This is a genomic window from Proteus sp. NMG38-2, from assembly GCF_020640995.1.
Lineage (GTDB): Bacteria > Pseudomonadota > Gammaproteobacteria > Enterobacterales > Enterobacteriaceae > Proteus.
Genome location: NZ_CP085481.1, coordinates 1,038,088 through 1,095,758, shown reverse-complemented (window position 1 = coordinate 1,095,758; position 57,671 = coordinate 1,038,088). Strand labels below are relative to the sequence as shown.

At 39.4% G+C, this 57,671-nt stretch carries 44 protein-coding genes, 7 tRNA genes, 3 rRNA genes and 1 other annotated feature (1 of these 55 running past the window's edge); of the genes, 16 read left to right on the top strand and 38 right to left on the bottom strand.

Going from position 1 to position 57,671, the window contains the following annotated elements; all coding sequences use genetic code 11:
• Positions 1-110 precede the first annotated feature (110 nt).
• The 3 genes from mprA to emrB all read left to right on the top strand — a co-directional run bounded on the left by mprA (position 111) and on the right by emrB (position 3,542).
• Positions 111-638: a transcriptional repressor MprA gene (gene mprA / locus LG402_RS05150; protein ID WP_109409488.1), complete on the top strand. Its 528-nt coding sequence runs from the start codon at positions 111-113 to the stop codon at positions 636-638.
• A gap of 192 nt (positions 639-830) precedes the next feature.
• Positions 831-2,009 (top strand): multidrug efflux MFS transporter periplasmic adaptor subunit EmrA, encoded by a 1,179-nt coding sequence (gene emrA, locus LG402_RS05145; RefSeq protein WP_166540929.1) that lies wholly within the window; start codon positions 831-833, stop codon positions 2,007-2,009.
• 15 nt (positions 2,010-2,024) lie between these two features.
• Positions 2,025-3,542 (top strand): multidrug efflux MFS transporter permease subunit EmrB, encoded by a 1,518-nt coding sequence (gene emrB / locus LG402_RS05140; protein ID WP_227336548.1) that lies wholly within the window; start codon positions 2,025-2,027, stop codon positions 3,540-3,542.
• A gap of 92 nt (positions 3,543-3,634) precedes the next feature.
• On the opposite strand, the gene LG402_RS05135 is transcribed toward emrB, so the two are convergent.
• Entirely contained in the window at positions 3,635-4,798 is a 1,164-nt protein-coding gene (locus tag LG402_RS05135) for a tRNA/rRNA methyltransferase (protein ID WP_227336547.1), read from the bottom strand.
• A gap of 231 nt (positions 4,799-5,029) precedes the next feature.
• On the opposite strand from LG402_RS05135, the gene LG402_RS05130 reads away from it, so the two are divergent.
• The 4 genes from LG402_RS05130 to LG402_RS05115 all read left to right on the top strand — a co-directional run bounded on the left by LG402_RS05130 (position 5,030) and on the right by LG402_RS05115 (position 10,441).
• Positions 5,030-5,713: a tRNA-uridine aminocarboxypropyltransferase gene (locus tag LG402_RS05130; RefSeq protein WP_227336546.1), complete on the top strand. Its 684-nt coding sequence runs from the start codon at positions 5,030-5,032 to the stop codon at positions 5,711-5,713.
• 46 nt (positions 5,714-5,759) lie between these two features.
• On the top strand, positions 5,760-8,402 hold the full coding sequence (locus LG402_RS05125; protein ID WP_227336545.1) for a bifunctional acetate--CoA ligase family protein/GNAT family N-acetyltransferase: 2,643 nt from the start codon (positions 5,760-5,762) through the stop codon (positions 8,400-8,402).
• Between the two features lie 205 nt (positions 8,403-8,607).
• On the top strand, positions 8,608-9,966 hold the full coding sequence (pssA, locus tag LG402_RS05120; protein ID WP_166540962.1) for a CDP-diacylglycerol--serine O-phosphatidyltransferase: 1,359 nt from the start codon (positions 8,608-8,610) through the stop codon (positions 9,964-9,966).
• Between the two features lie 127 nt (positions 9,967-10,093).
• A complete protein-coding gene (locus LG402_RS05115; protein WP_227336544.1) occupies positions 10,094-10,441 on the top strand; it encodes a YfiM family lipoprotein in 348 nt (115 codons plus the stop codon).
• A gap of 75 nt (positions 10,442-10,516) precedes the next feature.
• On the opposite strand, the gene rrf is transcribed toward LG402_RS05115, so the two are convergent.
• The 5 genes from rrf to LG402_RS05090 all read right to left on the bottom strand — a co-directional run bounded on the left by rrf (position 10,517) and on the right by LG402_RS05090 (position 16,281).
• Positions 10,517-10,632 (bottom strand): 5S ribosomal RNA (gene rrf, locus LG402_RS05110).
• A 209-nt stretch (positions 10,633-10,841) separates the two neighbouring features.
• A 23S ribosomal RNA gene (locus LG402_RS05105) occupies positions 10,842-14,018 on the bottom strand.
• A gap of 339 nt (positions 14,019-14,357) precedes the next feature.
• Positions 14,358-14,433: transfer RNA gene (locus LG402_RS05100), tRNA-Ala, on the bottom strand.
• Between the two features lie 157 nt (positions 14,434-14,590).
• Positions 14,591-14,667: transfer RNA gene (locus tag LG402_RS05095), tRNA-Ile, on the bottom strand.
• Between the two features lie 71 nt (positions 14,668-14,738).
• Positions 14,739-16,281: ribosomal RNA gene (locus LG402_RS05090) — 16S ribosomal RNA — on the bottom strand.
• The 16S, 23S and 5S rRNA genes sit together here with 2 tRNA genes alongside, the layout of an rRNA operon.
• Before the next feature lie 334 nt (positions 16,282-16,615).
• Between LG402_RS05090 and LG402_RS05085 the strand changes: the two genes are divergently transcribed.
• A complete protein-coding gene (locus LG402_RS05085; protein WP_227336543.1) occupies positions 16,616-16,780 on the top strand; it encodes a hypothetical protein in 165 nt (54 codons plus the stop codon).
• Between the two features lie 67 nt (positions 16,781-16,847).
• Here the strand turns inward: LG402_RS05085 and clpB are convergent, their stop codons facing one another.
• The 3 genes from clpB to rluD form a co-directional block, all read right to left on the bottom strand.
• Complete coding sequence (clpB, locus tag LG402_RS05080) at positions 16,848-19,421, bottom strand: ATP-dependent chaperone ClpB (protein ID WP_166540963.1); 2,574 nt, start codon at positions 19,419-19,421, stop codon at positions 16,848-16,850.
• Between the two features lie 145 nt (positions 19,422-19,566).
• Positions 19,567-20,298: a purine nucleoside phosphorylase YfiH gene (gene yfiH, locus LG402_RS05075; RefSeq protein ID WP_166540964.1), complete on the bottom strand. Its 732-nt coding sequence runs from the start codon at positions 20,296-20,298 to the stop codon at positions 19,567-19,569.
• Entirely contained in the window at positions 20,299-21,276 is a 978-nt protein-coding gene (gene rluD / locus LG402_RS05070) for a 23S rRNA pseudouridine(1911/1915/1917) synthase RluD (RefSeq protein ID WP_166540965.1), read from the bottom strand.
• Between the two features lie 135 nt (positions 21,277-21,411).
• Here rluD and bamD point away from each other — a divergent pair, with 135 nt between their 5' ends.
• The 3 genes from bamD to pheA all read left to right on the top strand — a co-directional run bounded on the left by bamD (position 21,412) and on the right by pheA (position 24,219).
• Positions 21,412-22,146: an outer membrane protein assembly factor BamD gene (gene bamD, locus LG402_RS05065; RefSeq protein WP_072070872.1), complete on the top strand. Its 735-nt coding sequence runs from the start codon at positions 21,412-21,414 to the stop codon at positions 22,144-22,146.
• 271 nt (positions 22,147-22,417) lie between these two features.
• A complete protein-coding gene (gene raiA, locus LG402_RS05060; RefSeq protein WP_109409475.1) occupies positions 22,418-22,753 on the top strand; it encodes a ribosome-associated translation inhibitor RaiA in 336 nt (111 codons plus the stop codon).
• 155 nt (positions 22,754-22,908) lie between these two features.
• Positions 22,909-23,025: a sequence feature (Phe leader region), on the top strand.
• A 36-nt stretch (positions 23,026-23,061) separates the two neighbouring features.
• A complete protein-coding gene (pheA, locus tag LG402_RS05055; protein ID WP_227336542.1) occupies positions 23,062-24,219 on the top strand; it encodes a bifunctional chorismate mutase/prephenate dehydratase in 1,158 nt (385 codons plus the stop codon).
• A gap of 88 nt (positions 24,220-24,307) precedes the next feature.
• On the opposite strand, the gene LG402_RS05050 is transcribed toward pheA, so the two are convergent.
• Positions 24,308-25,648 carry an anaerobic C4-dicarboxylate transporter gene (locus LG402_RS05050; RefSeq protein WP_109409473.1) on the bottom strand — a complete coding sequence of 447 codons (1,341 nt, stop codon included), beginning with the start codon at positions 25,646-25,648 and terminating at the stop codon, positions 24,308-24,310.
• A 410-nt stretch (positions 25,649-26,058) separates the two neighbouring features.
• On the opposite strand from LG402_RS05050, the gene LG402_RS05045 reads away from it, so the two are divergent.
• Entirely contained in the window at positions 26,059-26,214 is a 156-nt protein-coding gene (locus LG402_RS05045) for a hypothetical protein (protein WP_166540966.1), read from the top strand.
• 320 nt (positions 26,215-26,534) lie between these two features.
• Here the strand turns inward: LG402_RS05045 and tyrA are convergent, their stop codons facing one another.
• The 7 genes from tyrA to ffh all read right to left on the bottom strand — a co-directional run bounded on the left by tyrA (position 26,535) and on the right by ffh (position 32,686).
• Positions 26,535-27,659: a bifunctional chorismate mutase/prephenate dehydrogenase gene (gene tyrA, locus LG402_RS05040; RefSeq protein ID WP_166540967.1), complete on the bottom strand. Its 1,125-nt coding sequence runs from the start codon at positions 27,657-27,659 to the stop codon at positions 26,535-26,537.
• 35 nt (positions 27,660-27,694) lie between these two features.
• Positions 27,695-28,789 carry a 3-deoxy-7-phosphoheptulonate synthase gene (locus LG402_RS05035; RefSeq protein ID WP_109409471.1) on the bottom strand — a complete coding sequence of 365 codons (1,095 nt, stop codon included), beginning with the start codon at positions 28,787-28,789 and terminating at the stop codon, positions 27,695-27,697.
• Positions 28,790-29,177: 388 nt separating this feature from the next.
• Positions 29,178-29,531, bottom strand: coding sequence for a 50S ribosomal protein L19 (rplS, locus tag LG402_RS05030; protein ID WP_036932575.1), 354 nt, complete (start codon positions 29,529-29,531; stop codon positions 29,178-29,180).
• A 52-nt stretch (positions 29,532-29,583) separates the two neighbouring features.
• On the bottom strand, positions 29,584-30,336 hold the full coding sequence (gene trmD, locus LG402_RS05025) for a tRNA (guanosine(37)-N1)-methyltransferase TrmD (RefSeq protein WP_072070877.1): 753 nt from the start codon (positions 30,334-30,336) through the stop codon (positions 29,584-29,586).
• Positions 30,337-30,374: 38 nt separating this feature from the next.
• A complete protein-coding gene (gene rimM / locus LG402_RS05020; protein ID WP_036932577.1) occupies positions 30,375-30,920 on the bottom strand; it encodes a ribosome maturation factor RimM in 546 nt (181 codons plus the stop codon).
• Between the two features lie 18 nt (positions 30,921-30,938).
• Complete coding sequence (gene rpsP / locus LG402_RS05015) at positions 30,939-31,187, bottom strand: 30S ribosomal protein S16 (protein ID WP_004244772.1); 249 nt, start codon at positions 31,185-31,187, stop codon at positions 30,939-30,941.
• Positions 31,188-31,324: 137 nt separating this feature from the next.
• Positions 31,325-32,686, bottom strand: a complete 1,362-nt coding sequence (gene ffh, locus LG402_RS05010; RefSeq protein ID WP_227336541.1) for a signal recognition particle protein — start codon at positions 32,684-32,686, stop codon at positions 31,325-31,327.
• 172 nt (positions 32,687-32,858) lie between these two features.
• Here ffh and LG402_RS05005 point away from each other — a divergent pair, with 172 nt between their 5' ends.
• Positions 32,859-33,659 carry an inner membrane protein YpjD gene (locus tag LG402_RS05005; protein WP_166540969.1) on the top strand — a complete coding sequence of 267 codons (801 nt, stop codon included), beginning with the start codon at positions 32,859-32,861 and terminating at the stop codon, positions 33,657-33,659.
• A 33-nt stretch (positions 33,660-33,692) separates the two neighbouring features.
• Complete coding sequence (locus LG402_RS05000) at positions 33,693-34,967, top strand: CNNM domain-containing protein (RefSeq protein ID WP_166540970.1); 1,275 nt, start codon at positions 33,693-33,695, stop codon at positions 34,965-34,967.
• A gap of 33 nt (positions 34,968-35,000) precedes the next feature.
• On the opposite strand, the gene LG402_RS04995 is transcribed toward LG402_RS05000, so the two are convergent.
• The 21 genes from LG402_RS04995 to gpt form a co-directional block, all read right to left on the bottom strand.
• Positions 35,001-36,211, bottom strand: a protein-coding gene (locus tag LG402_RS04995) for an IS3 family transposase (protein WP_227336540.1) whose coding sequence is annotated in 2 segments (ribosomal slippage) — positions 35,001-35,869 and positions 35,869-36,211 — 1,212 coding nt in all. Because the reading frame shifts where the segments join, the coding sequence is not laid out codon by codon here.
• 98 nt (positions 36,212-36,309) lie between these two features.
• Positions 36,310-37,059, bottom strand: a complete 750-nt coding sequence (locus tag LG402_RS04990; RefSeq protein ID WP_227336539.1) for a hypothetical protein — start codon at positions 37,057-37,059, stop codon at positions 36,310-36,312.
• Between the two features lie 190 nt (positions 37,060-37,249).
• Positions 37,250-37,765, bottom strand: coding sequence for an S-ribosylhomocysteine lyase (gene luxS / locus LG402_RS04985; protein ID WP_109409466.1), 516 nt, complete (start codon positions 37,763-37,765; stop codon positions 37,250-37,252).
• A gap of 162 nt (positions 37,766-37,927) precedes the next feature.
• Positions 37,928-39,511: a glutamate--cysteine ligase gene (gene gshA, locus LG402_RS04980; RefSeq protein ID WP_166540972.1), complete on the bottom strand. Its 1,584-nt coding sequence runs from the start codon at positions 39,509-39,511 to the stop codon at positions 37,928-37,930.
• Between the two features lie 184 nt (positions 39,512-39,695).
• Positions 39,696-39,772: transfer RNA gene (locus tag LG402_RS04975), tRNA-Arg, on the bottom strand.
• 51 nt (positions 39,773-39,823) lie between these two features.
• A tRNA-Arg gene (locus LG402_RS04970) sits at positions 39,824-39,900 on the bottom strand.
• A gap of 56 nt (positions 39,901-39,956) precedes the next feature.
• Positions 39,957-40,033, bottom strand: a tRNA-Arg gene (locus LG402_RS04965).
• Positions 40,034-40,121: 88 nt separating this feature from the next.
• A tRNA-Arg gene (locus LG402_RS04960) sits at positions 40,122-40,198 on the bottom strand.
• A gap of 8 nt (positions 40,199-40,206) precedes the next feature.
• Positions 40,207-40,299: transfer RNA gene (locus LG402_RS04955), tRNA-Ser, on the bottom strand.
• Between the two features lie 465 nt (positions 40,300-40,764).
• Entirely contained in the window at positions 40,765-40,953 is a 189-nt protein-coding gene (gene csrA, locus LG402_RS04950) for a carbon storage regulator CsrA (RefSeq protein WP_004244778.1), read from the bottom strand.
• 220 nt (positions 40,954-41,173) lie between these two features.
• Complete coding sequence (gene alaS / locus LG402_RS04945) at positions 41,174-43,801, bottom strand: alanine--tRNA ligase (RefSeq protein ID WP_227336538.1); 2,628 nt, start codon at positions 43,799-43,801, stop codon at positions 41,174-41,176.
• 904 nt (positions 43,802-44,705) lie between these two features.
• On the bottom strand, positions 44,706-45,773 hold the full coding sequence (recA, locus tag LG402_RS04940) for a recombinase RecA (protein WP_166540974.1): 1,068 nt from the start codon (positions 45,771-45,773) through the stop codon (positions 44,706-44,708).
• A 107-nt stretch (positions 45,774-45,880) separates the two neighbouring features.
• Positions 45,881-46,387 (bottom strand): nicotinamide-nucleotide amidase, encoded by a 507-nt coding sequence (gene pncC / locus LG402_RS04935; RefSeq protein WP_166540975.1) that lies wholly within the window; start codon positions 46,385-46,387, stop codon positions 45,881-45,883.
• A gap of 36 nt (positions 46,388-46,423) precedes the next feature.
• A complete protein-coding gene (gene lplT / locus LG402_RS04930) occupies positions 46,424-47,623 on the bottom strand; it encodes a lysophospholipid transporter LplT (protein ID WP_166540976.1) in 1,200 nt (399 codons plus the stop codon).
• Entirely contained in the window at positions 47,623-49,782 is a 2,160-nt protein-coding gene (aas, locus tag LG402_RS04925; protein WP_166540977.1) for a bifunctional acyl-ACP--phospholipid O-acyltransferase/long-chain-fatty-acid--ACP ligase, read from the bottom strand. Before aas ends, lplT begins: the two co-directional genes overlap by 1 nt.
• 103 nt (positions 49,783-49,885) lie before the next feature.
• On the bottom strand, positions 49,886-50,398 hold the full coding sequence (gene aroL / locus LG402_RS04920) for a shikimate kinase AroL (protein WP_227336537.1): 513 nt from the start codon (positions 50,396-50,398) through the stop codon (positions 49,886-49,888).
• Positions 50,399-50,540: 142 nt separating this feature from the next.
• Positions 50,541-51,794, bottom strand: coding sequence for a glutamate-5-semialdehyde dehydrogenase (locus tag LG402_RS04915; protein WP_227336536.1), 1,254 nt, complete (start codon positions 51,792-51,794; stop codon positions 50,541-50,543).
• 10 nt (positions 51,795-51,804) lie between these two features.
• Positions 51,805-52,908: a glutamate 5-kinase gene (gene proB, locus LG402_RS04910; RefSeq protein ID WP_072070889.1), complete on the bottom strand. Its 1,104-nt coding sequence runs from the start codon at positions 52,906-52,908 to the stop codon at positions 51,805-51,807.
• Between the two features lie 115 nt (positions 52,909-53,023).
• Positions 53,024-53,425, bottom strand: a complete 402-nt coding sequence (gene crl / locus LG402_RS04905; RefSeq protein WP_109409457.1) for a sigma factor-binding protein Crl — start codon at positions 53,423-53,425, stop codon at positions 53,024-53,026.
• 71 nt (positions 53,426-53,496) lie between these two features.
• Complete coding sequence (gene frsA, locus LG402_RS04900; protein WP_227336535.1) at positions 53,497-54,747, bottom strand: esterase FrsA; 1,251 nt, start codon at positions 54,745-54,747, stop codon at positions 53,497-53,499.
• A gap of 201 nt (positions 54,748-54,948) precedes the next feature.
• On the bottom strand, positions 54,949-55,410 hold the full coding sequence (gene gpt, locus LG402_RS04895; RefSeq protein WP_023580994.1) for a xanthine phosphoribosyltransferase: 462 nt from the start codon (positions 55,408-55,410) through the stop codon (positions 54,949-54,951).
• A 352-nt stretch (positions 55,411-55,762) separates the two neighbouring features.
• Here gpt and pepD point away from each other — a divergent pair, with 352 nt between their 5' ends.
• Entirely contained in the window at positions 55,763-57,220 is a 1,458-nt protein-coding gene (pepD, locus tag LG402_RS04890; protein WP_166540982.1) for a beta-Ala-His dipeptidase, read from the top strand.
• A 295-nt stretch (positions 57,221-57,515) separates the two neighbouring features.
• Positions 57,516-57,671: the 5' end (the start) of a TonB-dependent siderophore receptor gene (locus tag LG402_RS04885; protein WP_166540983.1), read on the top strand. It continues 2,007 nt past the right edge of the window; the window shows 156 of its 2,163 coding nt (coding positions 1-156); the start codon lies at positions 57,516-57,518; the stop codon falls past the right edge of the window.

The following is a 57,671-nucleotide window of genomic DNA, read 5'->3' as shown; positions in this document are numbered from 1 at the left end:
AACATAGTGACTATAAATAATAAAAATTGCTAAATTGTGTGTTTAATATACCATTTAACATGTTGATAACAGCATTATCCTAATTTTCGAAACTAACAAGGTGTCTAAAAATGGAAAGCTCATTTACGCCAACAGAAGAATTACTAAACACTCGCGCTACACAACAGAAATCGCTTAACAAAGATATTCCTTATCAAGAAATTTTGTTAACTCGCCTTTCTATGCATGTTCAAAGCAAACTTCTTGAAAGTCGTAATAATATGTTGAAGTCTCAGGGTATTAACGAGACGTTATTTATGGCACTAATGATTTTAGATACGACAGAAAATCGTAGTATTCAACCTTCAGAGCTAAGTGCTGCGCTGGGCTCTTCAAGAACAAATGCAACACGCATTGCTGATGAACTTGAAAAACAAGGTTGGATTGAGCGTCGTGAAAGCCATAATGACCGCCGTTGTTTGCATCTCCACTTAACGGATGCCGGTGAAGAATTTTTAAATAGCTTATTACCTCCACAGCATCAATGTTTAAAACAAATCTGGTCAGTGTTAGATCAACAGGAACAAAAACAGCTTGAAACGCTAATGCGTAAGTTGTTATTACAACTGGATACTTTGGCTGAAAAAGAGTGTGAATAAGCCATATAATAAATAGTTTTATTGATCTAATCCTATTTACGCCATAAATCGGCAAACATACTTACCCATTAGCATTTATAATTTACCTTCACGCTAATAATTATTCTAAGATTGACTTTATAATTATGTTTCCAGTTTCAATACTGGAAACATATCTAATGATGTTTTTCTGGTTTTATGGAGATCTTCTAAATGAGTGTTAATGAGGAAAATACCCCCCCTCAGGCTCCCATTCGCAATAAAAAACGAACTCGCCGAAATGTTCTACTGCTGCTGACTATTCTATTTATTTTAGCTGGGGTGGCTTACACCGCTTATTGGTTTATGGTGTTAAGACATCATGAAACAACTGATAATGCTTATGTCACAGGCAATCAAATCATGATTATGCCGCAGATTTCTGGTTCTGTTACCACCGTTTATGTTGATAACACCGATTTTGTAAAAGCGGGTGACCCTTTAGTTTTATTAGATTCAAGTGATGAAAAACTGGCTTTAGAAAAAGCAAAAACAGCATTAGCGAATAGTGTTCGTCAAATGCATCAACAAATCATTAATGGTCGCCAATTAAAAGCAAACATCGTTTTACGCGAAACAGAACTAACTAAATTACAAAATGACCTTCGTCGCCGTGAAGTTTTAGGCGAACGCAATGTGATTGGTAAAGAAGAACTTCAACACGCCAGAGAAGCTGTTTCCACTGCAAGGGCGGCTTTAGAAGTTGCTAAAGAGCAATACAATGCTAATCAAGCGATTATCTTAAATACACCAATTGCACAACAACCTTCCGTTCTACAAGCATCAACCGATGTTCGTAATGCATGGCTTGCCTTAGAGCGTACTAAAATTTTAAGTCCAACAGATGGCTACGTTTCACGCCGTAGCGTTCAAGTAGGTGCACAAGTCGCACCAGGCAAACCTTTAATGGCTATTGTTCCCGTAACAGGTATGTGGATTGATGCCAATTTTAAAGAAACTCAGCTCGCTAATATGCGTATCGGCCAACCAGCAAAAATTACAACTGACTTTTATGGTAAAAAAGTAATTTATCATGGCACTGTATTAGGTTTAGATATGGGAACTGGAAGTGCTTTCTCATTATTACCTGCTCAAAATGCTAGTGGTAACTGGATAAAAGTTGTTCAGCGATTACCTGTTCGTATTTCATTAGATGAAAAAGAATTAGCAGAAAAGCCACTGCGTATTGGCCTTTCTTCAGAAGTTACCGTTGATACGATTAACCTCGATGGAAAAGTATTATCACACAGTGAACGCCAAGTACCTGCTTATCATACTGATGCATTAACTATTGATATGTCAGCGATTAATAAACTGATCAATGAAATTATTGAACAGAATGCGGGACAATAAAGGCGAGGTGTAAAGGTGATTAAAGAGCCATTACAAGGAGGAAGACTTGCCTTAATGACCATCGCCCTTGCGTTGGCTACCTTTATGCAAGTTCTCGATTCTACAATCGCTAACGTCGCTATTCCAACAATTGCAGGAAACTTAGGTGCCTCTAATTCACAGGGTACTTGGGTTATTACCTCTTTTGGTGTAGCAAATGCTATTTCTATTCCAATTACAGGTTGGTTGGCAAAACGCATTGGTGAAGTTCGACTCTTTATGTGGTCAACGGCACTTTTTGCATTAACGTCTTGGCTTTGCGGTATTTCACAAAGCCTTGAAATGCTGATTTTCTTTCGTGTGCTTCAAGGGTTGGTCGCTGGGCCACTAATTCCTTTATCACAAAGTTTATTATTGAATAACTATCCACCAGCTAAGCGAAATATGGCACTTGCACTCTGGTCAGTAACCATTGTTGTCGCGCCAATTTTAGGCCCCATTTTAGGGGGCTATATTAGTGATAACTATCATTGGGGATGGATATTCTTTATTAACGTTCCATTTGGTGTGTTGATTATTATGTGTATATCAAACACCTTAGCTGGGCGAGAAACAAAAACCGAAATTAAACCAATTGATACCATTGGTCTTGTTTTACTTGTTGTTGGTATAGGTGCTTTACAAATCATGCTCGATCAGGGTAAAGAGCTTGATTGGTTTAACTCAACAGAAATCATTATACTCACCATCGTGGCAGTTGTTGCCCTTAGCTTCTTAATTGTCTGGGAGCTTACAGACGATCATCCAGTGATAGATCTTTCACTCTTTAAAAGTCGAAACTTTACCATTGGGTGTGTCACACTTAGCCTCGCCTATATGATCTATTTCGGTACCATCGTTTTACTGCCACTGCTTTTACAAGAAGTCTTTGGCTATACAGCAACATGGGCGGGATTAGCATCAGCATCGGTAGGTTTATTGCCTTTAATTATCACACCGATTATAGGTAAGTTTGGTGGTAAAGTGGATTTACGCTATATCATCAGCTTCAGCTTTATTATGTTTTCTGTGTGTTTTTATTGGCGAGCTTATACCTTCGAACCAGGAATGGATTTTGCTACTGTGGCATGGCCCCAATTTTGGCAAGGTTTAGCGGTTGCGTGTTTCTTTATGCCATTAACGACAATGACATTATCTGGATTACCCCCAGAAAAAATGGCATCAGCGTCAAGTCTTTCGAATTTCTTAAGAACATTGGCTGGGGCAATTGGTGCATCGTTAACGACGACAATTTGGACACAAAGAGAATCACTTCACCATGAAACCTTTGTAGAAAAAATTAATCCACTTGATCCTGATTCACAAATGGCATTCCAACAAATGAATGATCTTGGTCTTTCAAATGAACAGGCATCTGCCTATTTAGCGAAAACCATTACAGAACAAGGATTAATTATTTCAGCCAATGAGATTTTCTGGTTAGCAGCAGGTATTTTCCTTATCATGATGATTGTGGTTTGGTTTGCTAAACCGCCATTCTCTCCAGGAAAATAACGCAATTCACATAGATCTTATACATAAAAAACCGCTTAAATCACAATGACTAAGCGGTTTTTTATCATTCTTTCTTTAAAACTATAAAGCAATTAGCCTTGGTGCTGACGCCACCATTCAGCTAATAATACACCTGAAGCAACAGAAACGTTTAAGCTCTCTACGTGCCCTGTTCCGCCGATGTAAATGCTCATATCACCTTGATTTAAAGTGCTTTCACTTAAGCCATCTTTCTCTTGACCTAAGATAAGTACCATTTTTGCAGGTAATTGTGCTTTTGATAATGGCACACTGCCTTTATGGCTTGATGTTGCCACTAGCGTATAACCCGCTTTTTTAAATTTATCTAAAGTTTGAGCAAAGTTATCAGCATCAATACCTTGGATATATTCAGCACCACCTTCTGCGGTACGAACAGCCGCACCAGATTCTAATACAGCAGAATCAGGAGAGATAACCCCTTTTACGCCAAAATGCGCACAACTACGCATAATTGCACCTACGTTATGTGGATTACCTACATCTTCCAGAGCTAATACACAATCACTCTCAGGAGCATCTTTCAGATAAGTTTCTGCATCATGACCAACACGCTTTTTAATTAAGAAGCATACCCCACCATGGTGATCGGTGCGGGCGGCTTTGACCATCTCTTCTTCTTCAACAACGTGATAGGCTTTACGATTTGCAGCCATCCATTTTAATGCGTCACGAAAACGTGGCGTAACGTCTTGTAAAAACCAAGCACGAACAATCGCATCAGGACGGTTTTTAAACATTGCCTGACAGGCATTTTCACCATAAATACGTGTTTCTTCTAAGCGCTGACGACGAAGTTGTTCAGGATCGATTTGACTCTTACCCGTAATGCCATCGTGCTCTTTTATTGCCTCTTCACCAGCAGGGCGAGAAACAGTTTTCCATGGAGAAAAACTTCCGCCTTCGCTATCGCGAGAAGGTTTTGATTCATTACGTGATGCGCCACGCCCTGAAGGCTTACCTGCACCGCGGTCATCATGATGAGAAAATTTGTTATCACCACGTCTGTTATCGCGATTTTTATCATCACGGCTATCACCGCGTCTGTTATCACGATTTTTGTCGTCACGGTTATCACCGCGTCTGTTGTCACGGCTATCACCACGACCATTTTCAGGACGACGGGATGGTTTTTTAGGTTTATTATCGGCATTGTCCTCACTACGGACATACATCACTTTTACTTTGCCGTTTTTACCTTCATAAGAATCGTTCATTTGTCTCTCCAACTGCAATAGGGGCGCAGATTACATGATAGTTTAGCAACTGTCACCGAGAGAATCACGCATAGGAATCGATAAACTAATCAGGATCAATTGATAATTAAATTCAGCATAGATATAAGCAATATATCAATATGATTTTTATGAAAAAAAAGTGCTGAATAGTTTGTTTGTTTTTAACATGATAAAATCCGTTTCTTTTTTATTAGTGTTGGTTTATTTGCTATGCATGACAATGCAGTCTCTCGACTTCGTCAATATCGACTTTCAGTTTCAACCCGTCCTTTTAAAGCCAGAGGATTTCGGATAAAACGCTGTAGCTTCTGCTTATTACCTGAAAAGCAGTGCCTTTGTGACACAATTGTCAGCCAACCTGCAAAAAGCCAATTTTGTTTATTGATGTATGATACTGAAGTAATGAAACCAAGTAATACAGGGAAATTAATTGCCGATGTATTACCAGACACCCAGGCATTTTTATGGTCCCGTACTACTCCTGAACAGGCCTTGCTTGACCTAATCAATACACCAGATAAGCAAGCTTATGTTGTTTTCCCTGAAAGCTATGCTTCGAGTGGACGTGTTGTATACAACCAGCTCCCAGTTAATAGCAAACCCCCTCTGTTTATCCTTTTAGATGGTACATGGAGTGAAGCGCGTAAAATGTTTCGTAAAAGCCCTTACCTCGATTCATTACCTATCTTTTCACTTAATGAAGCCAGTAAATGTGATTACGTGCTTCGCCAAGCCGCAAGAGAAGATCAACATTGTACTGCTGAAGTAGCTGCGTCTATTTTAGAAAATGTGGGTGATATAAGTGCATCACAACAACTCTTTTCCCATTTTAGTTACTTTCGTCAACAATATTTAATCGGAAAACCAGACCGCCGTCAGGCAAAAGAAGAGTAAATCAGCTACATTGAATAAAAGTTGATAAGCAAACTCTGGAGTGGATATGAGCCAACGAGGTCTTGAAGCACTATTGCGTCCTAAATCTATTGCGGTAATTGGTGCCTCTGAAAAATTAGGTCGTGCAGGAACCACTATGATGAAAAATCTACTCAGTGGTGGATTTAACGGACCTGTGTTTCCAATTAATCCCTCTCGTGGCTCTGTCTCAGGGGTTTTTACTTATCCGTCTATTGATAAATTACCCCAAGTTCCTGATCTAGCAATTATCTGTACCCATCATCACCGTAACCTTGAATTACTAAAGCAATTAGGTGGATCAGGTTGTAAGGCTGTTATTGTCCTTTCAGCACAGCCTGTACAGTTTCAACCAATAAAGTTGCTCTGCCAGCAATATCATATCCGTTTGCTAGGCCCTAATAGTTTGGGTCTTTTAGCACCTTGGCAGGGACTAAATGCCAGTTTTTCACCTCTCCCTGTTAAAAAAGGAAAACTTGCTTTTATTTCACAATCGGCGGCTGTCGCCAATACTATTTTAGATTGGGCTTATTATCGCAATATTGGGTTTTCTTACTTTATTGCCTTAGGAGATAACCAAGATATACAAGTCGATGACTTACTGGATTTTCTAGCAAGAGACAGCAAAACTAGCGCTATTTTATTGCATTTAGAGCATATTAAAGATGCTCGCCGTTTTATGTCTGCCTCTCGAAGTGCTTCACGCAACAAACCTATTTTGGTCATAAAAAGTGGTCGTACCCAAAAAGCGCAGCTGTTATTGGGTGATACGCCAAGTTATGACATCGCTTATGATGCCGCATTTCAACGCGCAGGGTTATTACGCGTACAAGATACCCATGAAATGTTTTCTGCCGTAGAAACTCTTAGCTATATGACGCCCCTAAAAGGCGAAAGATTGATGATTATGAGCAATGGCTCTGCACCTGCGGCCATGGCAATAGATGAGCTATTCTTGCATTCAGGCAAGCTGGCGAAACTGACAGATGAAACAACGCAAAAACTACAAAGTGTTATTCAAGAAAAAAACACCATCCGTAATCCATTAAACTTGGGTGATGATACAACCGTTGATCGCTATGTTGCAACGCTCAATTGCTTATTAGATAGTCATGATCATGACGCTTTATTACTTATTCATACCCCAAGTGCTATTGCACCTAGTATTGAAACAGCACAACGCGTCATAGAAGCCATCAATAAACACCCTCGACGTAAATGGCTTACCGTTTTTACTAACTGGGGCGGAGAATATTCATCTCAACAATCACGAAAATTATTTAGTGAAGCGGGTATTCCTACTTATCGCACCCCTGAAGGTGCTGTTACTGCATTTATGCATATGGTGGAATATCGTCGGAACCAAAAACAATTAAAAGAAACACCTGCATTGCCTTTAGATGTCAAAATGAATACGCAACAAGCGCACCGTTGTATTGAAGAGGCATTACAGAATAAGCAATATCGATTAGATACACACCAAGTTCAGCCAATTATGGAAGCTTATGGTTTCAATACACTTCCTACTTGGATTGCTCATAATGCACAAGAAGCGGTAAGTATAGCGGAAAAAATTGGCTATCCCGTTGCACTAAAATTACGTTCTCCGGATATTCCTCATAAATCTGAAGTTCAAGGTGTCATGCTTTACCTACGTGACAGCACTGAAGTTTCATCAGCGGCTCATGCCATTATTGAACGAGTAACAGAACTCTACCCTCAGGCTCAAATTCAGGGTTTATTAGTGCAAAGTATGGCAAATCGAGCAGGCTCTCAAGAGCTGCGTGTGGCAATTGAGCAAGATCCTATTTTTGGCCCATTAATTCTATTGGGTGAAGGGGGAGTTGAGTGGCAAATTGAAACTAAGGCCGCCGTTGCATTACCGCCTCTGAACATGGCACTTGCCCGTTATTTGGTAATTAACGCCATTAAAAGTGGAAAAATACAGCCAAGAAGTGCTTTACAGCCTCTAAATATCTTAAGCTTAAGTCATTTTTTGGTACAGGTTTCTCATCTACTTTTAGATTGCCCACAAATAGTTAGGCTAGATATTCACCCATTACTGGCTTCTGGCAATGATTTTACACTATTAGATGTTGCAATGGAGTTAGCACCACTGCAAGGCGATCCCCACCAAAGACTTTCTATCCGCCCTTATCCTAATGAATTAGAAGAAACATTTTATCTAAGAGATAGCAATCCTTGTTTTATTCGTCCTATTTTACCTGAGGACGAACCTCTACTAAAAACGTTTATTAACCAAGTGACAAAAGAAGATCTTTACTATCGTTATTTTAGTGAAATAAGTGAATTTACTCATGACGATCTCGCGAATATGACTCAAATTGATTATGATCGAGAAATGGCATTTGTCGCCATTCGAAATCCAGATGATCAACCTGAAATCATTGGTGTAGCCCGTGCAATGGCAGATCCGGATAATCAACATGCTGAATTTGCTATCCTTGTACGATCTGATTTAAAAGGAAATACTCTAGGTCATCAACTTATGACTAAACTTATCAACTATACTAGAGTACATGGCATTAAACGTTTAACCGCAATAACCATGCCTGAAAATCGCAACATGATAAGTTTAGCGAAAAAATTAGGTTTTTCGGTTGAAGTACAGTTTGATGAAGGAATAGTGAATCTTGACTTGCTTCTTTGATCCTCAAAAGAGCTGTAAGTGCGATAATCATAAGTGAAAGTTTTGTTATGTGATTATTCACGCATCCTTTGATAAATTAGCTATATATGATGATTTTATGCGTACATCCCATATAACTAATGTTATGATCAGAAGATCGGTTAAAGAAAATCTACATGGACGATGGCTCCATCTGCCATCATAAACAAGAGAACTAAGCACTGTGATGTTGTCTAAACTAAAACTTGCTAAGCATCAACAACACCTTGCACAACTGCCTAAATTAGCTCAGTCAGTTGCTGATGTTGAAACGCTTTATCAGACGTCCGCGTTTCGCAGCACCTTATTGAAATATATTGCTCAAGCCAAAAAAGAGATCTTTATTACAGCTCTTTATTTAGAGCACGATGAGGCTGGTGAAGAGATCCTTGATGCACTTTACACCGCAAAACAACAACGTCCTGAATTATCCATTACCGTTATTGTTGACTGGCACCGTGCTCAACGTGGGCGAATTGGTGTCTCTGCTGATGCGACAAATGCAGATTGGTATTATCATGTTGCACAGCAACATCCTGATATAGAGCTCCCTATCTATGGGATCCCTGTTAATACTCGTGAAGCACTAGGTGTATTACACCTTAAAGGCTTTATCTTTGATGATACGGTTATTTATAGTGGTGCAAGCATTAATAATGTGTATTTGCATAAGCTAGATAAATATCGCTATGACCGATATCATATTATTCAAAATAGTGAATTAGCGACCACAATGAAACAGTTTATTGTGAATGATCTTCTGCAATCTGAAGCTATTCAACGTCTTGATATTAAAGATAGAGTTCGTTGTGCTGAAATAAAAAATTGCATACGTCAATTTCGTTTTAATTTACGCACACGTGATGGCTATGATATTAAAGCCAATGCTTCTAATCATGAATTAGCAGTAACGCCTTTAGTAGGTTTAGGTAAGAAAAATATCTTAAATAAGACCATTTCTCACCTAATGGCTTCTACAGAAGAAAAATTAGTTATTTGCACTCCTTATTTTAATTTACCAGCGATCCTTGTTCGTCAAATCAGCCATTTATTAAGAAATGGCAAACAAGTCGAAATTATTATTGGTGATAAAACAGCAAATGATTTTTATATTCCACCTGAAGAGCCGTTTAAAATTATTGGTGCCCTGCCTTATCTCTATGAAATCAATCTGCGTAAATTTACCCAGCGTTTCCAACGGTTTATTGATAATGACCAATTAACACTAAGGCTCTGGAAAGACAGTGATAATACCTATCACTTAAAAGGTATGTGGGTTGATGATAATTGGCAATTAATTACAGGTAATAATCTTAACCCACGAGCATGGGGATTAGATTTAGAAAATGCGATATTAATTCATGATCCTAAACATGAATTGCATGAGCAACGGCATAAAGAGCTAGCCTGTATTCGCCAAAAAACACGTATTGTAAAACATTACCAAGAGCTAGAAAGTATTAAGCTTTACCCACTTAAAGTGAAAAAATTAATCAAGCGATTACGACGTATTCGTGTTGATAGATTAATTAGCCGTATACTTTAACGCTAGCACTTCCTGCTTCGAAGCCTTACTTAATATCAGTAAGGCTTTTTTGTATTAACAATCATCTTTTATACTCTACATATCTTATTTATGATCATAAATTCTCTGTGAGAAGGCTTTTATTTTTATGAAACTAAAGCTCAAATATGGTTCTGTGATAATTTTATTTTCAATAATGACTTTAACAGGTTGCCAGTCATTTCATTTTGCCAATGATAATTGGCGAGGAAAAGATAAAGCTCAACATTTCTTGTTTTCTATGGTGGCATCAGCGGGTGCGAATGCTTATGCAGATCATCAAAATTATGGCCATAGAGAGGGATTATTAATTGGGCTCTCGTTTTCGATTAGTTTAGGGGCTGTAAAAGAGCTTTATGATAGTCGTCCAGAAGGCACTGGCTGGAGTTGGCATGATTTTGCTTACGATGTTGCAGGGGCAGCGGCAGGTTCATTACTTTATCAGCAATTAAAATAGTTTTTTATTCAGAGTATCTAAGCTCCAAACGCAAAAAAGCCAACCCAATGGGTTGGCTTTTTCGTCTTATTTAATGCCTGGCAGTTCCCTACTCTCACATGGGGAGACCCCACACTACCATCGGCGCTACAACGTTTCACTTCTGAGTTCGGCATGGGATCAGGTGGGACCGCTGCGCTATGGCCGCCAAGCAAATTCTTCAAATTCTTTAATTATTCGTCTCATCCTGAGACTCACCCCTTTGGGGCCAGTGCTCCGCACTGTTCCAGTTTGTTCCAGACAAACTGGTCTGTTTTATTACCCGCGTTTTCCCTTTCGGTTAGTCGCCAGTAATATTCAATCTTAAACAAGCTTACTTCATCTACTTTTCGTCTCTCAGACAAAACACCTTCGGTGTTGTCAGGTTAAGCCTCACGGTTCATTAGTACTGGTTAGCTCAACGTATCGCTACGCTTACACACCCAGCCTATCAACGTCTTAGTCTTAAACGTTCCTTTAGGTCACTCAAGGTGACAGGGAAGACTCATCTCGAGGCAAGTTTCCCGCTTAGATGCTTTCAGCGGTTATCTCTTCCGCACTTAGCTACCGGGCAATGCCATTGGCATGACAACCCGAACACCAGTGGTGCGTTCACTCCGGTCCTCTCGTACTAGGAGCAACCCCTCTCAATCTTCCAACGCCCACGGCAGATAGGGACCGAACTGTCTCACGACGTTCTAAACCCAGCTCGCGTACCACTTTAAATGGCGAACAGCCATACCCTTGGGACCTACTTCAGCCCCAGGATGTGATGAGCCGACATCGAGGTGCCAAACACCGCCGTCGATATGAACTCTTGGGCGGTATCAGCCTGTTATCCCCGGAGTACCTTTTATCCGTTGAGCGATGGCCCTTCCATTCAGAACCACCGGATCACTAAGACCTACTTTCGTACCTGCTCGAGCCGTCACTCTCACAGTCAAGCTGGCTTATGCCTTTGCACTAACCGCATGATGTCCGACCATGCTTAGCCAACCTTCGTGCTCCTCCGTTACTCTTTAGGAGGAGACCGCCCCAGTCAAACTACCCACCAGACACGGTCCCCGATCCAGATTATGGACCTAGGTTAGAACATCAAACGTTAAAGGGTGGTATTTCAAGGTTGACTCCATGCAGACTGGCGTCCACATTTCATAGTCTCCCACCTATCCTACACATCAAGGCTCAATGTTCAGTGTCAAGCTATAGTAAAGGTTCACGGGGTCTTTCCGTCTTGCCGCGGGTACACTGCATCTTCACAGCGAGTTCAATTTCACTGAGTCTCGGGTGGAGACAGCCTGGCCATCATTACGCCATTCGTGCAGGTCGGAACTTACCCGACAAGGAATTTCGCTACCTTAGGACCGTTATAGTTACGGCCGCCGTTTACTGGGGCTTCGATCAAGAGCTTCTCCCTAAGGATAACCCCATCAATTAACCTTCCAGCACCGGGCAGGCGTCACACCGTATACGTCCACTTTCGTGTTTGCACAGTGCTGTGTTTTTAATAAACAGTTGCAGCCAGCTGGTATCTTCGACTGGCTTCGGCTCCGTCCGCAAGGGACTTCACTTACCGCCAGCGTGCCTTCTCCCGAAGTTACGGCACCATTTTGCCTAGTTCCTTCACCCGAGTTCTCTCAAGCGCCTGAGTATTCTCTACCTGACCACCTGTGTCGGTTTGGGGTACGATTGTTGGTAACCTGAAGCTTAGAGGCTTTTCCTGGAAGCAGGGCATCAATTGCTTCACCACCTTAGTGGCTCGTCATCACACCTCAGCATTAAGTGACCGGATTTGCCTAATCACTCTGCCTACATGCTTGAACCGGGACGACCGTCGCCCGGACAACCTAGCCTTCTCCGTTCCCCCATCGCAGTTACCACCAGTACGGGAATATTAACCCGTTTCCCATCGACTACGCTTTTCAGCCTCGCCTTAGGGGTCGACTCACCCTGCCCCGATTAACGTTGGACAGGAACCCTTGGTCTTCCGGCGTGCGGGTTTTTCACCCGCATTATCGTTACTTATGTCAGCATTCGCACTTCTGATACCTCCAGCATACCTCACAGTACACCTTCGCAGGCTTACAGAACGCTCCCCTACCCAACGAACGTATCCTTAAATTCGCTTATCTGGCTTTCGCCTCGACTTTAATGGACGCATTGACGTCTCTTCGTTCCGTCAATCGTTTCTCACTCAAACAAATTTAAGTGATACGTTCGCTGCCGCAGCTTCGGTGCATGGTTTAGCCCCGTTACATCTTCCGCGCGGGCCGACTCGACCAGTGAGCTATTACGCTTTCTTTAAATGATGGCTGCTTCTAAGCCAACATCCTGGCTGTCTGAGCCTTCCCACTTCGTTTCCCACTTAACCATGACTTTGGGACCTTAGCTGGCGGTCTGGGTTGTTTCCCTCTTCACGACGGACGTTAGCACCCGCCGTGTGTCTCCCGTGATAACATTCTTCGGTATTCGCAGTTTGCATCGAGTTGGTAAGTCGGGATGACCCCCTAGTCGAAACAGTGCTCTACCCCCGAAGATGAGTTCACGAGGCGCTACCTAAATAGCTTTCGGGGAGAACCAGCTATCTCCCGGTTTGATTGGCCTTTCACCCCCATCCACAAGTCATCCGCTAATTTTTCAACATTAGTCGGTTCGGTCCTCCAGTTAGTGTTACCCAACCTTCAACCTGCCCATGGATAGATCACCGGGTTTCGGGTCTATACCCTGCAACTCATTCGCCCAGTTAAGACTCGGTTTCCCTACGGCTCCCCTATACGGTTAACCTTGCTACAGAATATAAGTCGCTGACCCATTATACAAAAGGTACGCAGTCACCCCATCCTCAAATGTCCCGCTTGCTTTTACTGTCAAACTGGCTCGATTTTTTAACTTCCGTTGCTCGTGTACTTCTATGTACACTGCGCGACGGCTTGAAATAATCAATCCATTTTGTAGGTAAACGCTTCGCTGTTTTCGAGTGGTTTGTCCAATCACTCAGTGCAAGGCACTTGAGTGATGGGGCTCCTACTGCTTGTACGTACACGGTTTCAGGTTCTTTTTCACTCCCCTCGCCGGGGTTCTTTTCGCCTTTCCCTCACGGTACTGGTTCACTATCGGTCAATCAGGAGTATTTAGCCTTGGAGGATGGTCCCCCCATATTCAGACAGGATAACACGTGTCCCGCCCTACTCGTCGAGTTCACAATAACAGCATCTTCAGATACGGGGCTATCACCCTTTACTGCCGGACTTTCCAGACCGTTCTCCTGATGCTGCTATTGATTAAGACTCTGGGCTGTTCCCCGTTCGCTCGCCGCTACTAGGGGAATCTCGGTTGATTTCTTTTCCTCGGGGTACTGAGATGTTTCAGTTCTCCCGGTTCGCTTCATGACGCTATGTATTCACGTCATGATAATATCCATTGGATATTGGGTTTCCCCATTCGGAAATCGTCGGTTATAACGGTTCATATCACCTTACCGACGCTTATCGCAGATTAGCACGTCCTTCATCGCCTCTGATTGCCTAGGCATCCACCGTGTACGCTTATTCGCTTAACCTCACAACCCGAAGGTGTCTCTTCTTGAAGACGTCTGGGTGGTGATGACTGTGCAGATTACATTTCGTCGTTGGGCAGTGCTCGCCATGCTCACATACTCATGTATGTTGCGCTGACTGTGCGCTGGCCGCCTCGAACTGTAAATTGCTCGCTCATCCCACTTTGATGTCGAAAAACACATTCAAAGTTTGAGATTTTGAGAGACTCATCAATATACCTCGGTGATATATTGATTTGTTTTCAATTTTTCAGCTTGTTCCAGATTGTTAAAGAGCAAAATAATTCGCAGTATACTATTGCTAATATACTCTGAATTATTGTTTTTATATTCAAGAGATTATGGTGGAGCTAAGCGGGATCGAACCGCTGACCTCCTGCGTGCAAGGCAGGCGCTCTCCCAGCTGAGCTATAGCCCCATAATGCATTCTTAATACCGTGTCGTTTCTCAGGTTTCTCTCTTATCAGGAATTTCCTTTAAGTAAGAATTGAGCCAATCGCAGTGAGACAAGGCGTGGAGTCACGAAGTTTACATTAAGTAAACGAGTGAATTCACAACGCAGTATCAATACGATTTGGTAGGCCTGAGTGGACTTGAACCACCGACCTCACCCTTATCAGGGGTGCGCTCTAACCACCTGAGCTACAAGCCTATACCGGTATTTCTGCTCGTTCTTCATCAGACAATCTGTGTGAGCACTACACATAACACGTATCTCTTAGGTAAGGAGGTGATCCAACCGCAGGTTCCCCTACGGTTACCTTGTTACGACTTCACCCCAGTCATGAATCACAAAGTGGTAAGCGCCCTCCCGAAGGTTAAGCTACCTACTTCTTTTGCAACCCACTCCCATGGTGTGACGGGCGGTGTGTACAAGGCCCGGGAACGTATTCACCGTAGCATTCTGATCTACGATTACTAGCGATTCCGACTTCATGGAGTCGAGTTGCAGACTCCAATCCGGACTACGACAGACTTTATGAGTTCCGCTTGCTCTCGCGAGGTCGCTTCTCTTTGTATCTGCCATTGTAGCACGTGTGTAGCCCTACTCGTAAGGGCCATGATGACTTGACGTCATCCCCACCTTCCTCCGGTTTATCACCGGCAGTCTCCTTTGAGTTCCCGCCATCACGCGCTGGCAACAAAGGATAAGGGTTGCGCTCGTTGCGGGACTTAACCCAACATTTCACAACACGAGCTGACGACAGCCATGCAGCACCTGTCTCAGAGTTCCCGAAGGCACTCCTCTATCTCTAAAGGATTCTCTGGATGTCAAGAGTAGGTAAGGTTCTTCGCGTTGCATCGAATTAAACCACATGCTCCACCGCTTGTGCGGGCCCCCGTCAATTCATTTGAGTTTTAACCTTGCGGCCGTACTCCCCAGGCGGTCGATTTAACGCGTTAGCTCCAGAAGCCACGGTTCAAGACCACAACCTCTAAATCGACATCGTTTACAGCGTGGACTACCAGGGTATCTAATCCTGTTTGCTCCCCACGCTTTCGCACCTGAGCGTCAGTCTTTGTCCAGGGGGCCGCCTTCGCCACCGGTATTCCTCCACATCTCTACGCATTTCACCGCTACACATGGAATTCTACCCCCCTCTACAAGACTCTAGCCAACCAGTTTCAGATGCAATTCCCAAGTTAAGCTCGGGGCTTTCACATCTGACTTAATTGACCGCCTGCGTGCGCTTTACGCCCAGTAATTCCGATTAACGCTTGCACCCTCCGTATTACCGCGGCTGCTGGCACGGAGTTAGCCGGTGCTTCTTCTGCGGGTAACGTCAATTGACAAAGGTATTAACTTTATCACCTTCCTCCCCGCTGAAAGTACTTTACAACCCTAAGGCCTTCTTCATACACGCGGCATGGCTGCATCAGGCTTGCGCCCATTGTGCAATATTCCCCACTGCTGCCTCCCGTAGGAGTCTGGGCCGTGTCTCAGTCCCAGTGTGGCTGATCATCCTCTCAGACCAGCTAGAGATCGTCGCCTAGGTGAGCCATTACCTCACCTACTAGCTAATCCCATATGGGTTCATCCGATAGCGCAAGGTCCGAAGAGCCCCTGCTTTGGTCCGTAGACGTCATGCGGTATTAGCCACCGTTTCCAGTAGTTATCCCCCTCTATCGGGCAGATCCCCATACATTACTCACCCGTCCGCCGCTCGTCAGCAAGAAAGCAAGCTTTCTCCTGTTACCGCTCGACTTGCATGTGTTAGGCCTGCCGCCAGCGTTCAATCTGAGCCATGATCAAACTCTTCAATTAAAAGCGTTTGATGCTCAAAGAAATCGAAAACTTAGCTATTCATAAATGAATTTACTTTTGTTGTTCACTCTTCAAGACTTGATACATCTAATATTTTAGAAGATATCGTCTCTGCGAGTGCCCACACAGATTGTCTGATAATTTGTTAAAGAGCAGTGCAACATTTGCTGCCGTTTCCGGTCTTCTGCGTTGTTGCGAGGAGGCGTATATTACGTTATTCCTCTGAAGAGTCAAGAGTTTTTTCAAACTTTTTTCTTTTCTCTTCGCTGTCCTTCGTGGCTGTTGTCAGCTCATCGTCGGTCAGTGGATGCGCATTATAGGGAGTTTTCTGAATGTGACAAGCATTATTTTAAAAAAACTTTCCGACAGCGTACTTAATAATCAAATCGGTCTTCTTGGTGTAAATAGTAGACAATCATTGTGTAAAAAAGTTTCAAATATAAAAAAAACACCATTTGCAGATTATCTTTATTCTTCCTTACAAAAACACAAACCATAAAAAAGAGGCTTATATAAGCCTCTTTTTCTGTTTCACAGTTATCTCTTATAATAGAAAAGATGCTCTATTACTGTTTTGCAATTATCTTATTATCATCTAAATCTAAGATAATCTCTTTGCCTGGCAATAACTTACCTGACAAAATATCTTGAGCCAGTGGGTTTTCAACCTCTTGTTGGATAGCTCGTTTCAATGGACGAGCACCATAAATTGGATCAAAACCAACTTCACTCAATTTTTCTAATGCTGCACCTGTAATAGTGACGTGATAACCACGCTCTTCTAAACGTTGGTATAAACGACGTAACTGAATTTGTGCAATCGCTGCAATGTTTTCTTTGCCTAATGGGTGGAATACCACAACTTCATCAATACGGTTAATAAACTCTGGTCTGAAATGATGGCCAACTACATCCATCACTATTGTTTTCATTTCAGGATAATCAAGTGTCCCGAAACGTTCCTGAATTAAATCAGAACCTAAGTTTGATGTCATAATCACAACAGTATTACGAAAATCTACGGTTCTACCTTGTCCATCAGTTAAACGACCATCATCCAATACTTGTAATAAGATATTGAATACATCAGGGTGCGCTTTTTCAACTTCATCTAATAAGATGACTGAATAAGGACGACGACGAACTGCTTCTGTTAAATATCCACCTTCTTCGTAACCAACATATCCTGGAGGCGCACCCACTAAACGAGAAACGGAGTGTTTTTCCATAAACTCAGACATATCGATACGAACCATTGCATCATCACTATCAAACAAGAAGTTTGCTAGTGCTTTACATAATTCTGTTTTACCCACCCCTGTTGGTCCTAAAAATAGGAACGAACCAATTGGGCGATTAGGATCAGACAACCCAGCACGACTGCGGCGGATCGCATTTGATACTGCGCTTACAGCTTCTGCCTGACCAATAACACGTCTATGTAATTCTTGTTCCATTCTTAGCAGTTTTTCACGCTCCCCTTCTAGCATTCTAGAAACAGGAATACCGGTCCAACGCGCTAAGATTTCAGCAATTTCAGCATCAGTGACTTTATTACGTAACAGCTTCATATGTTTATCTTCAGCTTTATTCGCTTCAGCAAGCTGTTTTTCTAACATCGGAATTTGCCCATATTGGATTTCTGACATTTTTGCCAAATCACCACTACGGCGAGCTTGCTCTAATGCAATACGAGCTTGCTCTAATTCTGATTTAATATGTTGAGTTCCTGTCAGCTCTGCTTTTTCTGCTTTCCACTCTTCTTCTAAAGCGGAATATTCTTTCTCTTTTTCAGCAAGCTCTTCATTTAGCATTTCTAAACGCTTTTTACTTGCATCATCAGACTCTTTTTGCAGGGCTTGTTGTTCAAGTTTCAGCTGAATAATACGTCTATCAAGTCTATCTAATGCTTCTGGTTTTGAATCCATTTGCATACGTAGGCTTGCACCTGCTTCATCAATTAAGTCAATCGCTTTATCTGGTAACATACGATCCGATATATAGCGATGTGATAAAGTCGCAGCTGCAACGATAGCTGGGTCTGTAATTTGAACATGATGATGAAGTTCATAACGTTCTTTCAGACCACGTAAAATAGCAATGGTATCTTCTACTGTTGGCTCTGCTACATACACTTTTTGGAAACGGCGCTCTAAAGCAGCATCTTTCTCAATATATTGACGATATTCATCAAGTGTTGTTGCACCAACACAGTGTAACTCACCACGTGCTAAGGCAGGTTTTAACATATTACCCGCATCCATAGCACCATCGGCTTTACCTGCACCAACCATTGTATGTAATTCATCAATAAACAGAATTACACTACCTTCCTGTTTAGATAAATCATTTAAAACTGCTTTTAAACGCTCTTCAAATTCACCGCGATATTTAGCGCCAGCTAATAAAGAGCCCATATCAAGAGAAAGCACACGTTTATTTTTTAAACCTTCTGGTACTTCGCCGTTAACAATACGTTGAGCTAATCCTTCAACAATCGCCGTTTTACCGACACCCGGCTCACCGATAAGCACTGGGTTATTTTTAGTACGACGTTGTAAAACCTGAATGGTTCTTCTGATTTCTTCATCACGACCAATGACAGGATCAAGTTTGCCTTGTTCTGCTCTTTCCGTTAAATCCACAGTATATTTTTTCAATGCCTGACGTTGGTCTTCTGCATTTTGATCGTTCACTGTTTCTCCACCACGTATTTTTTCAATCGCTATCTCAAGACTTGCTTTATTAGCACCCGCAGCTTTTAGCATATCAGCAACTTGACCACCGGTTTCCATTGCAGCTAAAAGGAAAAGCTCTGAGGAAATAAATTCATCACCTTTTTTCTGTGCTAACTTATCGCACAAATTAAGATGTTTAATAAGATCATTAGAGGGATGAACCTCTCCACCAGCACCTTCAACTTTAGGTAATCGAGACAAAGCTTCATTAATTCGCTCATTAAATTGCGATGCATTAACACCTGTTGATGTTAATAGAGGGCGAATTGAGCCACCTTGTTGATTAAATAACGCACTCAGTAAATGTATGGGTTCTATAAATTGATTATCGTTCCCAAGTGCCAATGACTGGGCGTCTGCGAGAGCTTGCTGGAATTTATTGGTTAATTTATCCAGACGCATAACACCTCCAAGTAAAATTTAAAGTAAAATTCGTAACTGGAGAATAGATGAGGTCATTTTGACAATATTCAAGCTCAAAATAAAAATTTTGAGCAAAAATATTTATCAATATTTGAGATAAGTGAGAAAAGCGGTTGAGAGAAGTTTATTTAATCCAGATTAATGATGCCATTCGACCTGTTATCTGTTCACGTCTATACGAAAAGAAACGCGATTTCTCTGTCACAGTACAGAAATCACCACCGTAAATCTGAGTTACCCCATTTTCCTGTAAAATTATTCTCGCTAACATATAGATATTAGCTAAATATTTATCATTATGAGGAATAAATGCAGGATCAAAGGCCTTATTTTTTTCAATAAAGGCCAAACGTACTTCAGCCCCAACTTCAAAAGCATTGGGGCCAATTGCAGGTCCCAACCATGCCATTATTTGATGTTTGGGTGCTTTAAACTGTGCAAGTGTATTTTGTAATACACCATGGCAAAGCCCTCTCCATCCACCATGTGCTGCACCAACTTCTGTTCCATCAAGCGTTGTAAAAAGAACAGGTAGGCAATCTGCCGTCATAATTGCACAAACTTTTTTCTCGGTAGCGGTATAAAGGGCATCACCTTCTACTTCATTATTTTTCTCAGCTTTTAACGTAACAACGTGAGTGCCATGAACTTGTTCAAGCCATAATGGCATTTCAGGTAACTGCGCTTGTTGGCAGAGTCTACGCCTATTTTCTTCAACGCAAGACAATTCATCACCAACATGTGTACCTAAATTAAGGCTATGATAAGGCGGTAAACTGATACCGCCTTCTCTGAGCGTACTGCAAGCCCCAATATTCTCAGGTTGTGGCCAATCTGGAAAAATCAATGAAGTCATTTACCAATCCATTTCATCTTTAAATTGTTCAGCATCATCTTTTAATACATCGATAAGCTTAACCATATCATCAGGTAACGGCGCATGCCATTCCATTTCAATACCCGTGATCGGATGATAAAGACGTAACATTGTTGCGTGTAATGCTTGTCTATCAAATAAACGTAGCGTTTCACGCAACTCTTCTGATGCACCTTTTAAAGGGCGTGGTCTTCCTGCATAAAGCTGATCACCAATTAATGCATGATGAATATGCGCCATATGAACACGAATTTGATGGGTACGCCCCGTTTCTAAGCGTAAACGTAAACGTGTATGAGCACGGAAATGCTCCATGACGCGATAATGCGTTACTGCTGGTTTACCCATTGGGTGTACAGCCATATGCGTACGCTTAGTCGGATGTCGAGAAATGGGTTCATTGACTAATCCACCCGCTGTCATCCTTCCGGTCGCAACTGCTTCATACTCACGCGTGATTTCACGACGTTGTAAAGCTTCAACTAGATGAGTTTGAGCAGGAACTGTTTTTGCAACAACCATTAAACCTGTTGTATCTTTATCCAAACGATGGACAATACCTGCGCGAGGTACATTAGCAATTTCAGGATAACGATAAAGTAATGCATTTAATACGGTACCATCAGGGTTACCAGCACCAGGATGAACAACGAGATCCCTTGGTTTATTGATAACTAAAATATCGTCATCTTCATAAACGATATTTAACGGAATATTCTGAGGCTCCCAGCGTGCTTCCTCTTCAATTAAGGCATCGACTTCAATTTTTTCACCGCCAAGCATTTTTTCCTTTGGCTTATTGATGATTTTATCGTTAACCTGCACTCTATTGTCTAAGATCCACTCTTTTATACGAGATCTTGAATAATCAGGGAACATTTCGGCCAAAGCCTGATCTAAGCGTTGACCCAGCTGTGAATCTGCGACTGTAGCATTAAGTCGTATTTGTTGAGACATAAATAGTTTTCTATTAATTAAGTTAGTGTTTTGACGGCACAGCCGTTTCATTTAAAATGAGTTATAGTGTAACCGATTTTAGGGGAGCTTCACGGAGAGACTCCCCAAACCTATTCAGAGGATAATCAATACGTGATGAGACGCATTAAATACCTGGTGGCAGCGGCCACTGTAAGCCTGTTACTTTCTGGCTGTTCGAGTTCAGACAAAGACGCTACTGCCGATATGTCGCCTTCTGAGCTTTACACAACCAGTCAGGAAAAATTGCTAGATGGCAATTATGGAGCGGCTATCAAACAATTAGAGTCTCTCGATAATCGCTATCCTTTTGGCCCTTACTCGCAACAAGTTCAGCTCGACTTGATTTATGCTTATTATAAATCAGCGGAACTGCCAATGGCGATTACTGCAATCGACCGTTTTATGCGATTAAACCCAACCCATCCTAATATTGACTATGTTCTTTATATGCGAGGCTTAACTGCTCAAGCATTAGATGATAGTGCATTACAAGGATTCTTTGGTATTGATCGTTCAGACCGTGATCCTCAACATGCAATTGTGGCATTTAAAGACTTCAGTCAATTAGTACGTTATTACCCTGATAGCCTTTACGTCGCTGATGCAACCAAGCGCCTTGTCTTTCTTAAAAACCGTTTAGCGAAGTATGAACTTTCAGTTGCGAAATTCTATACTAAACGAGGGGCTTATGTCGCGGTTATTAATAGAGTAGAGCAAATGATGCGTGATTATCCTGATACACAAGCTACTCGTGATGCGCTTGAATACATGGAAAACGCCTATAAAGAGTTAGGTCTGACACAAGAAGCAGATAAAGTGGCTTCATTGATTGCAGCAAATCCAGCTTAACCCAAACATCACTATCAAAAACAGCAGCTTATCGCTGCTGTTTTTTTATTCTTTTTTAGCTAAATTATCTTTACTTTTCATCAGCCCAACCTTCCTAATATGACTGAATAAATACAACTTAACAAGCGCTCTTTTTCAACTATTTATCATTTGTCACGTTTCTATTACTTGTTACACATACAACCAACAAAAAGTGATTTTGATCATGTTTTTAATTGTGTATCACGATATTCTGAAGTTATCGAAGACGGAGTAATTAAGAGGTAACTATATGATTATAAATATTACTAGCAAACAAATGGAAATTACCCCAGCACTACGTGAACACATTGAAAGCCGTCTAACTAAACTTAATAAATGGCAGGTGAATTTAATCAATCCTCGTATTATTCTGACAAAAGATCCTAAAGGTTTTAGTGTTGATGCCAGCATTCACATACCAAATGGGCAATTGGTCGCTAATGCACAACACACAGATATGTATGTCGCTATTAATGATTTGTTAGCAAAACTTGAGCGCCAATTAAACAAAGTTCAGCATAAAAATGAATCTCGTCGGGCTGATAACAGCTTGAAAGAAGAAAATTTACTTGTCGATGAAATGTAAATAGTAAAGCTAGATTAAAAATTAGAATAAATCACTGACTCAAAACGCCTCTGCGCATCCTCGTGATGCGCTTTTTATTGTATTTTTCTTGACTCCTTTCACATCATCATGTTTGATAGCTATATGTTAAATAATTTACCAAACAATATAATGACGACGCATTCGTTTTTGTCTTTCTTCTTTTTCTTTTTACTCTTTCATTAAGAGGCTTTGTCATTTCAGAAAGAAAAGTAAGAACGACAATAGCCTCCAAAAATGGAGGCTTTTTTTATTTATAATGGTATGACGCAAAAGTATAGGGCTAAAACATGGAAAAACTCGATTTATTAGCAATCAGAGATAAAATCACAACGTTAGATTCAGAATTACTCACGTTGTTAGCAAATAGACGCCAATTATCTGCTGATGTCGCTCAATTTAAATTGAATACACATCGCCCTATTAGAGATAAAAATCGTGAGCGTGAATTACTTGATTTATTAATTGAGAAAGGAAAAAAAGTTGGTCTAGATGGTTTTTATATCAGCCGCATTTTTCAAATGATTATTGAAGATTCCGTATTAACCCAGCAAGCTATTTTACAGCAACACCTAAATGCGACACCAAATGAATCTGCAAGGATTGCTTATTTAGGCCCTAAAGGCTCTTATTCACATATTGCTGCTCGCCAATATGCGGCTCGTCATTTTGATACAATTATCGATTGTACTTGTCACAAGTTTGACGATATTTTCACACTGGTTGATACAGGGCAAGCTGATTACGGTTTATTGCCTATTGAGAATACCAGCTCTGGCGCAATTAATGATGTTTACGATTTACTGCAAACAACATCACTGTCTATTGTGGGTGAAATTCGTATTCCTATTAATCATGCACTTTTAACCAGCGTTGATAGTTCGACAGAAGAATTGCAAACTATTTATAGCCACCCTCAACCTTTCCAACAATGTAGCCATTATTTAAATCAGTATCCAAACTGGAAAATTGAATATTGCGAAAGTACGGCCGCTGCAATGGAAAAAGTAGCTCTTACACAATCACCACATGTTGCCGCTATTGGTAGTGAAGCGGGTGGATCTCTTTATGGCTTAAAACCCTTAGCGAATAATTTAGCAAACCAGCAAATAAACGTAACACGCTTTATTGTTATCGCACGTAAAGCGATTGATGTGTCAGAGCAAGTTCCTGCAAAAACAACGTTCTTAATGGCTACAGGGCAACAAGCGGGGGCTTTAGTCGATGCTCTAATGATTTTAAAAAAATACGACATTATTATGACAAAATTAGAATCTCGCCCTATTAATGGTACGCCTTGGGAAGAGATGTTTTATATTGATGTTCAAGCTAATCTGCGTGATATAAATATGCAAAAGGCTTTACATGATTTATCACAAACAACACGATCATTAAAAATATTAGGATGTTATCCTTCAGAGAACGTAGTGCCTGTCGAAGTAAAATAATAAAAAAGCGCATTCATTAATAAATAAGCCAGATAGTGCATCACTATCTGGCTTCTCTTTTTATCTCATATTTTTACGTTATCTCTAATTATAAGAAACCATACATCGCTGCAAATACCCAACCAAAGACACAGGAAACTGTTACACCAATTAATCCCGGTAGGATAAAACTATGGTTTATAACAAAACGCCCTATTCGAGTTGTACCAGAACGGTCAAATTGAATAGCCGCTAAGTCACTAGGATAAGTTGGCAAAATATAGTAACCATAACAAGCGGGTGCAGATGCAATGATATAAGCAGGATCAACACCAATACCTAATGCTAAAGGAACAATTGCGGCTAAAGCTGCTGCTTGAGAGTTAACAAACTTAGATACCAATAATAAAACCACAGCATAAGCCCAAGGATATTCTCGTACTAATTGTCCTAATGCTGCTTCTATTTCTTTCATATGTGCAGAGAACATGGTTTCTGCCATCCAAGCAATACCATATACAGCAACAATTGCTATCATCCCTGAACGGAATACTTCATTTTTAGATATAAGAGACGGATTGGTTTTACAAATAATAATAATTGATGCGCCCGCTAATAACATAAACATCTGAATAACGAGCACCATAGATAACGGTTTACCATTAAATACAGGACGTATTTCAGAAAAAGCACCTAATATCGCAACAACGGCAATAGCACCTAAAAATATCCACATTGCCACCCAGTTTTTCATTGGCAATTTTTTATCTAAAAGTGTTGCTGTATCACCGTAAACATAATCATGGTTTTCAGGAACTGAAATAAACTCTTGGAAGCGTTGGTCTTTATCTAAATCCTTACCTCTAAACCAACTAAAAATACCAATCGCTAAAATACCAATAAAAGTAGAAGGAATAGTAATTGCTAATAAATCTAAAAACTCAAGATGCTTACCATTAAAAGTGACATCACCTAACATTGCCACTAAGGTTACAACTGCAACAGAAACAGGGCTTGCAATAATCCCCATTTGCGAGCCTATAGTACTTGCTGCCATTGGCCTTTCTGGTCGGATATTATTTTTAATCGACACATCATAGATAATTGGCAAAATGGTATAAACAACGTGTCCCGTACCACACAGGATTGTGAGTGTACAAGTTACAAGTGGTGCAACAATAGAAATATATTTTGGATTTTTACGTAATAATTTTTCTGCTATTTGCAACATAACATCTAATCCACCTGATGCTTGTAATGTCGCAGATGCAGAAACAACAGCAATAATAACTAACATTACATCAACTGGCGGTTTTCCTGGTGGTAAGTTAAAAATGAAAACTAAAATAACTAAACCGACACCACCGAGCAGACCTAATGCTATTCCCCCTTTCCTAGCTCCATAAAATAGACACACTAATATAATGGCGAGTTGTATTATAAAATCCATAGTTTACCCCTTGAAAAACACGTCGGAATACAAATAAAAAATAATACAATTGATTTTTTAGCACTTCTTGTAAAAAACATAGTTTATAAAATGTAATTTACGATAACTGTTATACCTATTTTTTTGATCATTGTTATATTTTCAATAATACTTTTCTATTTCATTCAATTTTAAGAACTCATCAACAAATTATTTTTAATAAAAGACAATATCGAACATTAATAGTTATTTAATTAAACCCAATAATAACAATTGAATAACAATGAATATGAAAAATATTAGGGGATTAATAAAAACAAATATTTATCTTGTTGTTTTTAAATATATATTTAAGTTTACCTACCCTTATTTTCTAAATAAGAGTAGGAGATCCTATTTATTATCAAATTTGAAAAAGACAGGAGAATAATATGAATACTTTTATCTTACTGATTTTAAGTGTATTTTTTAATAATAATGCAGATAGAGTTGATCCCAAGGAGGGTTATTACGCTTATTCTTTGAGTAATCAATCACATTTACAGCGTTGTACAGTAAGTCCATGTCCAGATCCTAAGGACTATTAATTTATAACTATATTATTTTAAAGGGAATTTATATGCTTAAACTATATATTTTAATACTTTCATCTCTATTTTCTAGTTATATAAGTGCTCAATATCATAATGAAAACATACAAAAAAAATCATCAATAAATGAGTATTCACATAATGAGACTAATACAACTGATCCTAGTGGTTGCGTTTGGCCACCTTGTGATGATGAGTGGTAATAAACTAAAAAAACAATAAATAATTAGCAAAATAAAAGCCGAACAATCACTGTTCGGCTTTTTATACTGTTATTCCTTTATACCTTTATATAGGTAGCTAAATACTATATATAGTTATATACGGCTATCATTCGCTTTTTGTAATAATACGCCACTCTCTTTCATAAATTGAGAAGCATAATCACCAAACCAATCACTCACGTTATTAAATGAATGGATAAACTCATTCTTTGCATTTATATCTAATAGGTCGATAGCCTGACCTAATGAGTGATGATATCTACGAATTAATTCAATATTCTCTTTCGATGATAAAATAATATCTGCATACAGTTGAGGATCTTGAGCAAATAACCGCCCTATCATTGCCAGTTCTAAGCGATAAATAGGAGATGAAAGTCGCAGTAAACTCGCCAGATCGACTTTTTCTTTTGCTAAATGCTGACCATAAGCAAAGGTAGTAAAATGTCGAAGAGCTTGAATAAAACTCATGTTTTTATCATGCTCTTCTGGTGTAATTGCCTCAATTCTAGCGCCCCATACCATCAATTGCTCTAACAACCATTCAAATTCTTGATGGTTACGACCTTCACAATAAGCCACAACCTGTTTTGCTAAGCTAGGCACATCAGGTCCAAACATAGGATGAAGACCTAAAACAGGCCCACTATGTGCTTTTAACATTGCGTCTAAAGGTTCTTTTTTAATAGAAGCGAGATCCACTAACAAACAACTTTCAGGTAAAGGAGGAAGCTTCCCAATAACCTCAACGGTTAAATGGATAGGTACACTAATAATAACCATCCCTGCATTATCAAAAATAGCAGGTGATTTTATTTGCCATTCATTTGCTTCTAAACTTTCAACTTGATAACCAGAAAGGGTAAATAAACGGGAAAATAGTTTTCCCATTTTGCCATTCCCCCCCACAATCACAATTTTACCCAGTTGAGGATTTAGCGTTTTAAAGCCTTTGTCATTCTCTTTGGTATAAGATTCACGCATTACTCGGCGTAACACATCTTCAATCAAATCTGGGGATATTCCCATTTTCTGCGCATCATTACGCCGAGAAGCAAGCATTGAGGCTTCTCTATCAGGAGCATAAATCGGTAAACCATGGCGATTCTTAACTTCACCAACTTCAGCTACCAATTGCATTCTTTTCGCAAGTAAAGAAAGCAGTGATTTATCTACCTGATCGATTTGCTCACGCAAATTTTGTAATTCTTCAGCCATCTATGCTTGCCTCTTTTTCTTTATGATTATCTAACTTAGCTTACTTTTTTAAATTGCTCTTCACGCTGAGCTAAAATAGGTGAAATTTGCGCATGTAAATTTCTTAATACAGATTCTGTTGTTTCCCAGCTAATGCACGCATCGGTGACTGAAACACCATATTTCATTTCGTTACGAGGCTGTTCTGATGATTGATTGCCTTCATTAATATGACTTTCTAACATAATACCAGTGATAGATTGATTACCTTTAGTGATCTGTTCAATCACTGAATCCACCACGGCGGTTTGACGACGAAAATCTTTATTCGAATTACCGTGGCTACAATCGATCATTAATGACGGTTTTAAGCCTGCTTTTACCATATGGGCTTCACATTGCGCCACATCTTCTTCATGGTAATTTGGCGTTTTACCACCACGTAAAATAACATGTCCATCAGGATTACCTTGCGTTTGTAATAAACACACCTGCCCTGATTGATTAATTCCCATAAAACGATGTGGCATAGAGGCAGCCTTCATTGCATTAATCGCCGTATCAAGATTACCATCAGTTCCGTTTTTAAAACCCACCGGCATTGAAAGTCCTGATGCCATTTCACGGTGAGTCTGAGATTCTGTTGTCCTTGCACCAATCGCAGACCAACTAAATAAATCCCCTAAGTATTGTGGATTATTAGGATCTAATGCTTCAGTTGCCAAAGGCAAACCTAATTGTACAAGTTCAGTTAATAGTTTACGGGCAATATGTAACCCTTTTTCCATTTCAAAGCTACCATCCATAAATGGATCGCTAATTAACCCCTTCCAACCCACTGTTGTACGAGGTTTTTCAAAGTAGACACGCATCACAATGTACAGACTATCACTTAATTCAGACGCTAATACCTTCAGACGTTTTGCGTAATCGATAGCAACATCAACGTCATGAATGGAACAAGGCCCACATACCACAAGTAAACGAGGATCACGACGTTGAACAATTTCAGAGATTGTTTGACGTGATTGAGCAATGGCATGCAGGTCATTGCGACTCAATGGGTATTTTTGTTTTAACTCTTCAGGCGTAATTAAAACCAGCTCTTCGCTGATATTCACATTATTGAGTGCGTCTTTTTGCATGATCATAATTTTTACCTTTTTATATCTGTCATTGTGATTTGTTGTCTGCCTGAAAGATAAGATAACACGCAATGTAAAGAAATCAATCCGTATTTTTAATAAAAATGATATAATTGTAACCTATAGTTTACACTAAATAAGAAAGCCAAATATAATTATTAAATTACAACAAGTTAAATCATAATTAAATAATAATAATAATGTGACATTGATTAAACTAAAACAATAAAGTGTAATCAAATATTTACATATTATCTTTTAATGTATTTTGGAATAAGAGGAGTTAAAAAGAGAGGAATATAAAAATAAGTAACAATATAATAAAAATTCAACATAAAAAAAGGTCAGCAAACGCTGACCTTTTAACAATAACTTTCGGATGTGCGAAAGCGTATTATTTAGCGTTAAGACGCTCTTTGATACGAGCAGCCTTACCTGAACGCTCACGCAGGTAGTACAGTTTAGCTTGGCGAACCGCACCACGACGTTTCACAGTGATGCTATCTACGACTGGAGAGTGAGTTTGGAATACACGCTCAACACCTTCGCCATTAGAAATTTTACGAACAGTAAATGCAGAGTGCAGACCGCGGTTACGAATAGCGATAACCACGCCCTCGAATGCCTGCAGACGTTTTTTAGAACCTTCAACAACCCATACCTTAACTTCTACATTATCGCCTGGACGAAATGAAGGTACATCTTGCTTCATTTGTTCTTGTTCGATTTGCTTAATAATATTGCTCATAATAACTCTCTTACCCTAGGTAAACTGATATTAATGACACCTTGTGTCAGACTTACTCTGCTGTACTTTCCAGATATTCCCGTTGGAACTCTGTTAACAGCACTCTTTGCTCGTCAGTCAGAGCTAGGCTTTCCAGAAGCTCAGGTCTTCTTAGCCAGGTTCGACCCAGTGATTGTTTCATACGCCAGCGATTAATATGTGCATGGTTACCTGACAGTAGAACTGCCGGAACTTCCATACCATCTAATACCTCTGGGCGAGTATAGTGAGGATGATCCAGTAAACCTTCAGCAAAAGAATCTTCTTTTGCTGAGGCCGCATGCCCAAGAACCCCCGGAACAAAACGAGCTACAGCATCTATCATTATCATGGCAGGTAATTCCCCACCACTTAATACGTAATCACCTACAGACCATTCTTCATCGATTTCAGTCTGAATGACACGCTCATCTATACCTTCATACCGACCACAAACTAGAATTAGCTTCTCATTTGTTGCCAGCTCACAAACTCCTTGTTGATCGAGTTTGCGTCCCTGAGGTGATAAATAAATCACCTTTGCTCCATCACCTGCCGCAGCTTTCGCTTGATGAATAGCTTCCCTTAAGGGCTGTACCATCATCAACATACCAGGACCACCGCCATAAGGGCGATCATCAACGGTATTGTGTCTGTCGTATGTAAAATCTCGGGGATTCCAACATTCTACATTAAGCAAACCATGCTTAACTGCCCGACCAGTCACCCCGTACTCGGTTATAGAGCGGAACATTTCTGGAAATAGGCTAATTACCCCAATCCACATTTTCGTGTCCCACTATTGAGAACCGTTAACCGGATAATCTAAAAACCAGGATCCCAATCAACGATAATTTTTTTCGCTGAGAGATCGACTTTCTTGATAACCTGCCCATCAAGAAACGGAACTAACCGTTCCCCAACACCGAATGCATCTTTCAGATTAGCTTTAATGACCATTACGTCATTTGAGCCAGTTTCCATCATGTCAGTAATGACACCTAAATCGTAACCTTTGTCAGTTTCAACATGGCAACCCATCAGATCTTTCCAGTAATACTCACCTTCAAGTTCAGGCAGTTGCGATGCATTCACGACAATTTCAACATTAGTTAGGAAATTAGCTGCATCTCTGTCGTCAATACCTTTTAGTTTGACGATAATATCTTGGTTGTGATGTTTCCAACTTTCAATTTCAATAGTTTCCCATTGTCCATGTCGTTGAATAAACCACGGTTGATATTCAAAAATGTTTTCGGCATGTTCGGTGGAGGAAAAAACTCTGAGCCAACCACGGATCCCGTAAGGTGAGCCCAACTTCCCCATAACAATAGGTTCTACAGGCTCTTTTAAGGTTTTTTGTTCGCTCATTGTTACCACCGCGACAGATTAAGCGCTTTTCTTCGCTGATTTGATCAGGCCAGCAACACGTTCTGAAACAGTTGCGCCTTGAGCAACCCAGTGTTCAACACGGTCTACGTCTAAGCGTAATTCTTCTGCATTACCGGTTGCCAGTGGGTTATAAAAGCCTACGCGTTCAATGAAACGACCATCACGCGCATTGCGGCTATCGGTTACTACTACTTGGTAAAACGGACGCTTTTTTGCGCCGCCACGAGCTAAACGAATTGTTACCATAACATCCTCATTAGTTAATAAAACAACCAGACGCCATCGAGGAACGGAGTCCGGTTGTCATATAAAAAGCCCGAAAAGTTTACTCACTTTGGGGAAAAAAGCAATCCAAAGCACGTTTTTTTTCCGGCTTTTTGATTTTAACGGCCTGGAAATCCAGGTGGCATCATACCTTTCATGCTACGCATCATCTTAGCCATGCCGCCTTTTTTCATTTTTTTCATCATGCGTTGCATATCATCAAACTGTTTTAACAAACGGTTGACGTCTTGCACTTGCGTTCCTGAACCCGTCGCAATACGGCGTTTTCGAGACCCTTTGATGATTTCGGGTTTTTGGCGCTCTTTTTTAGTCATGGAATTAATAATGGCTTCCATTTTCACTAAAATTGAATCATCCATTTGTGATTTTACAGCATCTGGCACTTGAGACATACCCGGCATTTTGCTTAACATACTCGCCATGCCGCCCATGTTTTTCATTTGCTTTAATTGATCTAAGAAATCATTTAGATCAAAGCCATCACCTTTTTTAAGCTTCGTCGCCAGCTTTTCAGCTTGCGCTCTATCAACTTTGCTTTCAATATCTTCAATTAAAGATAGAACATCACCCATGCCTAAAATACGAGAGGCAATACGATCTGGGTGGAAAGGTTCTAAAGCTTCTGTTTTTTCCCCAACACCGAGGAATTTGATAGGTTTACCTGTGATATGACGAATTGATAACGCCGCACCACCACGCGCATCACCATCAACTTTCGTTAAAACAACCCCTGTTAATGGTAATGCTTCGTTAAAGGCTTTTGCTGTATTTGCTGCATCTTGACCCGTCATAGCATCAACAACAAATAAAGTTTCAACCGGGCTAATGGCTTTATGAAGAAGCTGGATCTCCTCCATCATGCCTTCATCTACGTGCAAACGTCCCGCGGTATCCACCAGTAACACATCATAAAATTGAAGCTGTGCATGTTTTAATGCATTACTTGCAATCGTCACTGGGTTTTCTTGCACTGTTGATGGGAAGAAATCAATACCAACTGTTTCAGCCAATGTTTCAAGTTGTTTAATCGCCGCTGGGCGATAAACGTCAGCAGAAACAACCAGAACCTTTTTCTTCTTTTTCTCTTTTAAGAATTTACCTAATTTTGCAACACTGGTTGTTTTACCAGCACCTTGCAAGCCTGCCATTAAAACAACAGCAGGTGGCTGAGCAGAAAGATCAAGGTCAGTATTGACTTCCCCCATCGCATTGACGAGTTCATTTTGAACTATCTTCACAAACTCCTGACCCGGTGTCAGGCTTTTGTTAACTTCATGTCCTACTGCGTTTTCTTTAATTCGCGCAATAAAATCACGAACCACTGGTAAGGCAACGTCGGCTTCTAATAACGCCATACGCACTTCACGCAGTGTCTCTTTAATGTTTTCTTCGGTCAGTCTTCCTCGACCGCTTATATTGCGCAGCGTGCGCGATAATCTGTCACTTAAATTCTCAAACATTATCTTAGCTCAGTGTTAAAGTTGGGCTTATCAGTATGTATGTCATCGATTATATCACGATGACTCTCGGATCTCTGCATAGAGATTTAAGCTTAATGACTTCAATAGTTGGAGCCGAATGCTCCTAGCGCTATACTAGGAAGTTATTCAAACAATATATGTAAGCGAAACTATGCCCGTTATATCAATCTCTATCGTCGCTGTCTGCGCTTATTTACTCAGTCTGGTGCTCATTTTACCGGGCCTGTTACGAAAAGAGCAGAATGGATACCGTGGATTAGCACTCCTCTTCGCGGTTATTGCGCTTGTTGCGCATGCTATTTCATTAAAATTTTTAATTTTCCGTCCTCATAGCGGGCAGGATCTTTCACTCACCAATCTAGGTGCCGTTGTAAGCCTGATGGTCTGCGTTATTATGACGATTGTGGCTTCTCGTGGCCGAGCATGGTTTTTACTGCCTATTGTTTATTGTTTTGCAATAGTCAATCTTGTCATTGCGGCACTCATGCCGGGTGAATTTGTTACACATCTTGAAAGTAGCACATCACTCTTTATTCATATTGGGCTTGCATTATTAAGTTATGCCACATTATTGATTGCAGCGTTATATGCATTACAACTGAGTTGGCTAGACTATCAACTAAAGAATAAGAAACTAAAATTTTCACCTCAAATGCCACCATTAATGACAATTGAACGAAAAATGTTTCACATTACACAGGTGGGTGTTGTGTTACTAACACTAACATTGTGTACAGGTTTGGTGTACATGGATAATATTTTTGGTAAAGAAAATATCCATAAATCGATTTTTTCTATCATCGCTTGGTTTGTTTACGTCATTTTATTATGGGGACATTTCCGCGAAGGATGGAGAGGAAAAAAAGTCATTATTTTTAACTTGATTGGCGCCATTATTTTGACATTAGCTTTTTTTGGTAATCGTTTATTACAAGAGTTAGTGCTTAATTAATTTTTATTTTAGGGTAGCAAAAGGATCTCAATTTTGGAGCATGTGTCGACAACTACGCTCATTATCATACTAATAGCGATGATTATTGCCTCAGCTTATTTTTCTGGAACAGAAACCAGCATGATGACGATTAATCGTTATCGTCTTCGTCATGCGGCAAAACAAGGAAATCGCTCTGCAAAACGTGTTGAAAAACTATTACAACGTCCGGACAGATTGATCAGTTTGGTATTGATTGGCAATAATCTGATTAATATCGTCGCATCTGCATTAGCGACTATTGTGGGTATGCGTTTATATGGTAATGCTGGTGTTGCTATAGCTACAGGTATATTAACTTTTGTGATCCTTATTTTTGCTGAAGTATTACCAAAATCAATCGCAGCACTGTATCCAGAACGGGTCGCCTATCCAAGTAGTGTTATTCTCTCTCCTTTGCAAAAACTGATGCTACCTATTGTTTGGTTTTTTAATAAAATCACATTAATACTGATGCGAATTTTAGGGATCAAATCGCCAGTAATACAAGGTAATGCTGTTTCAAAAGAAGAGCTACGAACAATTGTAAATGAGTCAAAATCAAAGCTTTCCCAAAGAAATCAAAATATGTTGCTTTCTATTCTTGATTTAGAAAAAGTGACTATTGGCGATATTATGGTACCAAGAAATGAGATTTTTGGTATTGATGTCAATGATGAATGGAAATCCATCGTAAGACAGTTAACCCATTCTCCTCATGGTCGAATAGTGCTTTATCGCGATACACTTGATGATGCCATTGGTATGCTACGAGTACGAGAAGCCTATCGCTTAATGACTGAGAAAAAAGAATTCACCAAACAAATTTTGATAAAAGCGGCAGATAAAGTCTATTTTATTCCTGAAAGCACACCTTTAAATTTACAGCTTGTCAATTTTCAGCTGAATAATGAAAAAGCGGGTATTGTGGTTGATGAATACGGTGAAATTCAAGGTTTAGTCACCGTTGAAGATATTCTAGAAGAAATTGTGGGTGACTTTACCACCTCAATGTCACCTTCATTAGCAGAAGAAGTTATCCCTCAAAAAGATGGTTCATTGCTCGTTGACGGTACAACAAATATTCGAGATATCAATAAAGCATTTGGTTGGCATTTACCTGAAGATGAAGCCAGAACCATTAACGGCGTCATTATTGAAGAGCTTGGCGATTTACCCGTTGTCGGCAATAAAATAAAAGTCAGTGATTATGAATTTGAAATACTTGATGTTCAAGACAACGTCATCAAAAAGGCTTTAATTCGCCATCTCGTGCTACCTCATCTTTAACGATGACTAGTCCTGATATAGGTTGACAACTTTTCAGGCATAAAACGCTCGATGTACTTCATCGGGCGTTTTATAGTTTAACGATAAGTGTGGCCGTTTTTCATTATAGAGTTGAATTGATTCTTCTACTAATTTTCTTGCTTGTTCTAGATTACTCGGTTTTATCAGTAGATACTCCATTTTTAATATTCCATTAATTCGTTCTGCTAAGGCATTTTGATAACAATCATACCCATCAGTCATAGAACATTGAATATTATGCTCTTTATGTATCTCCTGATATTCCGAAGAACAATACTGTATCCCTCGATCTGAATGATGGATTAACGAAGTTGTCGAAGTCCGTTTTTTTAACGCCTGAACCAACGATTTCTTCACTGAACTTGTTTTCATATTGTTATCTAAATGATATCCCACGATTTTTCGTGAATACGCATCCGTAATTAAACTTAAATAAGTATCACCTTCATGCGTCGATAAATAGGTAATATCTGCCACCCAAAGCTGTTCTGGTTGTGTGGGGATAAACCCTGACTTAATTAAATTAGGATGCCGATGAAAACGATGATGGCTTAAGGTTGTTCGATGATAAGCCCGTTTATTAGGCACCAGTAACTGATGTTCTTTCAATAAAGAAAATAGCCGATCACGACCAATAACCATCTGTTTTTGCTTTAAAATAAAATGTAATTTACGCCCACCCAGTCGAGGTTGTAAGACTCGTTCAGATTTAACAACATCAATAATGGCCGAATCTGCTTTCTTTCGTTCCTCAGTTCTATCCAGCCTCTTGTAATAAGCCTGTCGGCTGATCTGCATAAAACGGCAAGCAATTGTTACGGTGAGGTTTTTAACCGTTTTTTCTTTAATAACTCGGCTTTGCGCTTTTTTGACAAACGAACTCCAAAGTCTCTATCCATGACTTTAACCACAGCTTCGAAAAAATCGGATTTAAGCCGAGCTTCTTCAAGTTCCTTTTCAAGGATCTTAATGCGTTGTTCCGGCGTTTGTTGTTCAGAAGATTGGGTCATAGCTGAACCTCTATAAAAAGTATCAGGGGTACCGTTTGACCAATCTAACCTACCATGCTTACGAAGCCAAACTAAAACAGTAGAGCATCCTTGTATACCATAGTGATCTTGAGCTTGTTTATAGGTTAATTCGCCTTTTTCAACTTGGTCAACAAGCTGTAATTTAAAAGCGAGAGAATAATCGCGTTGAGTTCGTTTAGTGATTGGTTTCATTACATTCTCCAATTTCAGATTGGAAAAGTGTTAACCTTATTTAGGACGGGTCACGAATACAAAATAAAGCGCTTATTTAAGCGCTTTATTTTTGCTGTTTATCCGAGTTCAAATCGTAATTTACTATTACGAAAATCAAATTCTCTCGCAGGTTTCAAATAGAAAGGATCTATCACTTGTTCTGTCTTAAATTGAGTGGATCTTACTTGTTGATAATCAGAATAAAAACCATGATTCTTTATCCACATCACTAAATTAAGTGCAGGCTCATGAGAATAAGAATAACCGTACTCTTCTCGTCGGCAAATAAAACACGCTGTTTCGCCTTTGCTTAAAGTAAGAGAAAGAGACTTGCGTGGAAAATTAGTAATGATAGAGCCATCATCTTTTACTGATTCAATATTGAAATTATGAGGTGCTAAAGTCTGAATATTTTCATATTTTAAATCTAAACTTTCACCAGAATAACTATTGGTTTTAATTCTATCCTCCTGAAAATACCAATGATATTCTTCATCTTCTTTTTCTTTGTAGAGATAATCCCCACCGATTTTGATTATCGTATTAGTTTCAGCTTTAGTTATTTTTTCAAATCGTTGAGTCTCTATTTCTGAGGAAAATAACAAATGTTCAGGCTTGATAATGAGCTCAGGCTCAGAGTGAAACCGCCTAACATACTGTTTATGTACACGCTCAAAATAACGATATTCTTGTGCTTTAGAGAGGCCCTGATAGAAAAAAGCATCTTTAGGAAATTGAGTACGCAACGTACTTTTACCAAAAAAATAAAATTCTCGAACAAAAAACTCTAAAACCAATTTAGGCGATAAGAATTGGTGATTTTCCATAACAAAAGTGTACTCCGTGTATTAAGCATAAATTTAATCCATTATTGTAATAACAATATAAGAAGATAAGAAAATAAAACAATGGGATAACGAAAAGAAAAAGAGGAAGGATATTAGAATAAAAAGAGACAATAAATCAGGATGCGAATTTCTTGATCTATTGTCCCCTAGTTTTATAAAGTAGCTAAATCTAGATATGTAGCTCTTTTAATGTCTCTTCAGGAAGTGCTAATTCGTCGTTATGATTAATACCAATATTATGAGCTAAAATGTCTCGTGCAATATCTTGCGCTTCAGTCAGAGAATGCATTTCATAAGTGCCGCATTGATACACATTTAACTCAGGGATATGATTTTGATCTTTTACTTTCAAAACATCTTCCATTGCTGCTTTCCATGCATTAGCAACTCGCTGTTCTTCTGGTTGCCCAATTAAGCTCATATAGAAGCCGGTACGGCATCCCATTGGGGAGATATCAATAATCTCAACACCATTACCATTAAGATGGTTACGCATGAAGCCAGCGAACAAATGCTCTAATGTGTGAATTCCTTTCTCAGGCATGGCTTTTTTATTTGGCACAGTAAAACGCAAATCAAATACCGTGATGGTATCACCAGATGGCGTTTTCATTGTTTTAGCAACGCGTACAGCTGGTGCAGACATACGTGTATGGTCAACAGTAAAGCTATCCAATAAAGGCATAAAAAACCTCCTAAGAAAAATTTAAATATTTTTAAGAAAAAATGAAACTTTCTGCAAGTAGCTCGGTCTTAGTAATGAATACGCGCAAAATGTTATCATCCCTATTTCTCTATAGAATTTTTCAGCCACACAAATCTTAGTGTGGCTTTTTTCTATCTAAGTTTAGGAAGCCACGTTATCGGCATTTGCCCCTGCATGGATCTTCAAATACTCATCAAAAGAAATGGTATCACTCTTTTCTAACTCTTCTTGACGTTTTATGGATGAAATTCTCTCATGATCAAAAGCTTCATCAGTCAACGTTTCATAAGGTGTTTTAATTAATTCTTGGTAATATTCTTCCGCTAAAGATAAACCATAACTGCCAATGCCTTGTGTTTTGATTTTCTCTAACAGCCTACCAGAGAAGGTTAGCTCTGGATTATCAAACATTTCTTCTAACTTAACACAAACTTCCATGTATTTTGTGCCAGAACAACAATCAAGCACATTTGCCACACGTTTTAAATCCGCAAATAACGCTTTACCTACTTGTGCTAATGGTTCTTTTCTTTCACCACAACCCATTCCAATAACTTGACCAGGCTTACGCCCTTCTAGAATAACGTTATTCCAATTTGCACGACAACACGCTAATTCAGAAGCACTCATTTCAGGTGCATCAGCTAAAACACACCAAATTAAGAATAAATCAAGGAAACGAATTTGTGTTTCATCGACACCAATTGGCGTAAATGGATTGATATCGAGTGAGCGAACTTCGATATATTCAATACCACCACGTAATAAAGCATCAGAAGGCGATTCATCCCCTTTAACGACACGCTTAGGACGAATAGGTGCATAAAGCTCATTTTCAATCTGCAGTACATTGGTGTTTAATTGAATGTACTCACCATCTTTATTCTTAATACCCAGTTTAGCAAATTCGTCAGATGGTTTATGAATCGCTTTTTTCAGCCCTTTAACGTAGGTTCCAAGGTGATTAAAGGTAATATCTAAATCACTTTGTGATTTATTGGTATATCCCAAGTCACTTAAACGTAATGACGTTGCATAAGGTAAATATTTCGCACCTTTTGGCGTACTTTCAAATGGTAAGTTTGTCTCTCTTCCCTTCAAGAAAGATCCACAAATTGCTGGCGATGCACCAAAAAAGAATGGAATAACCCAACCAAAGCGATAATAGTTACGGATCAAACGCAGATAACCGTCTGAAATCGCTTCTTTACCACTCTCTTCATCTTTTACATTCGCCCATGCTTGCCAAAATTCAATAGGTAATGAAAAGTTATAATGCACACCTGAAATGGTTTGCATTAAAGCACCATAACGATTTTTCAATCCTTCACGATATAACGTTTTAAAACGCCCTACATTGGATGTGCCAAATTGAGCAAGCGTAATCTTATCTTCCGCTTCAATAAAGCAAGGCATACTCATAGGCCACATACGTTCATTGTCTAAGTGACGCGCCGTATAGCGATGTAAATCGCCTAAAAAATGCAAGGTATGTGAAATATTGTCATCAACAGGCGTAATAAACTCTAACAGAGACTCAGCAAAATCCGTTGTGATCCATTTATGAGTTAATGATTTACCCAATGAAATAGGGTGTTCTGTTGATGCTAAATTGCTTTCTGGCGTTACTCTTAAGGTTTCGCGCTCAATACCACGGTGGATGCCACATAAAACTTTAGGGTGTGCTTCCAACCAAGAAAGCGCTTTGGATACGTCCGGGATCAAAGGTGACCTCCCGCGTTGATTAATGTAAGTAAATAGATAGGAGTTACTTTATCGTAAAGTCACTAAATTGTCGCTGATTAGATGATGTTAGCATTGTTAGTTGATGCTAAACAAAAGATTAACATCATAAGAAATAAGCGAATTATAGAAAGCAAAAAGCCTCGCTATTGCGAGGCTTAAAAGATGGTGCATCCTGGAGGATTCGAACCTCCGACCGCTCGGTTCGTAGCCGAGTACTCTATCCAGCTGAGCTAAGGATGCAGGTCTAACGAATTATTCTAGAAATGATTTACTACAATATCTGATAAAAGATGGTGCATCCTGGAGGATTCGAACCTCCGACCGCTCGGTTCGTAGCCGAGTACTCTATCCAGCTGAGCTAAGGATGCGTCGTAGTAATCTTTCTAGCTGCTCATATTGCAATTGGCAATAATGAGTAATGAGATGGTGCATCCTGGAGGATTCGAACCTCCGACCGCTCGGTTCGTAGCCGAGTACTCTATCCAGCTGAGCTAAGGATGCGCCGTTTTTATACTTTACTCTTTTAATGCAAATTATTCACCATTTGCACCAAAATAAAAACCCCATACATTAATCATGGGGTTGGAATTGGTGCATCCTGGAGGATTCGAACCTCCGACCGCTCGGTTCGTAGCCGAGTACTCTATCCAGCTGAGCTAAGGATGCAATCTAAATGGCGGTGAGAGAGGGATTCGAACCCTCGATGCAGCTTTTGACCGCATACTCCCTTAGCAGGGGAGCGCCTTCAGCCTCTCGGCCATCTCACCATATTTAGAACCACTCGAAGAAGTTCTTACTGAACATCTCGTCTCTGTGTGGCGCACATATTACTTTCTCAGCCTAAGAAGTCAAACAATTTTTCTCAACTTTTTACGAATATACGTTTGTTTGAACACTTCACAAACAAACTGATGCGTTTATCAGCAAGATTGGCTAAAAAAGTCCTAAACACAATGATATCTCTGATGAAAAATCATTCAAGTATTTTATTCTCATAACAAATATATTTATTCTCAAAACAAATAATTGTGAAGCGAATGATTAGAGGTAAAAAGAGTTTCAATTCTGTCAATCAGAATAAACGGATAGTGTAATAATAAATGCAACTCAAGGAGAGTGAAGATAGGAACCAAAAAGGGAATAAAAAGTCTTAGAAAGAGAAAAGCGCCCAGACCCGGCAAAAGTGTGGACGCTTACGAATGAATTGTAACTAACTAAAAATGGGAATTTGTTTAGTAGTTATCGGTAGGCTGAGTTTTCTCGGCCTGAATTCGTTGATAGATCTCTTCACGATGGACAGATACTTCTTTGGGTGCATTTACGCCAATCCGTACCTGATTACCTTTAACCCCTAAAACGGTTACGGTTACATCATCGCCTATCATAAGCGTTTCACCAACTCGACGAGTTAGAATAAGCATTCTTTGCTCCTTGAAAATTTACAAGAGTCGGGTCTCTAGAATTTCCCGGCCATTATCCATCATACATTGTCAATTCGTATAATCATTATTTATCACAAGTAACTCATACTTCATAACAAAATATAAATTTAGTGACTGATTATTTAACGGATCATCAATATCTCTATAAGGCGTTATCCCTATAAATAAGGAATAACGCCTTTTTTCAGGTTATTATCGCTTACAGATGCGATTCAACCCACTCGTCAACACTTGCTAAAGCCACAGGTAAAGCATCAATATCAGTACCACCAGCTTGAGCCATATCAGGGCGACCGCCACCTTTACCGCCGATTTGCTGTGCTACAAAACTAATTAACTCACCTGCTTTAACTTTAGCAGTCAAATCTTTAGTGACCCCAACAATTAAGCTCACTTTACCATCAGAAATAGTAGAAAGCACAATAATTGCTGAACCCAATTGATTTTTTAAATCGTCAACCATCGTTCTTAACATTTTTGGCTCAACACCATTAAGCTCACGAACTAAAAGTTTGATACCTTTCACGTTTTTAGCTTGTCCACCCAAAGAAGAACTTTCTTGGGCAGCTTGCTGATCTTTTAGTTGTTGGAGTTCTTTTTCTAATAAGCGGTATTTTTCTTGGACTGTCTTAATTCTTTCAACCAAGTTTGTACCGTCACTTTTTAGAACTTGTGCAACAAGAGAGATAAGGTCTGATTGCTCATGAACACTCTCAATTGCTGTAATACCTGTAATTGCCTCAATACGGCGAATACCAGCAGCAGTACCTGACTCACTGATAATACGGAACAAACCAATATCACCCGTTCTAGAAGCGTGAGTACCACCGCAAAGCTCAGTAGAGAAATCACCCATGGTTAAAACACGAACACGTTCATCGTATTTCTCACCAAACAGTGCCATAGCACCTTTCTCTTTAGCGTCTTCAAGATCCATTAACTCAGTGACAACAGGTGAGTTAAGACGGATTTGTGCGTTTACAATGTCTTCGATTTTGCGCAATTGTTCTGGTTTAACTGCTTCAAAATGAGAGAAGTCAAAACGCAGGTATTTATCGTTAACCAAAGAACCTTTTTGCGTAACATGCGTACCCAGTACTTGGCGTAATGCAGCATGTAATAAGTGAGTCGCAGAGTGATTTAAGCGAATGGCATCACGGCGAGCAATATCAATGTTAGCATTGATTTTATGGTTAACAATAAATGACCCTACGTTAACTTTACCAATATGGCCAATCGCTTTACCGTATTTTTGCGTATCTGTGACTTCAAACTGACTATCTTTGCCTATCAGAACACCTTTATCGCCAACCTGTCCACCAGACTCGGCATAGAATGCCGTTTTATTTAAGAAGATAATCCCTTCTTCGCCTGCTTTTAATTCAGTGACTGATTGTCCGTTATGGAAAATGGCAGTAATTGTACCCTGCTGTTCATTATGATCATAACCAGAGAAATCACTGCGACTATCAACTTTAATAAGACTATTATAGTCAGTACCGAAACCGCTGGATTCACGAGCACGTTTACGTTGCTCTTCCATCGCGACTTCAAAGCCTTTCTCATCAACTTTGATATTTCTTTCGCGACAAACATCAGCAGTTAAATCAAGAGGGAAACCATATGTATCATAAAGGCGGAAAGCGGTTTCACCCGGAAGAACGTCATCTTTTAATTGAGCAAGCTCTTCATCTAATAGTTGAAGACCACGTTCTAATGTACGAGCAAACTGCTCTTCTTCCGTTTTTAATACTTTTTCAACGATAGCTTGTTGGCGTTTTAATTCTTCACCCGCTTCTGCCATCACTTCAATTAATGGAGCGACTAATTTATAGAAGAAGGTATCTTTGGCACCAAGCATATAACCATGACGTACTGCTCGACGAATAATACGACGCAGAACATAGCCACGGCCTTCATTAGAAGGGATAACGCCATCGCAAATAAGGAATGAACAAGAACGAATATGATCGGCAATAACGCGTAATGATTTATTTTCTAAATCCGTTGCATTAGTCACTTGTGCAACAAATTTAATTAAAGAACGGAATAAATCAATGTCATAGTTAGAGTTTACATGTTGTAAAACAGCGGTAATACGCTCTAACCCCATTCCCGTATCAACAGATGGTTTCGGCAGTGGATCCATAGTGCCATCTGACTGACGATTAAATTGCATGAAAACGATATTCCAGATCTCAATATAGCGATCGCCGTCTTCTTCTGGTGATCCTGGAGGTCCGCCCCAAATGTGGTCACCATGATCATAAAATATTTCGGTACAAGGTCCACAAGGGCCAGTGTCACCCATTTGCCAGAAGTTATCTGATGCAAATGGTGCGCCTTTATTATCACCAATGCGGATTATTCTTTCGGCAGGAATACCAATTTCTTTATTCCAAATATCATAAGCTTCATCGTCTGTGGCATATACCGTTACCCAAAGTCTTTCTTTAGGTAAGTTAAACCACTCTTTGCTGGTTAATAATTCCCAAGCAAAATTGATTGCGTCATGTTTGAAATAGTCACCAAAACTGAAATTACCTAGCATTTCAAAAAAAGTATGGTGACGAGCAGTATAACCCACATTTTCTAAATCGTTATGTTTACCACCTGCACGCACACAACGTTGTGCAGTTGTCGCTCGGGAATAAGGTCTATTGTCCAATCCAAGAAATACATCTTTGAATTGGTTCATCCCTGCGTTTGTAAACAGCAATGTTGGATCGTTATTTGGAACCAAAGAACTGCTAGGTACTATTTGATGTCCTTTAGTATGAAAAAAGTCGAGAAACGCCTGACGGATCTCAGCGGTGCTTTTGCTCATAATTATCCCGAAATCAAGCTGGAAAAACAGAAATTAGAAATCTAGTTAGAGGAGGTTTATTGTTACCTCTACTTAGCCAACGAATACATAAGTAGGGATAAGATAGAATTTCTTCTGTCAGAAGTAAAACCCCCGATAAACTTATTCGTGTTGACATTGTAAATCGTCTAGTTTTTTTCTGAAAGTGGGATTGTTATCTGAGAATGGGACTTTTCTCTATTTAAGAGAGATTATTCTAAGAAATGTAAGTAGTTTAAAGTATTTTCATTTTGTAATTATTAAAAACTATTTGTTATTATTAGTTTTTTATCTCATCACATAGTATATGTGTTTTTTTCTTAAATAATTTCTTTTTCTTATAGCAATCAATAATAAACACATAAGCATTATCACTTAAAACAAATAATAAACTCACGATAACTTGCTAAAATAAAAGTGTTTCTCAGTATAAAACCTATCTCATCACTAAATAATCTCTAAAATACTATCTAAATTAGATTCAAATATCTTGAAGGTATTTATCACTATATGTCAATTATTTACTATCTGGTTCAACCAGATGGTAGTAGTGATTCTTATTTAGATTTGTAATTTATGAGAATATATCATCAAAACTTCACTATATAAACTTTCATACAACTATAAAAAATAGTTAGTAAAAAATATCGTTATATCAAATAAAATAGTGTTAAAGGCTGATTTTGATGGATAGAAAATAGAATAAACTCGATATAAACCCTAAATTGGATAAATAATACTGCATACAACAAAAAGGAAGCTTTTTTAGAGCTTCCTTTTTTAAGTGAGTTAAATCACATTAATTGACTAACCATTTATCATTATAATGATAATAAATTGTCTAAATATGGAATCAGTTAGTGGTTTTATCACAAGCTAAGAGAGATTATTCTTCCGCCTCTCCGAGATCGGCCGCATCACCTTCATTCGTGAAATCAGCTGCACTTGTAAACTCACCTGCGTGGTTTAATAACATTTCACGTAGTTTGGTATTTAAATCATCGTACATTTCTGAATGCTCTTTTAGGTAAGTTGTTGCATTGGCTTTACCTTGACCAATCTTCTCACCATTATAGCTGTACCATGCACCCGCTTTCTCTACCAATTTATGTTTAACACCTAAATCAATCAGTTCACCAAAGGTATTGATGCCTTCGCCATACATAATTTGGAATTCAGCTTGTTTAAATGGTGCTGCAATTTTATTTTTCACCACTTTAACGCGTGTTTCACTACCCACAACTTCATCACCGGTTTTAACAGAACCGATACGACGAATATCTAAACGAACAGATGCGTAGAACTTAAGCGCATTACCACCAGTTGTGGTTTCTGGGTTACCAAACATAACACCAATTTTCATACGAATTTGGTTGATGAAAATAAGTAATGTATTTGAGTTTTTCAGGTTACCCGCTAATTTACGCATAGCTTGGCTCATCATACGAGCAGCAAGACCAACGTGAGAATCACCGATTTCACCTTCAATTTCAGCTTTTGGCGTTAACGCAGCAACGGAGTCAACAACGATAACATCAACAGCACCAGAGCGAGATAATGCATCACAAATTTCTAAGGCTTGCTCACCGGTATCAGGCTGAGAACACAGCAGATTATCAATATCTACGCCTAATTTTTTTGCATAAATTGGATCTAATGCGTGTTCAGCATCGATAAACGCACATATTTTACCTTCACGTTGAGCTGAAGCGATAACTTGTAGTGTTAAAGTTGTTTTACCTGAAGATTCTGGGCCATAGATTTCAACAATGCGACCACGTGGTAAACCACCAGCACCTAAAGCAACGTCTAATGATAAAGAACCTGTAGAGATGGTTTCAACGTTCATGGAACGATCTTCGCCCAGACGCATGATAGACCCTTTACCAAATTGCTTTTCAATTTGACCAAGTGCTGCGGCCAATGCTTTTTGTTTGTTTTCATCAATAGCCATGTTATCTCCCTCTGGGCAGTGAAGCATAAGGATGGGTCACTACCATTAAAACGTGTATGATTTTGCTTGTTGAAATTTATTATACTGTATAATCATACAGTATCAAGTTAATTATTTATAATTTCTCTAAGTATTGATTTTAAAGAAAAAATAACAGATTCCGCTCTTACTTGCTCTCGTGAACCACTGAATATACAGTGTTTTGCTGTTACCTGAACACCAGTTGTTGTTTTAACAGCAAAGCCAAACCAAACTAACCCCACTGGTTTTTCTTTACTGCCTCCACCAGGGCCAGCAATACCGCTAACTGAAATAGCAAAATCTGCATTTGCAGCGCTAAGTGCGCCTTTCGCCATTTGAAGAACAACTTCTTCGCTAACAGCGCCGTATTTAATCAAGGTTTGTTCATCAACGCCTATCATTTCATGCTTTGCTTCGTTACTGTAGGTCACAAAGCCACGATGATAATAATCAGAACTTCCTGCAATATCCGTGATGATTTTTGCAATCCATCCACCAGTGCAAGACTCTGCCGTTGTTATTGTGCTCTTCTTTTCAATTAACGCTTTACCCACCTCAATACTTAGGCGAGTCATTTCATCGTAATTTATCATTAAGGTTCATCTAACCTCTATTCTAAACTTTACTGTTTAAGATTTCTTTCTGGTGCAATCCCATAACCATAGACCACCAATTGCGAGTGCAAAGATGGCACCAAAACCAATTCCGATGGCAACAACAGAAATACCAATACTAGTGACTAGTGAGAACAAGCCTAACATTAATAGCATCGCTGTATTTTCACCTAAGTTTTGTACTGCGATAGCATTACCAGCTCCCACACTGTGTTTGCCTTTATCTTGTAATAGCGCATTTAATGGCACCACAAAGAAGCCACCAAAAACACCAATAACGATAAGAATTAAATAGGATGGAATAATTGAGGTTTGCAGTGAAAAATAAACTACCCCAAGACCAATTAAAATGCCCGCTGGCATACAGCGACGTACTGTTTTCAGTGTCACAAATTTAGCGGCTAATCCAGCCCCTACAACAATGCCAATAGCCACCATTGCATTTAATATCGTTGGAGTGGTGTTGTCAGTCATGCCCAATGCAATAGGCACCCATTGAACAAGCAGAAAACGCAAAGTTACCCCAGCGCCCCAAAACATACTTGTTCCTACTAAAGAAAAGCGACTTTCCTTATCTGCCCATAAAGTACGTGTTGCCTCGATAAATTGAGCGAACATTTTTTTTATGTTCCAACCCCGACCTATTTGAGCAGCAGATAATTTAGGTATGCCAAAGTTAACAAAAACTGCCAAAGCGTACATTGCAGCACAGACACCTAATGCAAAAACAATACTCCAATCAGAGAGTAAACCACCAATTACTGAACCTAATAAAATAGCCGCTATGGTTGATGCTTCCATTAAACCATTTGCTTTTACTAAGCGTTCACCATCAGTTAATTCTCCTAAAATACCATATTTGGCTGGTGAATAAACTGCAGCACCAATCCCAACTAAGGCGTAACCTAAGAAGGGATCAGAGCCAACACAAATGAGAAAAGCACCCACGAATTTTAAGATATTACCACTGAGCATAACCCTACCTTTAGGGTTACGATCAGCAACTTGCCCAACAAAAGGTGCTAAGAGAATAAAAGCCAGCACAAAGACCATTTGTAAAACAGGTTGGCTCCATTCAGGGTAAAGAGCCGATTTAAACTGGGCTAAAATGGCAAAAAGTAGTGCGTTATCAGCAAAAGCAGAAAGAAATTGCGATAACAATACTGCTTTCATTCCCCGACTCATTAATGGAGGCTGGCTAATATTCTCTGACATTAGTTATTTTCCTGTTCAGCTAGTTTTTTCAATGAGACAAAATCCGTTTTCCCACTCCCAAGAACAGGAATTTCTTTGATAAAACGAATATCCTTCGGTACGGCTATTTCAGCAACACCTTCAGCTTTAGCCAATGTTGATAACGCGCTACGATCCAATTGCTTATCGGTTGTAAATAGTACCAATGATTCACCTCTACGTTTATCACTGATTGTCACAACAGCATGCTCGCCAGTGGATGCTTTACGTGCAAGCTGCTCGACACCTTCAAGAGAGACCATCTCGCCAGCAATTTTAGCAAAACGTTTTACCCGTCCTTTAATAGTGCAAAAGCCTTCACTATCGATAGCAACAATATCACCAGTATCGTACCAACCTTCTTCGTCAATACCGTCCGCATTTGTAGCTACAGGGATTTCTAGTTTTTCTGGTGATTCAACACGTAGATACCCCATCATTACATTCGGGCCACGTAATTGTAATCGTCCCCCTTCCGCGATCCCATTCATTGGGATAAGTCGGCTTTCCATACCCGGTAATAAACGACCTACAGTATGTGTTTTAGCGCTCATAGGTACGTTAATTGACACAACAGGCGCACACTCGGTAACACCATAACCTTCTAATATGCGGATACCGAACTTTTCTTGCCATAAAATACGGGTTGATTCTGATAGTTTTTCAGCACCAGCAACCACATACCTAACCCTGGCAAAATCGTAAGGATGAGCAAACTTTCCGTAATTACCTAGAAAGGTTGATGTACCAAATAACACCGTACAATTTTGGTCATACACTAATTCAGGCACAACACGATAGTGTAATGGACTTGGATAAAGAAAAACACGAGCACCCAAGCAAATCGGCGTTAATAGACAAGCAGTTAGGCCGAATGCATGGAATAACGGTAATGCTGACATAAATTTATCTTTAGGTGAAAAGTCAGCAATAGCACGAATTTGATCTACGTTAGCCAGTAAACTCGAATGACTATGAACAACACCTTTAGGTGTACCTTCAGATCCTGACGTAAATAGAATAACCGCAGCATCAGTCGATTTTTGCGGTAACATCGCTTTATGTGGCGTAATAAGGTGTTTGAGGACCCAACGCTTATCTTCACTCGTCACACTATCTTTGAGATCTTCAAGGTAAATCCAATTCGCTTCTGGGGTTTGTTCAGGAATATGTAATAAATTCCCTTTTTCTAAAAATTGGCGTGATGTAAAAATGGTTTTGATTGAAGCTGCTTTCATCGCATTTTGTACACCTAAGCTACCCGCAGTGTAGTTAAGCATAGCAACAACACGTTGACGCATTGTTGCACCTAATAATGCAGCTGCTGTTACTGTTGTATTTGGAAGTAACAAGCCAATGCGTTCATTAGGCTCTGTGTAGCGTTCAATTAGTCGGCTGATCCCTAATGTTTTTTTCAGCAATCCTTGGTAAGAATCTTCTTTTAGATTGATATCTGAAATTAACGGGCTAAATCGACCATATTGAGACATAGCCTGTAAAAATGCCTCATACAGTGTAATTTTAGGGCGTGTATCCATGATGGCATTCATCATGATATCACGCATTGCTTCCCCAGCTAATCGACGACGCTCAGCTGATTTTTCTGCTTTTGGCATCGGTAAATCAACGGCTGGAAGTACCTTGATTGTGATTTTAGGAAAGAAATGAGATTTCACACGCAGACTTTTGCGTACTCGTGAAAAGTAGCTAAATTCAGCACCTTCAATCCTAACAGGAACAACTTTAGCGCCTGATTTAGCAGCAATAAAAGCAGCCCCTTCATAAATCTTCATTAATCCATTCGTTACTGTGATCCTTCCTTCTGGAAAAATCACCACAGGACGACCTTTATCGACTTCTTTTACTAATTGACGCACCGCCATTGGGTTTGCGGGATCTAAAGGCACAATATCAGCATAACGACCTAACCATCTTGTCGTTTTTGCAGAAGCCACAGAGGTATAAACAGCAAACACAGGATTAATAGGTAGGAATAAACGTAATAATATACCATCAATAAAAGAAGTATGATTTGGTGTAATTATACATTTTTCATATTGGGAAAACTGATTAACAAGTCCTTCAATTCTTATTCTAAATAAGAATTTAAATAGTGTTTTAAAAAACGCTATTAACATCATATCCATATCTCATTTTGCTATAATTAGCCTTACTATAAATAGGATGTGATGAAAATAAAATAGATGGCCTCTGTTTTGTCCTTTATATCAGACGACTTCCTAATTATTTGGCAAGTTTTGCGAGAATTACTGCAATAATTTCATTAATAGATAATCCAGCATCAACAATAATATCTGCGCATTGCATGTATAAAGGTTCACGCTTAATTAAAACATCATGCATTTCTGAAACTAAGTTTTTTCCTGTCAAACTAGGTCTTTGTGCTTCATTCGGATCTTGGGATAAACGTTCAACTAATGTCTCAAGCGAGGCCTGTAAATAAATTGTAACACCTGAGGTTTTCATATAAGCACGATTTTTATCTGCTAAAACCATCCCCCCACCAGTTGAAATAACTTGGTTAGGTTGGCTTACTTGAACAAGAGCGTCTGACTCAATTTGACGAAAGAAATCCCAACCCTTATCTTCCACCATAGAAGATATAGTTTGTTGATATTTTTGGGTTATCCAATAATCCGTATCAATAAATCTATAATTTAAAGAGAGAGAAAGTGCTTTACCTACTGTTGTTTTCCCTGCACCTCGAGGTCCGATAAGGTAAATTGTACTTTCCATAAAATGCACTATCTCCATAGTGTGTCCCCATTAGGGTGTAATTAAAAATTTACATTCTGTAAAGTGTAAACATCATACCTGATGTAACAAAAAAATAAAGCCACACTTTAGAAAAGTATGGCTTATTTAATATTCTCAATAATTAGCGACGAATTGTATTATCACCGTAACCAATCCATTTGTAGGTCGTTAAGGCATCTAATCCCATTGGGCCTCTGGCATGTAATTTCTGCGTACTAACAGCAACTTCTGCACCTAGGCCGAATTGTCCGCCATCAGTAAAGCGTGTACTTGCATTGACATACACTGCGGCAGAATCAACTTGACGAACAAAACGGTCAGCATTAGAAATAGATTGCGTTAAAATAGCATCCGAATGCGCTGTGCCATAACGGCGAATATGGCTAATAGCTTCAGTTAAGCCACCCACCACTTCTACATTTAGATCAAGTGATAACCATTCATCACAATAATCTGCATCTTTTACATCAACAACAGTTGCTCCACCTTTTTTCAGCCCAGCTAATGCTTTTTCACTTGAGTGCAAAGTGACCTTTTGAGCAGCCATGGCATTACTTAGCTGTGGTAAAAATACATCAGCAATGTTTTCATGTACTAAGAGTGTTTCTAACGAATTACATGCGCTTGGCCGTTGTACTTTAGCATTAACAATAACGGTTAATGCTTTTTCTAAATCGGCACTTTCATCAACAAATGTATGGCAAACACCAATCCCACCAGTGATAACAGGGATCGTTGATTGTTCACGACATAATTTATGTAATCCAGCTCCGCCACGAGGAATAAGCATATCAATATACTCATCCATTTTTAGCATTTTAGCGACTAACTCACGATCAGGTTTATCAATCGCCTGAATTGCCCCCGCAGGAATACCACATTTTTCTAAAGCTTGTTGAATAACGGCAACCACGGCTTGATTGGTATGGTGTGTCTCTTTTCCACCACGAAGAATGGCTGCATTGCCCGTTTTTAAACATAATGAAGCAACATCAATCGTGACATTAGGGCGAGCTTCATAAATAACGCCAACAACACCTAGTGGCACACGGCGACGTTCTAAACGTAAACCGCTGTCTAACATACGGCCATCAATAACTTGTCCCACTGGATCTTCTAAGCGACATACTTGTCGAACATCATCAGCAATAGCTTTTAAACGTTCAGAAGTCAGTAATAAACGGTCAAGCATAGCAGCATTAATATTGGCTTCACGAGCCACTTGCATATCTTTTTCATTGGCTGCAAGAATTGAAGCTTCTTGTTGCTCTAATAAATCAGCCATAACCAGTAATGCCTGATTTTTTTGCTCTGTCGATAATTGAGCTAAATGCCAAGATGCTTCTCTTGCTGATTTACCCATTTGTTCTAACATCGAAGGCTCCTTAGCTAACAATCATATCGTCACGGTGCACAGCAACACTGCCATACTCGTAACCTAAAATTTGACTAATTTCTTGTGAATGATGTCCTGCAATTAAACGCAGTGCATCACTATTATAATGGGCAACACCATGAGCGAGATCTTTACCCTGTAAACTTTGAATGCGAATAACACATCCACGAGAAAAATCGCCTTTTATCTCTTTAATGCCTTTAGGTAAGAGCGAGCTACCTTTTTCTTTAATTGCTTTTTCAGCCCCTTCATCAACAATAATCACTCCCGCAATTGGTGCACCAAAAATCCATCTTTTACGTGCTTCAAGTGGGCTTTCTAATCCGTGGAATAACGTTCCTACAGGTTCATTATTGATAACTTTAGCAATAACTTCAGGTTGTACACCGGCGGCAATGACAACATCAATACCTGCGCGCCCAGCAACAGTAGCTGCTTGTAATTTTGTTGCCATGCCCCCCGTACCTAAGCCAGATACGCTATCGCCCGCCATTTCACGTAATTCATCATTGATATCAAAGACTTCTGGGATAAGTTTTGCTTCAGGATTACTACGAGGATCAGCCGTATACAGTCCTTCAATATCAGTCAATAATAACAGTTTGTCAGCACTTCCTAAAATAGCGGCTAATGCAGACAGGTTATCGTTATCGCCTACTTTAATTTCTGCGGTTGCAACGGCATCGTTTTCATTAATAACGGGAATAATGCGATTATCTAATAAAGCATGTAATGTATCGCGTGCATTCAGGAAGCGTTCTCTATCTTCAATATCCGCTCGAGTTAACAACATCTGACCAATATGAATACCATAGATGGCAAATAATTGTTTCCATACTTGAATTAATGCGCTTTGGCCTACCGCGGCAAGCAACTGCTTAGAAGCAATAGTTGCGGGTAAATCAGGATAATTCAAATATTCACGCCCTGCTGCAATTGCACCAGAAGTAACAATAATAATCCGGTGACCTTTTTCGTGTTGTTTAGCGCATTGGCGAACCAGCTCAACAATATGAGACTGATCCAGACGTCGTGAACCACCAGTAAGTACACTTGTCCCTAATTTAACAACCAGTGTTTGGCTGCTACTCATAACATTTACCATTCTTGTTGATTATTTAAAAAGATAATACACAGTTTTATCAGGAGAGAAGCGTTATGCCAACCGACATAACGCAAAATCTATGAAAAGTTGCCCTAACACAAAATTAGGGCTGAATGGGAAGCGGAAATTTGTTCATTTTTTCATCTGGCATAAGTGTCATATCTAATTCACTCGCTGCCGTTTTAAGAAATTGATGAAAACGGATCAGTGTTTCATTGATTGATTCAGTAACATCATTTTTACTTATATTCTGATGTATCCAATCACCATTTTTATCGAATAGCCCAATCTGATAATGATAAATGAGCTGTTCATTGTTGCGTTCTAATTCCATCCACCAGCCCCAAAACTCACGTTTTTCTGGTACGACTTTCTTATTTACACAAACAGCTAAACAGTCAAAAAAGAACTGGTTCTCTTGGCATTGTTGCTCTCGGATATAAGGGCCGATTTGAGCAAAACGCTTTAATAACTTACCTCGGGTAGGGTTCAAAGATGAAGTCATAAATTCAGTCTCCTTAGAAACTCTACTGTTATATAATCTAATGTAATTAGCAAGTTATTGTTCATGATTAATTATATTAATTTGTCATAGATCCAATCAGCACTTTTTTGTAACGCTAGCTCTAAGCCTTCATAAAGCGGTTTTTCATTGATTGCTAAGATATCGCCATCCATAGAAGAACGAGCAATTAACTGAGAATCCTCTTTAGGGCTCATTTCATCACCTTTCCAGTAAACCCCCATCATAGGAACTGGAATTCGTCGTCCAATCAGCCCCTGTTTTTTCAGTGAATAACTGCTTAATGATAATCGAAGATTATTTTCATCAATATTCCATAAACCTAAGCGACTCGCTAATACATCAAGATACATCACAGGAATTTTTTTCTGTAGCTCAGATTGCGTGAAGAATGTATGAATTAAAGGCCCTAAGGCAACAACACCTTTAATTAATTTAGGGTAAATATAAGCTAAACGTACAGCAATATTTCCCCCAAAACGAAAGCCCATTACGCCCACACGAGTATGATCAACCCAAGGCACTTCAGAAAGTTGCTTGAGGACTTCGCCTTGTAACTGGCAGGTATCTTCAGTCAATTTTTGTTTTACTGAATAACCGATTGAAGGCATATCTAGCGTTAACATTGCAATGCCTTTCGGTGATAAATAATCCCTGAAGAAGCTGACATAATCGCTTTGAAGCCCATCTAACCCACCGCAAAATAATACTGTGGGATATGGGCCTCTACAATCTTTAGGTAAATGCAGAAAACCAGTTGTAGTTCCCTTTCCTTCTAATTTAAATGTGAGTTTTTTCACCTCAAAAGAGGAAAATTTTGTCGCATTCTCAAATGCTTTCATCGACAAAGTAACGGCTTGATCTGCTAAAAAATCACCATTAATAAAAGGATAGGCAGCAATACTATACAGATGTGCCGCCCGCAGCCAACAATCAGCGGCCGCATCTCCTGACTCATTTCTCAATGCTTTTTGTTGCCAAATCATAGCTTGATGTGACCATTCATATGACCAGCCACCTTTACGGTAACCCACAACGGTATCAATAAATTTATCATCACTACGAGGGGCATCATGTACAGCAATTCGGCTCAAAACTTCTTCTATCTCGATAGGTGAAATACCACGCCAAATCCACAGTAAACGCTGAATAGTACGATACCAATTTTGCTGACTTGTACCATTAAGCACAGTATATGTATTAATATTCGATTTTGGATGAGTGTACTGAATTAGTGTTGAGGTTTCAGCGTGTTTTGCTCTAGGTTTAAATAGAGTTTCAGAAAGGTTTGTATTATTTGCCATATCACTCTTCAAATCAGTCGATATCGAATAAAAGGGGCTAAAAAGTCTGGCTTTATCATAGCATGAAATCAACATGAACGGTGTGTATCACCACAAGTGATAGCACGAAGGTATAACGCAAAGGAAGAATAAAAGCATAAAAACAAAAATCCCCGCCAAGGCGAGGATCTCAATTAAAACAGCCAAATAAATGCTATCAAATTATTTTTGATCGCAAACTGGCGGAATAAAGGCAACACCCATATCCCAAGGCTGTTCAATCCAAGTATTTTGTGGAATATCAACTACAAAATCATCCACTAATGGGCGCCCTTCTGGTTTTGCGAAAATAGTCACAAAGTGAGCTTTTGGATACATGTCACGGATAACTTTAGCAGTACCACCAGTATCAACTAAATCGTCAACAACGATAAAGCCTTCACCATCACCTTCTGCTTTTTTTAAGATTTTGAGGTCACGCTGATGATCATGGTCATAGCTAGAAATGCAGACTGTATCCACATGACGGATACCTAATTCACGAGCAAGTAATGCAGCGGGAACTAATCCCCCACGGCTGACAGCAATAATGCCTGTCCATTGTTCGACTGGTAGTAAACGTTGCGCCAATTGACGGGCATGTATTTGCAACATATCCCACGTTACAACATATTTTTCGCTCATAATATTGTGATCCTAGCTACTTGAATGCGAGAGAAGCTTTTTTGCGGAAAAAAAGGTTGCGCGAGATTATAGTGATTTGAGCACCTAAAAACCAGAGAAAACATGCAAAGAGATGAGATTATCCTCATTTTTTTCTGTATTTTCTTTTTATGATTAAAAAATGAACCATATAAAAAAATGAATACAAATAGAGATCTACTTTCTTAGATAGAGATGTGAATAGAATGACGCATTCATCAGAAGAAAGTGATATTCTCAATTATATTGGCGTATAACGCTCAGAATAATAAAGCTAACCCTTAAAAAAGCGGTAGGCTATTAATAACACAGATGCTGTTAGAGGAGATCCATCGTGTCTGAACTATCTACTCTATCCCCACAACCACTATGGGATATTTTCGCAAAAATTTGTTCGATTCCACATCCATCACATCATGAAGAAGCCTTAGCTTCCCACATTCTTTCATGGGCAAGTGAAAAAGGTCTTTTCGCGCAACGCGATGCTGTCGGCAATATTTTAATTCGCAAGCCAGCAACTAAAGGCATGGAAGATCGTAAAACAGTTGTTTTACAAGCACACTTAGATATGGTGCCACAAAAAAATAACGACACGGTTCACGATTTCACTAAAGATCCTATCCAACCTTATGTTGACGGAGAATGGATCAAAGCAAAAGGCACAACATTAGGTGCTGATAACGGTGTTGGTATGGCGTCTGCATTAGCGGTTTTAGCTGATGACACCGTAAAACATGGCCCATTAGAAGTTCTATTAACCATGACTGAAGAAACAGGCATGGACGGTGCTTTTGGTTTACAACCAGGTTGGTTACAAGCTGATATTCTTATCAACACAGACTCTGAAGAAGAAGGTGAAATCTACATGGGTTGTGCGGGTGGTATTGATGTTAAAACCACAGTAAGCCTATCCTATGAAGCAATTCCTACAGGTCATGTTGTTAAGCAACTAGTACTAAAAGGATTAAATGGTGGTCACTCAGGTGGTGATATCCATTTAGGTTTAGGTAATGCAAATAAATTATTAGCACGTTTCTTAGCTGGCCATGCAAAAGAATTATCACTGAAATTAATTGATTTCCATGGTGGTACACTGCGTAATGCAATTCCTCGTGAAGCAAATATCGTATTTGCAATTCCAGCAGATAAAGTAAGCCAACTAGAAACAGTAAAAGCGAAATTTGAAGCATTATTAAAAAGCGAATTAGCCATTGCTGAAAAAAATCTGAAAATTGAGTTACTTGATACAACAACAGATAAGAAAGTATTTGAGGCAGACTGCCAAGAACGCTTAATCAACCTACTTAATGCAATGCCAAATGGCGTTATTCGTATGAGTGATGATGTTGAAGGTGTTGTTGAAACATCATTAAACGTTGGTGTTGTTAGCATTGTTGACGATAAAGTGGAAATACTTTGCCTAATCCGCTCTCTGATTGATAGCGGAAAAACTTATGTTGTCAGTATGCTGACTGCATTAGCAAAACTAGCTAAAGCTGATATCGAAACAAAAGGCGGTTACCCTGGTTGGAAACCTGATGCTGACTCACCTGTTATGCATTTAGTTCGTGATACCTATCAACAACTGTTTGATAAAGTGCCAAACATCATGGTAATCCACGCAGGTCTTGAATGTGGTCTGTTCAAAAAACCTTATCCAGATATGGATATGGTTTCTATTGGACCAACAATCCGTGGTGCTCACTCACCAGATGAACGTGTTCATATTAAAAGTGTTGGTCAATACTGGCAGTTATTAACAGCAATTTTAAAAGCTATCCCTGCTAAATAATCTTGCTTTAAACATCATAATGAAACCCGCTTAATTGGCGGGTTTTTTGTTACTAACGCTACCATAAAGAAATAATTTATCCCTCTATATACGCTCTATTTCTCTTAAGTATCATAATTTATTCCTTACAGAACAAATACCAACCCACCTTATTCCATTTTGGAATAAACAAATAATCTTAATAAAAATAATTTATAGAATGCTAATTATTATCATTAGCATTAATATTTATTGGGTGATATTTTCATGCTTTCCGCATTTAAAGTTAAAAAATAAAAATTCAAAGGGTCCTATTGTGTCTAACAAAAATTGCGTTGCTAGCGTCATTCTCGCCTTACCTTTAAGTTTACTCTCTATTCAAATTCATGCGGCAGTTAATCAAAATACATCTGAAAAGATAATTGTCACCGCGGCTCCATCACAAGATCCACAATCTCCTGTTTCAGGCTTT

Coding starts and splice junctions, on each gene's coding strand:
- mprA (WP_109409488.1), top strand. CDS start 111: ATGGAAAGCTCATTTACGCCAACAGAAGAATTACTAAACACTCGCGCT.
- emrA (WP_166540929.1), top strand. CDS start 831: ATGAGTGTTAATGAGGAAAATACCCCCCCTCAGGCTCCCATTCGCAAT.
- LG402_RS05135 (WP_227336547.1), bottom strand. CDS start 4,798: ATGAACGATTCTTATGAAGGTAAAAACGGCAAAGTAAAAGTGATGTAT.
- LG402_RS05130 (WP_227336546.1), top strand. CDS start 5,030: ATGCATGACAATGCAGTCTCTCGACTTCGTCAATATCGACTTTCAGTT.
- LG402_RS05125 (WP_227336545.1), top strand. CDS start 5,760: ATGAGCCAACGAGGTCTTGAAGCACTATTGCGTCCTAAATCTATTGCG.
- pssA (WP_166540962.1), top strand. CDS start 8,608: ATGTTGTCTAAACTAAAACTTGCTAAGCATCAACAACACCTTGCACAA.
- LG402_RS05115 (WP_227336544.1), top strand. CDS start 10,094: ATGAAACTAAAGCTCAAATATGGTTCTGTGATAATTTTATTTTCAATA.
- clpB (WP_166540963.1), bottom strand. CDS start 19,421: ATGCGTCTGGATAAATTAACCAATAAATTCCAGCAAGCTCTCGCAGAC.
- yfiH (WP_166540964.1), bottom strand. CDS start 20,298: ATGACTTCATTGATTTTTCCAGATTGGCCACAACCTGAGAATATTGGG.
- rluD (WP_166540965.1), bottom strand. CDS start 21,276: ATGTCTCAACAAATACGACTTAATGCTACAGTCGCAGATTCACAGCTG.
- bamD (WP_072070872.1), top strand. CDS start 21,412: ATGAGACGCATTAAATACCTGGTGGCAGCGGCCACTGTAAGCCTGTTA.
- raiA (WP_109409475.1), top strand. CDS start 22,418: ATGATTATAAATATTACTAGCAAACAAATGGAAATTACCCCAGCACTA.
- pheA (WP_227336542.1), top strand. CDS start 23,062: ATGGAAAAACTCGATTTATTAGCAATCAGAGATAAAATCACAACGTTA.
- LG402_RS05050 (WP_109409473.1), bottom strand. CDS start 25,648: ATGGATTTTATAATACAACTCGCCATTATATTAGTGTGTCTATTTTAT.
- LG402_RS05045 (WP_166540966.1), top strand. CDS start 26,059: ATGAATACTTTTATCTTACTGATTTTAAGTGTATTTTTTAATAATAAT.
- tyrA (WP_166540967.1), bottom strand. CDS start 27,659: ATGGCTGAAGAATTACAAAATTTGCGTGAGCAAATCGATCAGGTAGAT.
- LG402_RS05035 (WP_109409471.1), bottom strand. CDS start 28,789: ATGATCATGCAAAAAGACGCACTCAATAATGTGAATATCAGCGAAGAG.
- rplS (WP_036932575.1), bottom strand. CDS start 29,531: ATGAGCAATATTATTAAGCAAATCGAACAAGAACAAATGAAGCAAGAT.
- trmD (WP_072070877.1), bottom strand. CDS start 30,336: ATGTGGATTGGGGTAATTAGCCTATTTCCAGAAATGTTCCGCTCTATA.
- rimM (WP_036932577.1), bottom strand. CDS start 30,920: ATGAGCGAACAAAAAACCTTAAAAGAGCCTGTAGAACCTATTGTTATG.
- rpsP (WP_004244772.1), bottom strand. CDS start 31,187: ATGGTAACAATTCGTTTAGCTCGTGGCGGCGCAAAAAAGCGTCCGTTT.
- ffh (WP_227336541.1), bottom strand. CDS start 32,686: ATGTTTGAGAATTTAAGTGACAGATTATCGCGCACGCTGCGCAATATA.
- LG402_RS05005 (WP_166540969.1), top strand. CDS start 32,859: ATGCCCGTTATATCAATCTCTATCGTCGCTGTCTGCGCTTATTTACTC.
- LG402_RS04990 (WP_227336539.1), bottom strand. CDS start 37,059: ATGGAAAATCACCAATTCTTATCGCCTAAATTGGTTTTAGAGTTTTTT.
- luxS (WP_109409466.1), bottom strand. CDS start 37,765: ATGCCTTTATTGGATAGCTTTACTGTTGACCATACACGTATGTCTGCA.
- csrA (WP_004244778.1), bottom strand. CDS start 40,953: ATGCTTATTCTAACTCGTCGAGTTGGTGAAACGCTTATGATAGGCGAT.
- alaS (WP_227336538.1), bottom strand. CDS start 43,801: ATGAGCAAAAGCACCGCTGAGATCCGTCAGGCGTTTCTCGACTTTTTT.
- recA (WP_166540974.1), bottom strand. CDS start 45,773: ATGGCTATTGATGAAAACAAACAAAAAGCATTGGCCGCAGCACTTGGT.
- pncC (WP_166540975.1), bottom strand. CDS start 46,387: ATGATAAATTACGATGAAATGACTCGCCTAAGTATTGAGGTGGGTAAA.
- lplT (WP_166540976.1), bottom strand. CDS start 47,623: ATGTCAGAGAATATTAGCCAGCCTCCATTAATGAGTCGGGGAATGAAA.
- aas (WP_166540977.1), bottom strand. CDS start 49,782: ATGATGTTAATAGCGTTTTTTAAAACACTATTTAAATTCTTATTTAGA.
- aroL (WP_227336537.1), bottom strand. CDS start 50,398: ATGGAAAGTACAATTTACCTTATCGGACCTCGAGGTGCAGGGAAAACA.
- LG402_RS04915 (WP_227336536.1), bottom strand. CDS start 51,794: ATGTTAGAACAAATGGGTAAATCAGCAAGAGAAGCATCTTGGCATTTA.
- proB (WP_072070889.1), bottom strand. CDS start 52,908: ATGAGTAGCAGCCAAACACTGGTTGTTAAATTAGGGACAAGTGTACTT.
- crl (WP_109409457.1), bottom strand. CDS start 53,425: ATGACTTCATCTTTGAACCCTACCCGAGGTAAGTTATTAAAGCGTTTT.
- frsA (WP_227336535.1), bottom strand. CDS start 54,747: ATGGCAAATAATACAAACCTTTCTGAAACTCTATTTAAACCTAGAGCA.
- gpt (WP_023580994.1), bottom strand. CDS start 55,410: ATGAGCGAAAAATATGTTGTAACGTGGGATATGTTGCAAATACATGCC.